Raw genomic sequence first — 41425 nt, 5'->3', positions numbered from 1 at the left:
GGGGGATTGTTCCCTAACTTCGATGGATTGTTCCTTAACTCAGGGGGATTGTTCCCTAACTTCGGTGGAATTCCTTATCGCATGTACGCTGGCTTAACGTAGGAGTTCTGTTCCTGAATGGCGGGGGTCTGTTCCTTAAAGAGTAAAAAACCTCCAGCCAAGATGGCTGGAGGTTTCCTTATAAATATTAAATGAGCGCGTGCAAACGTTCATTTACGGTTGATTTCAGTGATTCAAGTAACTTCTCGCTATCCGCCTTGGATGACGTTTTCACGCCGAAGTAGAACTTGATTTTCGGTTCTGTTCCTGATGGACGCAAGCAGAACCAGCAGTCGTCCTCCAGGATGAATTTCAAGACGTTAGACGTTGGCAGGTCAATTTCTTCTACCGAACCGTCTTCCACATAGTGGCGCTCGGTTGTTGCGTAGTCTTCAACTGCCACAACTTTTTTGCCACCCACTTCTTTAATATCCGCATCACGGAAGTCGTCCATAATTTGTTTAATCTTCTCAGCGCCTGATTTACCGTCAAGCTTCACGGACAGTAAATCTTCCAGGAAATACCCGTGCTTTTGATATAGTTCATCAAGAGCATCAAGCAATGTTTTGCCCTGGTTCTTGTAATACGCTCCGACTTCGGCGATCAGTACGCAAGCCTGGACAGCGTCTTTATCACGCGCAAAGTCTTTGACTAGATAGCCATAGCTTTCTTCATAGCCGAATAAGAATTTGTGATCACCGGTTTGCTCGTATTCACGGATTTTCTCACCAATGAATTTAAAGCCTGTCAGAACATCAAGAGTGCTTACGTTGTGATGGTTTGCAATCACTCGCCCAAATTCAGACGTTACGATCGTTTTGATCAATTGACCGTTGTCTGGAAGGTTTGGTGTGTGCTCCAAAATGTAATCCAGCATTAAAGCACCTGTCTGATTACCAGTAAGCACTTTAAACTCCCCGTTTTCATCAGGTACTGCAACTCCCATACGGTCGGCATCAGGGTCTGTCGCTAATAAAAGGTCAGCTTCAATCGCATTTCCTTGATCGATCGCCATAGCAAATGCCTGATGCTCTTCAGGATTAGGGGATTCGACTGTAGAAAATTCAGGATCTGGCTGGGCTTGCTCTTCTACAATATGAATGGAAGAGAATCCACTCTGCATAAGACCTTTTTCTACAAGGTCGCGTGCCGTACCGTGTAATGGTGTGAAAACTAGTGAGATATCTTTCTGGATATCAGGCTGAACCGTAACGGTTTTCAGTTTTTCTAAATAAGCATTGTCTACTTTTTCATCGATCCAGTTTAGAAGCCCGTTCTCCTCAAGCTCTGCTTGATCCGCAGCTTCAACGTTCAACTCATTTTCTACCTTATTTACAAAATTGATCATTGATTCAGCCTGCTTCGGAGGCAGCTGTCCTCCATCTTCATTATAGGCTTTGAAGCCATTATATTCTGGAGGGTTGTGGCTCGCCGTAATGACGACCCCTGCAGCCGTTTGCAAGTGGCGGACGGCGAAAGATAGTTCTGGTGTTGGCCGTAAAGAGGTGAACACGTAAGAAGGGATGCCGTGGTGACCCAGCACACGAGCCGTTTCGACAGCAAACTCTTTTGACATATAACGGGAGTCGTAAGCGATGGCAACTCCACGGTTGGACAACCCGCGATCGTTGACGTAAGAAGCTAGTCCTTCCGCTGCTCTTCGGATTGTGTAGATGTTCATGCGATTTGTACCCGGACCTAATTTTCCGCGCATGCCGCCTGTACCAAACTCTAGATTTTTATAAAAGGCGTCTTCCAAAGATTGTTCATCAGAATCGATTTCAGCCAGCTGGTTTGATAGTTTTTCATCTAATTGACCAAATTCTTTCCAGCGATTGTATTCATTTTTCCACATGTACACCACTCCTTTTATAATTTACGCCCTGCGTTCTTATTAGAACGAGAGACGATGAACGAAGCATTGCCCTCCATTGTGTACGTCTCTATGGACGCCGGGAGGATAAAGTGATCTCCTTTTTCAAAATCATAGGATCGGTTATTGATGAGAACCTGTCCTTCCCCTTCCAGTACACTAGCCAGTAAATAAGGTTCCGGGGCCATCTCACCGCTTCGGCCTTCAAGTTCCCAGCGATAGACTGAGAAATACTCTTCTTCAATGAGCGTTTCGATTTGCAGATCAGTATCGTAGGACTGTTCGCGATCGATGACAGGATCCTCATGAGGTACTGTCGTTACCTCCAGGGATTTTTCAAGGTGCAGTTCACGCTTGTTCCCGTCCTTACCAACACGATCGTAGTCGTAGACACGGTACGTGATATCGGAGCTCTGCTGAGTTTCGAGGATTTGAATCCCTCCTCCTATGGCATGGATCGTGCCGCTTGGGACATAGAAAAAGTCGCCAGGATGAACAGGAATTCGACGTAAAAGGCCTTCCCATTCTTCATTCTCCACCATACGCTCTAATTCCTGTTTATTTGACGCATGATGACCAAAAATTATTTCGGATCCTTCTTCACAGTCAATCACGTACCAGCATTCGGTCTTCCCGTAATTCTGGTTTTCTAGTTCACGTGCATATGTATCATCTGGATGGACCTGGACAGAAAGATCCTTTTTGGAGTCTAAAATTTTCACTAATAAAGGAAACTCTTCGCCCTCTTCACCAGCAAAAAGTTCACGATGCTCCTGCCACGCATCGGCAAGTGTCTTGCCTTTTAAAGGTCCATTCTTAATAACGTTCGATCCGTTGGCATGACCAGAGATACACCATGCTTCTCCCGTCTGTTCTGAGGGGATGTCGTAGTCGAAAATCTCTTGTAATTTTGTTCCTCCCCAGATTCTCTCCTTAAATTCTGGCTGAAGGAACATTGGTTGGTTGTACATGTTTTGCACCTCATTCCTATTGTTACTCCCCGTTATTGTACCATACCCGATGTCAAATCTTACAAAAACAGACCAGGTCAGATATGGGAATATCTGTATGACCTGGTCCGCCAATAAATGGGATTATTTATTTTCAAGCATTTTGTCGTTGTAGCCGAATACCCACGTCAGTCCGAAGGCGACTCCGATGGCTATAACGTTCGAAATGATATAGTTGGCAAATGGGAACAACCCATCCAAGTACAGCAGCATTCCTGGAATTACTGTGATGGCCATTCCGGTTCCAGCCAGTCCGATAAGAGAAGCATAGAATCCGCCAGCAGCGCCTCCGATAAGTCCCATGACAAATGGTTTCATGTAACGAAGGTTTACACCGAAGATCGCAGGCTCAGTGATTCCAAGGAACGCGGAAAGCGCAGATGGAAGAGCCAAAGCTTTCATTTTCTTCTGTTTTGATTTCAATCCAACAGCTAGTGCCGCTGCACCTTGAGCTGCTATTCCCGCTGAAATAATTGGGTTGAACGGGTTTTCGCCCAAACGCTCAAGCAATTGAATTTCCAGCAAGTTGAAAATGTGGTGCACCCCTGTGATAACGATCACCTGGTGCAGTCCTCCGATGATTAGCCCACTAATTCCAAATGGAAGCTCAAGAATAGCACGTGTCGCTGAGAAGATTCCGTTTTCGACTACGTGGAAAATCGGTCCAATGACAAACAAAGCAAGAGTAATCATGATTAATAGCACAAGAAAAGGTGTCAGAATTAAATCAAGGGCTTCCGGTATTTTCTTCCGTAAGGCTTTTTCAAGCTTCGCCCCTATAATACCCGTAATGAATGCGGGAAGCACAGAAGCCTGATAACCAACGACCGGGATAAATCCAAAGAACATAATCGGCTCGACTTCACCGCCGGCGATATCCCAGGCGTTCGGAAGAGAAGGTGATACGAGCATTAGCCCTATAACAATACCGAGGAGTGGACTGCCTCCAAACACTTTAAAGGTGGACCATGCCACTAATGCCGGCAGGAATATAAATGCGGTATCTGTCAGAATCTGTGTATATAGAATGAAGTTCTCTGAGATGTCCTCAGGTGCTAATCCAAACATTGCAAGAATTTGCGGCTGTGTAACGAGTCCACGAAGACCCATGAACAAACCAGTAGCAACTAACGCCGGAATGATTGGTACGAATACGTCCCCAAATGTACGGATCCAACGTTGGAACATATTGCCCTGTTGTTTTGTTTCCTCTTTCATTTCAGATTTTGTCGTACCTTCAACATTCAGCTTCGTCACTTCTTCGTAGATTCGGTTTACCGTTCCTGTTCCGAAGATGACTTGCAGTTGACCAGAGTTATAGAAGGCACCTTTCACTTTGTCGATGTTTTCGATTGCGGAGATATCTGCCTTTTCTTTGTCGTGAAGCATAATCCGAAGACGTGTGGCACAGTGCGCAACAGAAGCTACATTACCCTCTCCACCTGCGGCCTCAATGACTTGTTTAGCAATTTGTGAATTATCAGCCATTAACCATTCTCCTTTCAAAAGTAGTGTTAACATGTAATCGATTACACATTCTTCAAAAAAATAAAAGCTTAAAATAATGCCTAAAAAGTTCGGTTGAGTTCACTTATAAATTGGAAATCATTCCTTGTGTGAACGATTACATGATTGCGTTTTCATGTAGAACTATACACTATCTCGTAGAATTAGTCTATACGTTAGCTCAAATTTTTCTTCAATTTTTTTATCATTGATTTTATTCAATAACAATTCAGCAGCTTTTTTCCCTGCATCCTTATTAAAGTAGTCGATCGTCGTCAGGGATGGAGTGATGTATTTGGACATACTGGATGCTCCAATTCCTACGACGGCCATATCTTCAGGAATCTTATATCCCTGTTCTTTCAAATATTCCATCGCCCCGATCGCCATTCGATCGGTAACCGCAAATACAGCGGTCGGTTTATCATCTTTACAATCACGAAGTATCGTTTTCATTTGCTCGTAGCCGGAGTCGATCGTGAAATCACCTTGCCCGACCATCGCTTCACTTACAGGCAGACCGTGTTCTTTCATCATATCGCGGTAGGCTTGTTCACGCACTTTTCCTACAGATGGATCTTCAGGACTCACACCAATAAAGGCAATTTTTTCATGTCCCTTGTGAATCAGCATGTTTGTAAGGTCTGCAGAGGCATGATAGTCATCGTAGACGAGAGACGTCACTCCTGGGAGCTCTTGTCCGATCGCTAGAAATGGCACCTGTATCTGCTTGATCGTCTGTATTAAAGCGTCGTTGATGTTCGTAGCAAGCAGAATGATGCCGTCCACATGCCTACTTTTCAAAAGACGAATGTAATCGATCTCTTTATCTTTATCGAGTTCAGTATCTGTCAGAAGGATTTGAAACCCTTCTTTTGCCAGCACTTCATTAATGCCGTTAACGACTCTTGTCGATGTTTCCGTACTCAAACGCGGCAAAATCACCCCAATGACGCCGGAGCGTTTCGTACGTAGTGATTTCGCTGACTGGCTTGGCATATATCCGGTCTCTTCAACGATTTTCATGATGCGTTTACGTACATCCTCGCTTACGTATCCACTATTATTTAAAGCTCTTGAAACTGTCGTGCGGGATACGTTCGCAAGTTTCGCAATATCATTGATTGTCGTCATCTCTTTCATCTCCCATGGAATCCTTTTCATATACCATCCTATTGAAAATGCTTTCAGTTGTCTAGTCTTTCCAATAAAATTCCTTTAAATGGTTACTGCCTTCATGAATAAACCCTGGACAAAATATCCAGGGTTCAGAGACTCTAACTTTATTAATCATTCTGAGGGAGTAAGCTGCGGAAATGTTCTCTGATGCTCCATTCAATGTAGGCGTCGTGTAGTGCACCGGATATTGTTGTGCAGAGATTATCGATCGCTCGGTGGATCGCAATGATGCCTTCACGGCGAAATTCTTCCTTTCTTCCTATTCCCCATTCTGCGATAATCTCATCGATGATTCGTTGATATTTTTTTAGAGGTCCTGTCAATGGACCAACAGGGACATTCATGATCCGCTCCTCCTTCCTTCACTAGGTATATTTATTTATATTTTATTTGTTAAAATAAGTCAAGATAACCATTATTATGTCGAATCATACACTTTTTCATTTTTTCCTTCTCCATTCATTTATCCTTCATTTTCTATCCGCTATAATGAGTGAAAACCGCATTTTTATATAGGAACAGAGGAAAATTTTCAAAAATAGATCTAATTATATTTTTTATTAAAAATCTGTTAATTCAAATAGTTACGAATTCTCCCTTGTACTTCCTATTATTCTTCGTTACAATGTCCTTTATATAAAGAATAATGTATCTATCAAGTGGACAAGGAGTGTGAACGATGAAACAGACCATTACCGTAGGATTATTAGGGTTAGGAACGGTCGGCGGCGGGGTCATTGAGATTCTGCGCGATCATAAAGAACGTATTCAGCATAAAACAGGGTGTGACGTCACGATTAAATCTGTACTTGTGAGTGACTTATCAAAAACCCGTGACCTTCCGACGAGTTCAACAACTCTAACCGATCAATACGAAGACATCACGAGAGACCCTGAAATTGACGTAATCGTAGAGGTGATGGGTGGGATCGATCACACATTAACCATATTATTAGAAGCGATTGAACATGGGAAACACATCGTGACAGCCAATAAGGATTTGATTGCCCAGCATGGTGCTGAATTGTTCGATGCCTGTCAAAAACGAAATTGCGACCTTTATTATGAAGCGAGTGTAGCAGGCGGTATTCCGATTATTCGCTCCATTTTAGATGGATTATCTTCTGATCGCATTCGTAAAATGATGGGAATCGTCAATGGTACGACCAACTATATCATGACAAAAATGTCTCAAGATGGTGCGGACTTTGACAGCATATTAAAGGAAGCGCAGGATCTTGGATTTGCAGAGGCTGATCCAACCGCAGATGTGGATGGGCTGGACGCTGCAAGGAAAATGACGATCCTTTCTATTCTCGGTTTTTCTATGCCTTTCAATTTAGAGGATGTAGAAGTAAAAGGAATTCGTGGACTTTCTCTTTCTGATATTAAGTATGCAGAAGAACTTGGCTATCGAATCAAACTTATCGGAATCGCAGAAAATGATGATTCCGGCGTTTCGGTAAGTGTTGAGCCTGCTTTACTTCCGATTCATCATCCGCTTTCTAACGTCAATGATGAATTTAATGCGGTGTATGTCTATGGAGATGCGGTAGGAGAGACGATGTTCTATGGTCCTGGTGCAGGAAAACTTCCAACGGCTACAGCAGTTGTTTCCGATTTGATTGCTGTCTTAAAAAATATTCGTCTTGGAACGACAGGAACGGCTTATGTACAGCCACAATTCCCTAAACAGGTGAAACCGAAGTCAGAACAGCTCTCTAAAAAATATATTCGACTGCATGTGCTTGATCAGGCTGGTATGCTGAATGAAATCACACAGATTTTTGCGCAGTATGATATTTCCTTTGATCAGATTATCCAGCGTTCTTCTGATAACGAAGACGAACGTGAACTGATGATGGTGACTCATAAAGTAAGTGAAGAGGATTTTGCTAAAGCGAGACAGGAGCTTGAACAGCTTCACTCAATTAGACACATCGACAGCATTTTCCGTGTAGAAGGAGGAGACTGATATGTGGCAAGGACTGCTGCATCATTATCGTGAATTTTTACCTGTTACTGAAAACACACCACGTTTAACATTGCATGAGGGTAATACGCCGCTCCTCCCGATTCCTACCATTTCTGAAGAACTTGGAATCGAAGGTTATGTCAAAATTGAAGGTGCAAACCCGACGGGATCCTTTAAGGATCGCGGCATGGTAATGGCGATGGCTAAAGCGATCGAAGAAGGATCGAAGGCCGTTATTTGTGCTTCAACAGGAAACACTTCCGCTTCCGCAGCTGCCTTTGCTGCTCGTGCAGGACTTCGCTGTATCGTCGTTATTCCTGATGGAAAAATTGCGCAAGGGAAACTGGCGCAGGCAGTTATGTACGGGGCTGAAATTTTCGCTATCAAAGGGAACTTTGATCAGGCGTTGAAGATGGTTCGTGAACTTGCAGAGCGCGAACCGGTAACGCTCGTAAACTCGGTCAATCCTTATCGTGTAGAAGGACAAAAGACAGCTGCCTTTGAAGTGTGTGAAGCACTCGGGGAAGCGCCTGATGTCCTCTCTATCCCTGTAGGAAACGCCGGTAATATTACGGCCTACTGGAAAGGCTTCAAGGAATACCATGAACGCCATGGTACGAAACTTCCCAAAATGATGGGGTTTGAAGCCAGTGGTTCTGCGGCTATCGTACGTAACCGGGTGATTGAAGATCCAGAAACCCTTGCTACTGCCATCCGTATCGGCAACCCTGCGAGCTGGACGAAAGCACTGGATGCTCGTGATCAATCCGGCGGTTTGATCGATGAAGTCACAGATGAAGAAATCGTAGAGGCTTACCAGCTGCTTGCACAAAAGGAAGGAGTTTTTGCCGAACCTGCTTCCTGTGCGTCTATCGCAGGTATGATCAAAAAGGTGAAGAATGGAACGATTCCACAAGGCTCCAAAGTGGTCCACGTATTAACAGGAAACGGCTTGAAAGATCCGGTGACAGCAATGGATACAAGCCCTGTCAAACCGACTGTCATTGAAAATGATATTGAGCACTTTGCAGAAGCTGTGACAGGTGTAAAATCATGAGTTCCTTTCAAATCCGGGTTCCGGCTACGTCGGCAAATTTAGGGCCGGGATTCGACTCGATCGGAATTGCACTATCCAAACATGTCACGATGGATTGTGAGCCTGCTGATGAATGGTTCTTTTCTGTACCTGAAAAAGATAAGCCTTATATCCCGTCAGGTGAAGAAAATCTTGTTCATAAAACAGCCCTTTATACAGCGAACTTGTACCGTTTCGAATCGCTGCCGCCGCACCATGTCGAGATGACGAATGATGTGCCTATCGCACGCGGTCTTGGCAGTTCCTCAACTGCTGTTGTAGGCGGTATTGAACTTGCTAATCATATCTTGGACCTGCAGTTGAGCAAGTACGAAAAGCTGAAGATCGCCTGCGAAATTGAAGGTCATCCTGATAACGTCGCACCAGCTATTTATGGCGGCATCATAGTTGCCAGCTATGATGGCGATAACCTTGATTTTGTTCGTTTTGAAAAAGGACTGGATGAGTTAACGTGGCTCGCTGTCATTCCTGATTTTCATTTGGAAACAGAGAAGGCGCGAGAACTTTTGCCAACCGAAATGAGTTATAAGCATGCGGTTCATGCAAGTGGAACAGCGAACGTTCTAGTTGCTGCTCTTGCTGAACAGAACTGGACCCTCGCAGGAAAAATGATGACGAGAGACCAGTGGCACCAACCGTACCGCAAAAACTTAATCACAGGCTTTGACGAAGTCGAAACAACGGTACTCGGTGGAGGGTCACTCGGTATGTATATCAGCGGTGCAGGCCCGACTATGGTTGCCTTATTCGACCAACTTTCTGCTCAGCAACTGCATCAGCTGACTACGTCTCTGTCTGACTACAAAATTGAAGCACTACATGTTAATATTCAAGGTGCTGAAACCATCTCTTCACACCTTCAAACTAATTAAAACAAACCCCAGCGCGACTCATCCGCTGGGGTTTCTGTTTTTCCATTTGTAAAAAAGCAAAATCCCCAATCCAGCCGTTAATGCACCGCTTCCATCTAAAAGGACATCTCCTGCGTACGGTGTCCGGTTTGGTGTCAGTGACTGATGAAATTCATCAAACGCTGCGTAAGCCATCGTAATAAGAAAAGCGATGCTCAACAGCTTCCATACTCTCTTATGTAACCATTGCAGCAATGCCATAAAAGTGGTCCACATGAGAAGAAGGTAAATAGAAAAATGAGCGCCTTTTCGGATGAAAAATTCAATCATTCCATCTACTCCATGTGTTTCGACACTAACTTTCTCGTTATGGTAGGTAAACTGGATTGGTTCTAAAAATGGTTTTATTGTTTCGATCGGTAAATACTGACTTAACGTTGGCCGTAAATCTTGTTCTTCATAAGGCTGTGAGGAAGATATAAACAAGATCACCATGATTGATAATGGCACGGCCGTATATAGTACTTTTTTTAACATCATTGCCCCCTGTTACTAGACTTACTAAAACTTTATCATTTTATATATTATCAAAATAGTAAAAAAATCATAACTTATACTATTAATCATACATAAACTTGTATACAATATATTTAGATACACGAAAAAGTGGGGGATTTATAAATGGCGAAGAGAAGTAAACAATATGATTACGATCTTAGCGAAGTAAAGCGATTGATTGGAGATACAGATAAAAACTATCGCGAAATCTCCGCTGAGACAGGCTGCCCTTATGCCAGTGTCGTTTATCATGGCCGTAAAATACGCGGTCGAGTGAACCGGACACGCAATGTGGAAGCCCATGAAATCAGTCCGCAATTGATTCAGCCCATTGGTGAGGAAGCGAAGGAAGAGCGCTCCATAATGTCTGGCGGGACAAACTTGAGCATTTCCAGAAACAATGTCCTTATCGAAGATGCTGAAAGAGAAGCTGCACGGATGATTAAAGCAGCTCATGCACTAGGTCTCAACAAGATTAATATTACAATAGAAAAATAAAACGGAAGTCCTGATGTTCTCAAACGTCAGGGCTTTTCTAATCCCTCAAAAGAGAGCTGCTTCAGCTTTTTACGGGCATGTCTTCCCCAGTTTTTCACCGCATCTCTAGTGACTCCTTCAAGCTTGGCGATCTGTTCTACCGACAGGTCATGAATAATGAAGTAGTACACCCATTTCCACTGATTATCAGTTAAAACCTCTTTAATTTTCTTCCATAAGTAATGATCGTTAATTTCGTCTTCTATGATATAGCCTTTTTCATGCAATACTTGGGATTGATAGATATCTTCTATCTCTTTGCTTCTTGAGTCTTTACGGATCTTATCGATTAACGCATTCCGGATCTTCCAGCTAATGTATGTAGAAAAAGAACCTAGACTTTCGTCATACGTTTCATAGGCTTTCCATAACGCAAATAAAGCTTCTGCAAAAAAGTCCTTGTTGCCATCGTTAATATGTAAGCTTCTGATGTGATAATGGATCAATTTCTCGTTTTCTACTACGACCTTCTCAAATTCCTGATCATCCATCATTGAACAACACCTCATCTTTTTAACATTTCTAACCTATAATCGTTTTAAATTTAATTTTTGGTGTCATAAAATGATGAACTTTTTTATTTTGTCTATAAAAGTGGGTAAAAAAACGATTTTTACTATTCCTTTTTATTTTCAAACCATAGATAATAGGGACTATATAAGAAAGGAGTGACCTATGAAAACAATTCAATCGTTTCAAGACCATGCCCTATTAATTTATTCTACGCTTCACAAGTTGAACATCCCCGAGCCGTTCGACGATTATTATCAAGAAGCCTACCTCGTTTACCAAAAAAGTGTCCGAACCTACAACCCCTCTCGCGCTAAATTCACCACGTACTTCGTCTACAAGCTAAACCATCATATACGCGACCTTTTGAAAAAAGAGCAGAGTTACAAGTCAATCGTTTTCTATACTCCTCCCTCACCCAATCCTGATGAAACTCTCCATGAGCAATCTCTTCTTTATGACCTCGAGAACCATTCGAATTTGACACCGCAGGAAAAGTCGGTTTTCTTGCTCACCTATCAGGGCTTTACCATCAAAGAAATAGCCCATAAGATGGAAGTAAGTGAATCAACCATTAAACGGAGACGAAAGAACATCAAGGAAAAGACCCAGGGGCTCTTGTTTATGGTGGAAGATAATAGGGAAAAAGAATCTTTATAACCTAAACGGAGGAGTTATTTTGGAACAATCATCTAGATCTTTGGTCCCCTTAGTAAACATCTGGCTTGATGACACCCCAACTACTTACACTCATGCATTCCTGGAAAAATTAGCATACGAATGGATGGTAGAGATCGTTAATCCCTTCCCCATCCCCCTAATGGAGGATAAAGAATTTGTGATTCAAATTTCTATTGAACAGGATGATGGTGTGTTATATTCTTCCATCGATATCCAATCGTACTATATCGAGCAAGGGAATGAATTTACCATCTACCGTTTTTATATGTACCCTCCTGATTAAAAGGGAACGTCAGGCGCCTGCTTGCCCTGGCGTTTTTTTCTTGCGGAAAATAGATGATATAATGAAAAGCAGGTTAATGAAGAAAGGAAGAGTATCGTGTATTACTTGCTATTTGCCTTATTTTTCGCAGGCTATGTACTCGTGGGGACATTCACTGACCTGGTTGAAATGTCTACTGTTGCTACGGTGTTATCTGTAGCGCTTATTTTTACTAATATTTATATGTATTTTAAATCGAAGAAAGAGGAGAAGGAAAAGAGTCAGAAGAAAGAATAGGCTTTTATCCTATATTTCAATCCTATGAAAAAAGCTTGAGGACGGAAGTAGGTCCTCAAGCTTTTTTGTTAGGTTAAAATATTGAGCGTAATCGGGATAGTGATAATACTCAAGAGCGTTGTGATGAGTGTAATGCTTGATACGAGTTCAGGTTTGGAATCGAACTGGACCGCATACATCGTCGTTGTGGCAGCTGATGGCATCGCTGCAGAAATAATCAGGACATTCACCATCACATCACTCATTGGCAGAACAATCGTAATCAGCCAGGCAAGCATCGGTGATCCGAGCAGCCGAACTGTCGCTGCATAAGAGATTTTATCCCACGAAAGGTTATTCACCGTGATGTTAGCCAGCTGCATACCAAGGATGATCATTACGGTTGGAATTGTGGCATTCCCGACAAGGTCGATACTGGACATCAGGTTTTCTGAGACGGGAATGTTGGCGTATTTCATCACGAGGGCAATCCACACCGCATGCGTCGGCGGCATCTTCAGAACGGTTTTTATCGCCATACTCATGCCTGCTGCCCCCTTCGCAGCATAATAGACACCGAAGAAATTCATGACGATCTGTTGAAGTACCATGAAGGACACTGAATAAACGAAGCCCTCTTCGCCAAAGGCGAACAGAACGATAGGCGCACCGTAATTCCCTGCGTTCATGAACGCAGTTGATAGAATAAGCCCACTTTCCGTTGGAGTATCATAACGAAGCAATTTAGCTGCCAATTTATCGATCAGTAGGATGCCGAATAATAGGAGAGCGGAAAACACAACCATCATTAAGTAATCCCGATCGAAATCTGCTTCATAGAAGGTTTTGAAGACAAGGCAGGGCAGCATAATATAAAGAGCGACCGTTGAGATCGATTTTATTTCTAGCTTTAATATTTTTTGCAGGGCATAGCCTGCGAAAAAGACGAGTACGACAGGTAGTACAACTTGGAAGAATATCGTCAAAGCTCTTCCCTCCTGTTACATAAATTCTTTAGAACTCTACTAGTTTATCAAATAATAAAAAGATTACATAACATACCACCTCACCAAAATTTGTCACCTCAGGTCATCCAGAATCTGGATGACCTGAGGTGACAGGTTTTTACATTTTTATTGGTTTTGCAGGAAATAGATAGGCGAGTAGCGAAGATTACTAGGATCGATTAAAACTAGAAAGGATGATTTTATGGGCAATCCCAGGCGTGTCTGGTTTCCACACGCAAGCTATCATATCACAGCCAGAGGAAACCGAAAAACAGATATCTTTTACGATCACTATGATCGGATCTTCTATTTAAAGCTCCTAGAAGAAGCGAAACACAGCTACCCTTTTTACCTTCATACTTATTGCCTTATGACGAACCACGTCCATCTCCTCATCGAAACGATAGACCATCCCCCGGGTTTATTCATGAAACAAATCCACTCACAGTATGCGATGTACTTCAACCGAAAATACGATTATGTCGGACATCTCTTTCAGGGTCCATATAAAGCAGAACTTCAGGGAGATATTAATGCACTGCTTCAAGTCAGCCGTTATATCCACTTAAATCCTTGCCGCGCCCTGCTGACATCAAAACCTGAAGACTACCCCTGGAGCAGCTATCCTCACTATTTATCGCTTCGTTCTCCTTCCAAACTTGTAACAACTTCAAAGATCCTCTCCCATTTCAGAGATTCTCAACAGTATGAGTTTTTCGTTCAATTAGCAAATCGAACCACCTCAGGTCATCCAAATTCTGGATGACCTGAGGTGGTCTAAAAGTTGGTCTAAAAGGGAGCCTATTTTCATATTTTTATAGATTAGATAAATATGCTGATGATGAGGGATACTCCAAATCCGACAAAGGCGATGATTGTTTCCATGACTGTCCAGGATTTCAGCGTATCTTTCTCGGATAGTCCGAAGAAACGGTTTACCATCCAGAATCCTGAGTCGTTGACGTGAGAGGCGATGGTTGCACCTGATGCAATGGTGATTACGAGCAGGGCAAGCATAGGTCCACCGATACCCAGCGTATCAAGAACAGGTGTAATTAAGCTCGCTGCAGTAACCATAGCTACGGTTGCTGAACCTTGAGCTATTCGTACGGCTGAAGCAACTAAGAACGCAAATACAAGGATCGGCATGTTCAAATCACTCATCGTATTAGCCAGTACATCGCCAATTCCCGTTTCAACCAGTACTTGACCAAACACGCCACCGGCACCGGTGATAAGGATGATGATTCCGGCAGGCTCAAGGGCTTTTGTGGCGATTTCCTGAATATCTTCTTTTGAATAACCGCGGCGTGTACCGAGTAGGTAGAACGTTAGTAGCGCAGTAATTGTCAAGGCAACACCAGGGTTACCGATAAACGTCACAACGGATAGAGCTGTACTTCCTTCTTCCAGCATCACACTGCCAAACGTATTTAATAGGATAAGGAACAATGGAAGCAGTATGAGACCTGCAATCATCCCAAAGCTCGGCAAGTCTTTGTCATATGTCTTCCCTTTTGCTTCTTCTGCCATATTCTGAAGCATAATCTTCGGTACTTTTACATGAATTTTCTTAGAAATGTATGTTCCGAATACAGGTCCTGCAATAATCGCTGCCGGGATACCTGCCATTAGACCAAATAAAATGACCCAGCCGATATTTGCACCTAATAGCGATGCAACAGCAATCGGTCCAGGGGTCGGAGGAACGAAGCTGTGCGTAACTGCTAAACCAGCCAATAGCGGAATTCCGTAATAAAGCAGTGATTTTCCTGTTTTCTGAGCCAAACTATACAAAATAGGAACTAAAATAACAAAAGCAACATCCAAAAATACAGGAATTGAAATGATAAAACCAGTTAATACAAGGGCCCAATTGACACGTTTTTCTCCAAACTTGTCCATTAACGTAAGAGCAAGTCGTTCTGCTCCACCTGAAACCTTGAGAATTTCACCGAACATTGCACCGATACCAATAATGACCGCTATCTCGGCGACTGTTCCTCCCATCCCGTCATTTACGGCTTTAAATACTTCCGATGGGCTCATTCCAGCCAATAATCCGATAATATAACTGACAACAATCAACGCAATGAATGCCTGCAATTTTGTGCGAATAACTAGAAATAGAAGTAAAGCAACACCAAATGCAGCCAGTAAAATCAATCCTACTGTAGACATTTCGTCATCTCCTTTTTTAAAATAGATTCTTTCATATTAATGAGCCAGAAACTTCTTAAAACGCGTCCAAAATCGTTCGTGATTCTAAAGATGTAAAAATCTACTTACCATTCAGCTAAGGTTCCATCTGAATGACGCCAGATTGGATTTTTCCACTGATGCCCCTCTTTGGCTGCTTCTTTGACATACTCTTCATTTATTTCAATACCAAGACCGGCCCCTGTTGGGATCTTAACCGCTCCATTCTCATACTCAAAGATTGTCGGATCAACAAGATAATCTAGCAGGTCACTGCCTTTGTTGTAATGAATTCCAAGACTTTGTTCTTGAATAATACAGTTCGGTGTACAGGCATCTACCTGAAGAGAAGCTGCAAGATTAATAGGTCCAAGCGGCGCATGCGGCGCAACCGCTACATCAAAGGTTTCTGCCATCGCCGCGATTTTTTTCGCTTCCAGGATACCTCCTGTATGTGATAGATCCGGCTGAATAATATCAACGACTCCATCGGTCAACATCTGCTTGAATCCCCAGCGTGTATAATTGCGTTCCCCTGTAGCAATTGGAGTTGTTGTGTGGCTCGCAATCTCTTTGAATGCTTCGAGATTTTCAACAAGCACTGGTTCTTCAATAAACATAGGGCGATACGGCTCCAGTTCTTTCACGAGAATTTTTGCCATCGCTTTATGGACACGCCCATGAAAATCGATGCCTATCCCGAAATCATTGCCTACCGCTTCACGTATAGCGGCTACCCGGTTCACAGCGGCATCCACCTTGGTGTAACTGTCGATATAATTCATTTCTTCCGTTCCATTCATTTTAATCGCTGTAAAACCGGCTTCCGCTTTTTCATTGGCAGCTGAACCAACATCTTGCGGCCGGTCTCCTCCAATCCAGGAGTACACCTGAATACGATCTCGAACAGAACCTCCAAGCATTTCGTAAACGGGCATGTCGTGATACTTGCCTTTAATATCCCAAAGCGCCTGTTCAATCCCTGAAATCGCACTCATTAAAATCGGTCCGCCACGGTAAAAACCACCGCGATAAAGCAGCTGGAAATGATCTTCAATTTTTCTAGGATCCTGGCCAACTAAGTAATCCATCAACTCGGTGACACATGCCGCCACTGTATGGGCTCTTCCCTCAACAACAGGTTCTCCCCAACCGCTGATTCCTTCATCTGTTTCTATTTTTAAAAACAACCAGCGCGGGGGAACTTGATAGAGTTTGAAATCTGTAATTTTCATAGATTACACATCCTTTATAGATTCAACGAATTGTTGGGCTTTCTCCGTTATAGCTTTCAGAGTCTCTTCATTAACGGGCTGCTTCGTATTCACTAGAGCACTGCCAAGCCCAGCGGCAACCGCACCCTTTTCAAAATATTCGCGAACGTTGGATAAATCGACGCCACCTGTAGGCATCAATGGAATGTGCGGCAGAGGACCATGGACATCTTTGATATAACTCGGTCCCACTGTTCCAGCAGGGAAAATCTTGATCATATCAGCTCCGTGTTCATAAGCGGTTAAAATTTCCGTCGGAGTCAATGCGCCAGGAATGCTTACGACACCGTAACGCTTGGTCAGCTGAATCGTTTCAGTGTCAACGGTTGGAGAGAAAATAAAGCTTGCGCCGGCCATAATGGCTGCTCTAGCGGTCTCTGAATCCAACACCGTACCCACACCGACAATTAATTGATCGCCGAACTCTTCATTAATCTTCTGGATCCATTCATTCACTTGAGGTGTATCCGCTGTCACTTCAAGAATATGTACACCACCTTCATGAAGAGCTCTTGCAATCGACAGAATCTCTTCACCTCTTGCCCCGCGAATGACAGCGACAAGCTTATGTTCCATCATTCTTTGTAACGTGTCCGTCATCTTGATTTCCCTCCTTATCGATCCACATCTTCTTTGTCTGTTTGATTTATAAAAGCTATTAACCTTTGTTTATCAGGAAGGCCTTCGACATCTCCTTCCACCATCGTTGCCATGGCTCCGACGGCATTACCTCTCCTGACCGCTTCTTTCCATTCAAGATCATCCACCAATCCTGATAAACAGCCAGCGGCAAAACCATCACCAGCCCCAACTGGATCGACGACCTCATCAACAGGAAATCCTTCAACAAATCCTTTTTCGTCTTCAGAAAGTGCGTAAGCCCCTTTTTTTCCAAGTTTGATCACGACCTTTGAGGCTCCCTGTTCATAAAACGCTTGGGCGAGCGATTCTGGTGTTAACGGACCGAATATAAACTCTGCTTCATCAATGCCCGGCAGCACCACATCAGCTTTTTTCGCCAATTCACGAATCACTTCTTTCGCCCTGTCTTCTTCCCAAAGCTTTCGGCGCAAGTTAGGGTCAAATACTACGGTTACCCCATTCCTTTTGGCATAATCAATAGCTGTTAAAACGGTTTCATAACAATCCTCACTAAGCGCTGGTGTAATCCCCGTTACATGCAAAAACTTCGCTTTTGCTAAATACGCTTCATCCAAATCTGCCGGTGACATTCGACTAGCGGCCGAGTCTTTACGATAATAGTTCACCCTTAGTTCATTAGCGGTTATTTTCTCTTTAAAATAAAGCCCTGTTGAAGCTGATTGGTCAAAATGGACCTGAGTGACATCTACTCCTTCGCCACGTACAAAGGAATGAATTTTTGTACCGAACTCATCTTCCCCGAGCCGGCTGATCCAGCCAGCCTTGTGTCCCAGTCTAGAAAGTCCGATAGCGACGTTTGATTCAGCACCGGCTACTTTGGCTGAAAAATCACTAGCATATCGCATAAGTCCTGAAGATTTAGGAGAAAACAATACCATTGATTCTCCTAATGTAATGACATCCATCCGATTATTCCCCTCCTTTTCTGAACCCTGCCCTTTCAGAGATTGTTTTAGCTGTCTTCAATAACTCCTCAACGATTTCTTCACTGCGCGGGTATACTCTATCTTTCGGTCCAGAAACACTGACTGCTGCCACCATTTCCCCCGAAGCATTGTAGACAGGAGCCGCTAAGCAATAAAGTCCACTCTCATTTTCTCCGTCATCAATGGCATAGCCTTGTTTACGAAATACGGAAAGCTGTTCATTCAATTCATGCTTATTCGTAATGGTGTTTGATGTAATGGCTGGCATCTCCATGTCAGCCACTATATTTTCTTTGACAGGCTCCGGTAAAAAAGCGAGAAAGGCTTTTCCAAGGCCTGTACAATACATCGGCTTCCGCATCCCTATCTGAGCGCTTGTACGCACGGACCTGGGATTGTCTATTTTGGCCACATATACAAGCTCCTGTTCGATCATTACAGCCATAAATACCGTTTCTTCCACCTGTTCCATGAGCTTTCGGAGGTGTGGCTGGGCCTCTGTGTTAATATCAAGCGTTTGCAAAGCCCTTGTACCAATTTGAATCAGCTTCGGTCCAAGCTTGTAGCTCTTTCGCTCGGTAACGAGTAACAATCCTCTTTTTTCTAATGTTTGCAGCAGATGGTACGTACTGCTTTGAGGAAGGCTTAGCTTGTTTGCAATTTCCTTAAGCGTCAGCCCATCCGGAAAATCCTTTAGTAAATCTAATATATCGATTACGCGATCAGCGGATTTCACTGTCATTTCTTAACCTCCCAAAATTCACATATGTGAATTCGTTTCTTGTATGTGAATTTAAATTAAGGTTAGCATAATAAAACGCTTTCATCAATGAAATTTTCTTAATAAATCCTTTTGAAAGAAAAAAATTTCTTCGACGGTTTCTTTTATTTGAAAATTTTTTCGTATACAATAGAATTAAGTTGAAGACCAATTAGGAGGAAATACCATGCTTGAAGCACCAACCAAACACGTCATCAGTCGTATTCGTTCATCTTATAGTCAATTTAGTGAGAAAGAGAAATTGATCGCTGATTATATATTGGAGAACAAAGAACAAATTGTTCACTCTACGATCAACCAAGTCGCTGATGATCTTATGGTCGCTGATGCAACCGTTTTCAGATTCTGCAAGAGGTTAGGTTTTAAAGGTTATCAGGCGATGAAAATCGCACTAGCCTCAGAAATCGTCAATCCGATCAAAGACATTCATGAAACCATCAAAGAAACAGACAGCGATTTAGAAATTACTGAAAAAGTTTTTCAGGCAAATATTAGAGCTCTTGAGTCCTCTAGAGATGTCCAAAATCCTGAAAGCTTGGCAAAAGCTATGGATTTATTAATTGAAGCAAATCGTGTTTACTTCTATGGAAGCGGCGGATCTGGCATCCTCGCTCAAGATGCCCAGCATAAATTTATCCGCACAGGGATGGACACGCATGTCTACACGGATTCCCACCTTCAATTAATGTCGGTTTCCCAATTGAAAGAAGGCGATCTTGCTGTCGTGTTCTCTCACACAGGGTCAAATAAGGACATTCTTGACATCGTGGATATTGCGAAAGACAGAGGCGCAAAAACCATCGCCATTACGAATTTCGCGAAATCTCCATTAACGAAACGTGTCGATTTGAGTTTATATACGGTAGCACAGGAAACAGAATACCGTTCAGAGGCCTTAGCATCTCGAATTGCAAGTTTGTCACTGATCGATTCACTGTTTGTCAACTATAGTGTGAAGATGAAAGAACAGGCACAGGAATCAACCCAGCGCATGAGAGATGCCATTTCAAGAAAAAGAGTTTAGAAAGGACGTCATCAATGAATTCATACGTGATTGGACTGGATATTGGAACAACCAGCGCAAAGTCAGTGATCTTTGATCGTGAAGGTCATGTAAAAGGAGAACATGAAGTCGGCTATCCTCTCTTGCATCCGCAAAACGGGTACGCAGAACAGGATCCGGTTACGATTGAAGAAGCAGCTTTGGAAGCCATTTTTGTGAGTAAGGAAGCAGCAGGGATTGAGGCCAGCGAGATTTCTGGTGTTGGAATTTCTGCTGCGATGCACTCCCTGATCTGTATCGACAGAAGTGGTGAGCCGCTTTCCCCCTCTATCATATGGGCGGATGCCAGAAGTGCGGATCAGGCAGCCGTTTTAAAAGAGCACCATGCACATTTATACATGAATTCAGGGACACCTTTGCATCCAATGTCCCCTTTATCCAAGCTGATTTGGATGAAAGAGCATATGTATGCTCCACACGAAGCGGCTGACTATTTTGTGTCGATTAAAGAATTTCTTTTGTATCGCTGGTTCGGTGAAAAAGTCGTCGATTATTCCATTGCAGCAGCGACTGGAATGTTTAATATCAAAGAACATCACTGGGACGAGGAAGCCTTAAACCTTGCTGGTATCGATACAGGTCAGTTATTTGAGGCCGTATCTCCAACTCATACTCTGAAAGGCATGAAAGCTGAAGCTGCTGGAAAATCGGGTTTGAATGAGGATACTCCTTTTGTAATCGGAGCCAGTGACGGTCCTCTTGCGAATCTGGGTATTGGAGCGATTGAACCGGGAGAAACGGCTATCACGATCGGGACAAGCGGGGCAATCAGACAGTTTGCCACAGAGCCTCTCCTTGATGAAAAACAAGAAATCTTCTCCTACAGCTTTACAGAAGATTTATGGATTACCGGCGGCCCATCCAATAACGGCGGCATTGTCCTCGCTTGGCTGCAAAAGCTTTGGGATGGTGACCAGGATGCTTATAGCGTTGAGCAGTTAAGTGAAATGGCTGAGAGCGTGCCTGTTGGAGCCGACAATTTACTCTTCCTTCCTTACATAAACGGGGAACGTGCCCCGTTCTGGAATGCAGAAGCAAAGGGGTCTTTTATTGGTCTTACGCCTACGCACGATAAGGAACACATGACCCGCGCAGCCATGGAAGGAGTCATATTCTCGATTCTTCATATCGGAAAAGCCCTTGAACGTTTAGGGAATAAACACCAGAAGATATACGCAAGTGGAGGCTTTGCCCGTTCTTCCGTCTGGGTACAGATGCTTGCAGACATGTTTAATACAACCATTTATCTTCCGAAGAGCCACCAAAGCTCCGCATGGGGCGCTGCCTGGCTTGCGCTTTACAGTCTTGGTGAAGTAGAGAAGCTTGCCGATATCAAAAGCTCGATCCCGATGGACAAGGAGTGTAAACCGAATGTGGACAACCATGAAAAATATCAAGAACTGTTCCAGGTTTACGAAGGCTTATCCGCTACCCTTCAACCACACTTCTCTAAGCTCCACCAAATGAACAAATAAAACATGAAAATGGAAATGAAAACCACCTCAGGTCATCCAGAATCTGGATGACCTGAGGTGGTATTTTTTTCCTTATTCTTTTTCTGTAATGTGTTTTAAGTAGTACTCGAACACGAGGTCAGCGAGCATCATAAGAGAAGACCTTGCTGATACGTCGTAGCCTTCGTAGGAGACTTTTTGCACCGGAGCACTAATCGCAAAACGTACATATTCATTCAAGTGGCTGTCAGGGTTATTGGTGACGGCGACGGTCTGGACATTCAAATGATCAAGCTTATCTGCCGCCTTCAGCAAGGTATTTGTCTCACCGCTTGAAGAAATAAAGATGACAAGATCATTTTTGCCAATCCAATTGCTGATTAAATCGACCATATGCGATTCATAAATATACGTTGAAGATCGGTTCATCTGCATAAGACGCTTGCTCAAATATTCTCCGATCATTTTCGTCAACCCGACGGATATAATAACGATCCTTTCCGCCTCCTCAATCGATGAGGCAATCCGCTCCAGATCATCAGGGTTCAAACGTCCAAGACTATCGGTAATATCTTTCTGGTATCGCTCAATCGGATCCATATTTTCAGGCAGCGAAGTCTGTTCCATGCCTTTTAAAAAGTACTTGAATTCCGAAAAGCCTTCAAATCCGAGTTTATGGCAAAGTCGGATGATGGTCGTCGTACTGACACTGTTTTCTTCCGCCATTTTTGTTAACGGCATCGTTTTCGAAGCATCTAAATGATGTTCAATATAATAGAGAACATGTTTTTCCGAATGCGTGAGCTCAGGCAAGGCGTTAGAAAAAGCATCTAGTAGTTTTCCCATAATCGAGGCTCCTTTTTTATCAAACTGTATCGAGTATATCAAGAACATGTACAATTGTACATTTCCTGTATAACCACTTGTCGTCATCCTATGTTACAAATGTATTAGAGACAAATGAAAACACTTTCATATATTAATTTTTGAGAAGAGGGTGAAGGATATGCAACTCGCACAAATGACCGAACAATCTTTAATTCGGTACGATTTGAAAGAGACGAAAAAAGAAAATGTGCTTTGGAAGCTGTCAGAACAACTCTACCAACAAGGCTACGTCACTTCGACTAAAGCCTTTTATGAAACCGTTTTAGAACGGGAGGAAATATCCGCAACAGGAATGGAAGCTGGCCTTGCGATCCCACACGGGAAATCTTCCGCTGTGAAAAAAGCCGGGTTTGCAGTCGCGCGACTGGACAATCCGATTGACGATTGGGAAAGCATTGACCCGAACAACAAGGTTGAGCTTGTGTTCCTATTAGCCATCCCTGATGGAGAAGCTGGATCGACTCACTTGAGCTTGCTTGCTGAATTGAGTACACGCTTGATGGATAAAGATTACTACAACAGCCTGATGAAGGCGAAAAATCCAGAAGAATTCCTTGCTGCTCTTGATCACGATGAAAAACCAGTAAAAGAAGAGCCGCCGCAAGAATACACGAAAACTGTTCTTGTCATTACCGCATGTGCCGCTGGGATCGCTCATACTTATATGGCTGCGGAAGCCTTAGAGCAAGCCGGAAAAAAACTTGGCGTTAAAGTGTACAGTGAAAAACAAGGCGCCAATGGCTTAGAAGATGCCCATTCGCCAGAACGTATCAAAGAAGCTGATGCTATTATTTTCGCAACGGACATTTCTCCAAAAGGGAAAGAGCGCTTCAAAGGGCTTCCTTACGTACAAACACGTGTAGCTGCTCCGTTAGAACGCGGGGAAGAATTAATCCAACAAGTCTTAAACAATCCAGATGGAACGGTGCAATCCAACGGTGAAGAAGAATCCAGTTCCTCCAGTCCTCAGAAAAAGCAAGGCATTCTTGCTGAAATGGCACAAGCGATCATGACCGGGATTTCTTACATGATTCCTGTTATCGTTGCTGCTGGTTTAATGATGGGGATTGCGAAGTTGGGATCGATTCCATTCGGTCTTGTTAACGAAATCAACGATATTAGCTATGCAACAGCTGAAAATGAATTATTTAAGATTTTGCACTACCTCGATAAGTTCGGATTTATGATTTTCCAGTTTATGTACCCGATCTTTGCAGCGTTTACCGCTTACGCTTTAGCTGATCGTGTTGGTATTGTTCCTGGTTTTATCGGCGGATTGTTCGCCGCTGGAATCCATTACCGCTTCTGGGGTATAGAAGAAGGTATTCCATCTGGTTTCTTCGGAGCCTTAATCCTCGGTTTAGCGGCTGGTTATATTGCTAAGATCCTGAATGAAAAAATCAAACTGAACAAAAACTTCCAGGCGATGAAGCCGATGCTGATCATCCCTGCGATTAGTGTCCTATCTGTATTCTTACTGAACTTTTACATTGTCGATCCGGTCTTTGGCGGCTTGAACGAGCTGCTTCGTAACACCATTGAATCTGCACAGGAATCCGGCGAGGTCGTGCTCTCTACGATCATCGCAGCAGCTACGGCCTTTGACTTAGGCGGACCGATCAATAAAGCCGCGGGTGCGATTGCGATTGGCCTTGCAGGTGACCAGATTTTCCCACTGACACCCCGTGTGCTTGCGATCGTTATTCCACCAATCGGACTTGGACTTGCCACTGTCCTTGACCGCTATGTTGTCGGTCGTCGTGTATTTGACGAAAACTTGCGCATCACCGGGAATACGTCGATTTTACTTGGACTGATTGCCATCAGTGAAGGAGCGATTCCATTTATGCTCCGTAATCCGATTATCACGATTCCAATCAACATTATTGGAGCGATTATCGGTTCGGTTACCGCCGTCCTTCTAGGGGCTGTTCAATGGTATCCACTGCCTGCCTTCTGGGGCTGGCCGCTCGTTGACAACCTGTGGGCTTATATTGTCGGACTGTTAGCCGGTACTTTATTCATCGCACTGGCAAACATCTTCGTCCGCTTCACGTTGATCAAACGAGGACGCATTCAAATCTAAATTTTGACCACAGCCAGTCCGGCCGTTAGGGCTGGCTGCATCCTTAAGGAGGACCATGGCTATGTCTAAAAAACGTGTGTATGTCGTTCCCCACTCCCACTGGGATCGGGAATGGTATTTTACTATAGAAGATTCGAATCTACTACTTGCAGAAAATATGGATCACCTGATCGAGTTATTAGAAGAAAATTCAGACTACCACGGGTACGTCTTCGATGCTCAAATCTCTGTCGTCGAAGAATACTTGAAAGTACGTCCGCACAACAGCGACCGACTTCGTTCTCTGGTTGAATCCAAACGAATTTTCGTCGGACCGTGGTACACGCAGGCCGATTCGCTGCTTGTCCACAAAGAGTCCCTCGTCCGCAACCTTTTATACGGAGTGAAAGGCGCAGAAAAAATGGGTCATTCGATGAATATCGGCTACCTTCCGGACATTTTCGGTCAAAACCACTACCTCCCTTCTCTGTTCAAAGGGTTCGGGATCGATTACGCAATCTTGCAGCGTGGCGTTTATACCGATCAGCTGGATGAGAATTTGAACTTCCGCTGGCAATCTCCGGACGGTGAAGAGGTTCAAGCGAACTTGATGAAGCTTGGGTACGGACCAGGGAAATTCCTAAGCGCAGATGAAGATTTCCACAAAGACCGTCTGCAGCCGATGCTGGATACACTTGCAACCCTAAATCGTGATACGAATCGTCTGCTTCTTCCTTCCGGGGGTGATCAGGTGCTTGTTCGTGATCACTTCCCTGAAACGGTCGAGAAATTAAATGCCAATGACGACCGCTATGAATATGTGCTGTCTGATTACGAAACATTCATGGAAGATACATGGCAAGAAACGTCGTTTGATCACGTGATTGAAGGTGAATTGATCGCAACAGAAGGGTCCCGCATCCACAATACAATCAGCTCCCAGCGTTATGACATTAAAAAATGGAATCACATTGTCGAGCACAAGATCATTAATCAACTGGAGCCTCTAGCGACCATCAGACATTCTCTCGGTCTGCGTTACCCACAGGAGTGGCTCGACGACATGTGGAAAAACCTTTTCGATGTTCACGCTCACGACAGTATCGGCGGATGTAATTCCGATGATACCAATGAAGACATTATAAAAAGACTTGTAAAGATCAATCGTCAGGCAGACGGATTGATGAACATGATCAAACGCCAGATTACGAAAGCCGTCAGCGAAGAAACGGGAAGCGAAGACATTTTTGTGGTGTTCAATACGATGCCTAAGTCCCACCAGAAGTCTGTTGAAACCGTCCTATTTACGAAAGATCGAGATTTTGATGTGCATCAACTTGATGGGCAACGGCTTTATTACAGTATTCGTAAACAAGACTATTTAAGCGGCGGGAAGAAAATTGTCGTAACCGCTGAAGGCGATAAGGAAGTTGAAATCCCAGGATACTACCGGACGGAAGTCCATATCGCAGATGTAGAAGTACCTGCTCTCGGCTATACGACCTTGCAGATTGTAGAAGGTGCTGAAGATGCAGACCTTCTGGCTTCATCAGAAGCTGATACAATCGAAAACCACTCGTACGTGGTATCGTTCTCAGACGGGAAAATGAAACTTACAGAAAAGGATTCTGAATTATCAGTTGAAAACTTCATTCAATTTGAAGATACCGCAGATGCTGGTGATTCGTACGATTACTCTCCACTACCAGGAGACGAAGCGATTCTTACAAGGGAAGCAAAATTAATAGGTGTTAGAAAATCTTCTTTTGTTGAAGAAATGACGATCGAACACGAGCTGTTTTTGCCTGTAGACCTAGACAGTCGCAAAGTAGGTGTGAAGGATGCTCCTTTTACAATAAGAACCGTTCTCGAGCTGCGTAAAGAGGAAGATCTCCTCCGCGTTAAGCATGAGATTGATAATAGTGTCCATGACCATCGTGTAAGAGTATTGGTGCAAACACCAGTAGAACAGCCAGCGACTTCTATAGCTGATCAAGGGTATAGTTTAATTGAACGATCTTCCGAAAATCCTCGTATGGACATTTGGAGAGAGCAAGGGTATAAAGAAGCGCCTGTCCCTATTTATACCGTCGAGCAGTTCGCCGGTGTGGAAAGCGACCAGGGTTCCCTTGCTGCTTATACTAAAGGTCTCAAAGAATATGAAGTTCTGAAAGAGAAAGGTCAATTGGCTTTAACCTTATTCCGCAGTGTCGGTCTGCTTGGACGAGACGATTTAGAATGGCGTCCCGGCCGTGCATCCGGCATTAATAATAAAGTAGTCACAACACCTGATGCACAAATGGAAGGTGAAATGTCGTTTGATTATGCGATTCAACTGTCAGGAGATCGCCTTGATGCGACAACTCTTTTCGAAACAGCCGATCATTACAATGAGCGTTATGTCACTTACCAGCATCAGTCCCTGAACACATTTGAAGAAAGGCTGGATCGGTTTGAAATCCCACAGCCAGTGAAACACCTCCCAGGTGACTATTCACTCGTGAAGCTAGACAACGAAAACCTTTTTGTAAGTGCCGTGAAAAAAGCTCATGACGGAAAAGACATTGTCATGCGCGTCTATAACCCTACTCAAGATTCCGTTGAAGTGGATGTGCGTGGAGATCGTATCGGAAGCCTTACTAGTGTCAACCTAGCAGAAGTGACGATAGACGATGCTCCTCACACTGTATCCGCAAAAGGATTCCAAACCATTCAATTTTCTGTGGAAGGAGACCTTTCATTATGAGCCAGGACTTAATGAAGAAAATTAAAAACCACCTAAATGAAATTTACGGAGAGGTTCGTGCCAAAGATCTCCGCCAATTCGAGCAATTGATTGCCCAATGGTCAGAAAAGGAATGGATGACACCAGCAGCACCTGCAGAGAGAAACGTGTATTTGATCACCTATGGTGACAGCATCTATGAAGAGGGCAAGCCGACTTTGCCTGCCCTCCAGCGTTTTTTAAAAGAAGAAGTAGGCGATGCGATTACTGACGTTCACTTGCTCCCTATGTTTCCCTATACCTCAGACGATGGATTTTCGGTAACCGATTACCGAAAAATCCATTCTGACCTTGGGGATTGGGGCGACATTCGCTCCTTTTCTAAGGATTACCGGATGATGTTCGATTTCGTTGCCAACCATATGTCCCAGTCAAGTGAATGGTTCCAGGGCTATCTGAATGAAGATCCAAAGTTTAAAGGTTTTTTCATTCCTAAAGATGATTCATTTGATGCGAGTCAGGTGGTTCGCCCACGCACATCTCCATTGTTCCATGAATATGAAGGCCATGATGGCACAAAAACAGCCTGGACGACGTTCAGTAAGGACCAGGTAGATGTAAACTTTAAGCACTTCCCTGTATTGTTGGAAATGACAGACATTCTTCTTGATTACGCTCACCAGGGAGGTACGAGCATCCGACTTGATGCGATCGGGTTTATATGGAAAGAATCCGGAACAAGCTGTATCCACCTGCCGCAAGCGCACGAAATTATTAAGCTGTGGCATACGGTGATCAATGCGTTTCAACCGAACACCCAAATCATTACCGAAACAAACGTCCCACATAAAGAAAACATCAGCTACTTCGGTGATGGGACAAATGAAGCGAACATGGTCTATCAGTTCACCCTGCCCCCTCTTGTACTTTATAGCTTTATGAAACACAATGCCAAAAAGCTTACGGACTGGGCGAAAACGATTGGTAAAGTGTCAGATGAGGCGACATACTTCAATTTCCTTGCCAGTCATGATGGAATTGGTATGCGCCCGACCGAAGGAATTTTGTCAGAGGGTGAGAAGCAAGAACTCGTTGATCAGGTAAAACGCAACGGTGGAGAAGTTTCCTATAAGAGCAATCCAGACGGAAGCCAATCTGTGTATGAATTGAACATCAATTACTCAGAAGCGCTAAAAAATGAAGGCGAAGATGTAACCGAAAAGGATGAAGTTGAAAAGATGCTTGCCGCTCACTCGATTTTACTATCTGTCATTGGTGTACCTGCCATTTACTATCATTCCTTGCTCGGTTCGAAAAATGACTATGAAGGATTGAATAATTCCGGCATCCCGCGAAGGATTAACCGGGAGAAACTTGAGCTTTCACACATTCGTAAAGAGTTGAATGATGATACTAGAAGAAACGGCATTTTCACAGGGTTGAAGGAAATGATTGGAGTAAGACAAGCAGAGCCTGCCTTTTCTCCTTATGCAGATCAAGAGGTACTCGAGCTCGATGAGAGAGTATTCGCACTTGTACGGTCCAATCAAGAGACAGGTGATCAGGTATTCTTCGCTGTGAACACCTCACGAGAAGAGGTAACGATTTCTTTACCGTTTGAAGGGATTGACCTGGTAAAGAATCGGAATACAAGTGGAACGATTACCCTTCCTCGCTACGGATTCAAATGGATTAAGAAAGGTTAAGGTTGGAGGTTTTTCAAATGAAAATTGTGATCGCTCCAGATTCTTTTAAAGGATCTCTTTCTGCTTTTAGCGTGAGCGAAGCAATGGCGGAAGGTGTTCGAAACGTCGATGCTGAAGCTGATGTAGTCACTGTCCCCATGGCAGACGGAGGAGAAGGATCCATCGAGGCTTTAGAAAAATGGGTATCGAAAGAGATCCCCGTTAAAGTCAAAGGTCCTGCAGGTGATGGCCTTGATACCAGCTTTGTAATCCTTCCCTATAACGGGAATGAAACAGCTTTTATCGAATGCGCTAGAAGTACAGGCATTACTCTCGTTCCTGATGAAAAGCGTAACCCTTTTGCCTTAAACTCCTATGGACTAGGCGAGCAAATTCGTGCAGCCATCGAAAACGGCTGCCGCGACCTCGTCGTATCGCTCGGCGGCAGTGCAACGACTGACGGCGGTACGGGGCTTTTACAAGCACTAGGATATCGCTTTTATGATTCCTCTGGTCAGCTGCTTCCTGATGATCGAAATATCTTAACAGAAATCGATGATATGGATGATAAAGAAGTGATGGAAGAGCTTGCCGAATGTTCCATCACGATCGCTCCAGATGTTACGAATCCTTTTTACGGTAAGAATGGAGCGGCTTATGTTTACGGTCCGCAGAAAGGCGCATCTGAAGAGGACGTCATGCAGCTTGATGCGGGGCTGGAGCGCTTTTCTGGGGTCGTACAAAAGGCCACAGGAAGACACTTGCAAGAAATTCAAGGGGCTGGAGCTGCCGGTGGACTTGGCGGAGCTCTAGCTGGAGTTCTCGGTGCTGAGATGAAATCAGGATTTGATGTTATTGCAGAATTAGTAGGTTTGGAAACCCTATTAGAAGATGCTGATCTCGTGTTGACGGGTGAAGGAAGCTTAGATGCGCAATCCGCCCACGGGAAAGTGCCTGTCTCTGTAGGGAAAATTGCCAGGAACTATGATGTGCCTGCTGTAGCATTGGCAGGAGTTGTCGATGTAGAAGGGTCTTATGAAGAATTGACGGCCGTCTTCTCCATCCAATCCGGCCCATGTTCATTGGCAGAAGCTCTCGATCACAGGACAACATACAAAAATATAAAGCATACAACAAAACAAATCCTAAGCTTATGGACCAAATAATTGATTTCCACCACAAATAACCCCCTCAGGTCATCCAGATTCTGGATGACCTGAGGGGGTGTTTATTTCTATATTCCATCTTTTATTTTGCGTCTTTCACCCATACTTCTCCGTCTTTGTACTCGATTTGTTCTGGGTAACGAAGGTTTGTGACTTCTTCCTGGATCTTCTTAGATGGCGGTGGTGTCAATAAGGAAACCACTACATTCGTGATTAAGGCAGCGGCAGCACCGAAAACACCTGCACCCGTATCGATAATGCCAAGAATCGTGAAGCCCCCATACTTAGCTGCGAAGATATACGTAAGTGTCACGCCTAAACCAACGAGCATTCCGGCAACCACTCCCGGGCCATTTGCCCGCTTCCACCAGACTCCTAGTAAGAGTGCCGGGAAGAAGGTTCCTGAGGCAAGTGCGAATGCCCAGGCAACAATTTGGGTGATTGCTCCTGGAGGATTCAATGCCACCAAACCAGCGATTATTGTGGCAAGTACGATCGTGATTCTTCCTACCGCTAAACGCTTCTGTTCCGTCGCTTTCGGGTTGATAGAGCGGTAGTAAATATCGTGAGAAAGAGCAGCAGAGATGGCGATCATCAATCCTCCTGCTGTTGATAGGGCAGCTGCCATCGCACCTGCAGCCATCAAACCAATGACGAAAATACCTAAATTGGCTATCTCCGGTGTTGCCATAACAACAATATCGTTACTGATGACAAGTTCTGTCCATTGCAGAACCCCGTCACCATTCCCATCAGCTAAAGACAGGCGGCCTGTATCGACCCAGGCTTGAGTCCATGCGGGGAGGTTGTTCAGAGAGGAACCGGCTACTTCGGTCATCAGAATGAAGCGCGAAAAAGCCGCGTAAGCTGGAGCAGACAAATAAAGCAATCCAATGAACAGTAACGCCCACGCCCCACTCCATCGTGCTGCTTTCATCGTCTTTACTGTATAAAAACGAACGATAACGTGAGGTAAGCCTGCCGTTCCTGCCATCAATGTGAACATTAATGCAATAAACTGCCATTTGCTTCCTTCTGTAAATGGCACGACGTATTCTGAGATCCCTAATTCCTGATCGATGACCTTCATCTCTGAAATCACTTCACCATAAGAAAGCCACGGAAGCGGATTTTGAGTGATCTGCATCGACATGAAAATAACCGGAATCAAGTAAGCAATAATAAGAACTAGATACTGGGCTACCTGCGTCCAGGTAATCCCCTTCATCCCACCGAGTGCGGAATAAAAAGCAATCAGCACGACGCCGATTAATGTACCGATCACCGTATTGACCTCAAGCAGTCTCCCAATAACGACACCCGAACCTGACAATTGTCCAATCGAGTATGTAAAGCTGATAATGATGGTCGCTACTGCCGCGATCAGACGAGCAAAATCACTTTTGTAACGATCTCCGATAAATTCTGGTACTGTGTAGCGTCCAGATTTTCTTAGCTGCGGAGCAAGCAGGAAGGTTAATAGTAAATAACCGCCTGTCCATCCCATAATATAGGCCAGTCCATCATATCCAAGGATCATGACGGTACCAGCAAGCCCAATGAATGAAGCTGCACTCATCCAGTCAGCTCCGATGGCCATCCCGTTAAACACGGGCGGGACCCCTCGGCCGGCTACGTAAAAATCAGATGTTGCTTTCGCTTTGTTGTAGATGGCAATCCCTATATACAAAGCGAAAGTGGCAACGATTAAAGTAAGGGAAACAAGAAACTGAGCGTCCATACCTCTCCTCCTATCCTATTGATTCACAACTTTGTCTTTTTGTTCGATTTGTTCTGGAGTAATGCCGAACTTTTTATCTACGACATCATTGACTTTTGCATTCACAAATAAAAGAATAATGAATGTAACGATGGCCCCTTGAGATCCCATGTAATAATGAAACGGGACTCCCATTACACTAAAGGATGAAAGGTCACGAGCAAAAAACACAACACCAAAAGAAACTAGAAAACCAATTAACAAGTAAATGACAATCAACGTAGTCCTGATTCGGAAATATGCATTCGCCGTAGCACGATCAATTTTTCTCAATTTTTCACCCCCTTTCAAAGAAGGAATGATCAACTATCCTCTTAAATCAAAAATAAACTGCACCGTTTCCCAAAACGGCATCGGAACCATAGCAATTTTTACGACAACGATCCCTAAGATGGCTGCGACCGGAAGCGCAAAGAATATAGGTCGTTTTTTCTTTATGGCAAATACGACAGAAAAAATGGTAACGATAGCTAAAATGATTGGTATAAACATAAGTTTCCTCCTCAACTGTGTAAGCGTTAACATTTTCTATTAAAAAAATAATATTTTTGAAAAGTTCGAATTAAACAAATATTCAGTGTTATTATTCTAAAATTGATAATAAATGTCAACCAGTCGAAAAGTCCCACAAAAACGGTTGAAATCGATACCACCTCAGGTCATCTAAACATCAGATGACCTGAGAAAATATAAAAAATTTTATTATGAGAATAAATATCTCCAAGTAATTGGACCAACGACCCCGTCAACTTCGATCCCAGAGTTCATTTGGAAGCTACGAACTGCAGCTTCTGTCTTTTGGCCAAACAGGCCATCTGTCTTAACGCCGATGACTTTCTGTATTCGTTTTACAGCCTCGCCCGTTGCACCTGCTCTTAAGGGCGTCCCTGGATATACGGATTCATCTAGCTTTTTTCTCGTTATCGGTCCGGCAATGCCATCGACTTTTATCCCGGCATTCTTTTGAAAGGCTCGGACAGCTGAATCCGTTATTTTTCCAAAGCTTCCGTCGACTCCATAACCACCTAACGAATATCCCAACTCACTCAACTGCCTCTGCAAATTTTTGACTTCTTCCCCTCTGTCTCCTCTCTTTAATACGGCTGAGGAAGAAGAATCATGAGCTAACTCTAAATGAGGATAATCTTTAAAACTTTTCCAGTCACCGCCCCACGTGAACCCTAATGATTTCCCAATCGCACCAACGCGATGCCAGTTTTTATCCACTTTCCACAAAGCCGTCTGCCCGTCTTTTGTTACAAGAAAGAAGTCAATCGCCCGTCCTTTATTGTGGATACTTTCTCCTGGCTTTGCATAAGTGACTATACTTCCGCTTCGGCCATAGTTTTTCCCATTCCATCTATAAGATGGGCGTCCTTTTCCGTATAACCTCGCCTGTTCTTCTAACGATCTGTAACCTGAAGAAATCTGTACGAAAATCCCTTCCATATAGGCGATCGATATCAATTGAGCTGCTTTTTCAGCGACTCGATCTTCGACGGCTCCCATGTTATTTACGCTTCGTTCAATCAACTCTGCCAATTTTATCATCACAACCCCTCCTCGGTTTTATAATCGAAGGAAGGGGGGTTTGGAGTGTCTTTGTTTTTACTACCTTTGTTAATTTCCGTCATGATCTTGGATTCGATTTCGATATTTGGGGGAGTGTAGGAGCGTTGGGAAAGGGTTCGCTTTCCTGCGGGGAACTGACAAGCCTCCTCTTTCGCTGCGCTCTCTGTGGGTTCTGGCCTAGCTCCTTCTCCCGCAGGAGTCTCACCCTTCCCCAACGCTCCTTGCCTTATGAGGTTCTCGAAATCATGATTAAAAACTGCCTACACATTGCAGTGAAATAAGTAGCAATGCTGAATTCCCACATTACCAGTCCTCACTTGCTTCATTTTAGAAAAGATCGTCTCTAGCCTCTTTATAGCTTATGGTGGATGGATAAACGCCGGGACTCTTTTGAGATGAACGTACTAGATGAGACCCTGGAAGACGAAGCCTGGAGAGGCAGCAATCGCCCACGAAAGCGAGTTCTGTTCCCATCCACCATCACTCCAAAATTATCGAAACTGAGTGTACAGGTAAAGAGGGGTAAGAAGACTGTGGAAATAAGAGAACCACCCTGATGTGGGGTGGTTTAGCTTGGTTTTAAGTTTTTAACAACATGGAACACGAATAATAATATGCCTATGGACGTCAATGACGCTCCCGTAGCAATGATAGGCACGAGACCTTCAGTTTTCAGTGTGATGGTAAAAAACAATCCCATCATCATGATCGGCAAACCAATGTTATGAAACCAAAAATGAAAGGTTGCCAGCTTTGCAGCACCGAGATCCGGAAAAATATGATAGATAATTCCAGCAAGCATGAGTGCTGTCCAGCCTAACAGGTTTATGTGGACATGCACAGGGGTCAGTGCATAATCATGAACGATGGACATATAATAGCCGATTGCCACCCCTATCGCAAAATACACTGATGATATTTTGATCATTATGATTCCCATGTACTCCCCTCCTTTGTACCTACTATACGCAGCGTAAATACAAAACAGAATCATGGATTTCTATAATTGGTTCATTATAAAATGAAGAGGTATCATGAAACGAAGAGGTGAAATGATAATGAAAATAGAAGTATGGTCAGATTTCGTCTGTCCTTTTTGTTATATCGGTAAAAGACGCTTAGAAGAGGCGCTCAGTCAGCTGCCTGAGTCCGCTGAAGTTGAAGTGGAGTATAAAAGCTTTGAGCTCGATCCAGAGGCTAAACATAATACAGGGCAGAACATGCATGAGAAGTTAGCTGCTAAGTACGGAAAGAGCGTGGATGAAGCCAAAGAAATGACTCGCAATATGACCGAACAAGCGAAAATGGTCGGTCTTGATTTCCATTTCGATACGATGATCCCAACGAATACATTTGATGCCCACCGTGTGGCTAAATTTGCAGAAACAAAAGGATTGGGTAAAGAAGTCACAGAACAATTTTTTAAAGGTGTTTTAACAGATTCTAAAGATCTTGGAGATCACAAAACGATTGCCGATCTTGCTCGTGAGGTTGGTTTGGATCGCGGAGAAGTTGACGAGGTTCTCGAAGGCGCAGAATATACGGAAATGGTACGAGCGGAAGAAAATGAGGCTTATCAAATCGGTGTCCAGGGCGTTCCTTTCTTTGTAATTAACCGTAAATACGCGGTATCCGGAGCGCAGCCGACAGAAGTGTTTGTTCAAGGCTTACAAAAAGCGTTGGATGAAGAAAAGAAAACCTCTCCTTTTGAAGATCTGTCTACAGAAACAGATGCTGCATGTACAGAAGATGGATGCGAAGTTCCTCCAAACGATGGGAAATAATAACGATAGCTGCATGTTCCAATTGCGGAACATGCAGCTTTTTTGTGGAGAATAGAATCACCTCAGGTCATCCAAAATCTGGATGACCTGAGGTGACAGATTTTGGTATAGTTCATTATTCCTCCTATCGTGACTTTTTTCACCTTTTCATTCGTCTAACACCCAGAGTGGTCCATGATTCGGGACAAAGATCCTACTTCACGTTCTGTTCATTTGTTCTATTTTTTTGAATATTGATGAAATTTAACTACTTGTATGTTATATTTTGGTAGGAAATTACATAAGGGGGATATTTTATGAATAAGAAAGCTATTCTGACATCAGCTCTTGCTGGTTGTCTCGTATTTTCTACGGTACCGACTACTTTCGCTCACGACATGCTGGACGATTCGCTTGCCGAAAAAGGAGCGAATGAAGGTGACAACTTAAACGCGATCCCAGTCCTTGAAGGAAATAAAAACCTTGGAAATTGGCAAGAGGTCGCTAGTGCTCAGCTGAAAGAATATGACGGTGTTAAAAAAACTACCGCTGACGTTTATGCTCATAAAGGTTACGCCTATTTAGGTACCCACGTAGGTGGAGGCGGAAATGGCGGGGTCAGGGTTTTTGATATGAAGGACCCTTCCGACCCTGTTGAAATTGCCAAGTTTGCTGACGATATCCCAGGAACGTGGCAGGAAAAAGTCATCGTTAAAACTGTTAACACTCCACACTTCAAAGGTGATTTAGCTGTGGTCAGTGTACAGCAACTGGATCGTTCGAATCCGGATTCTCAAGGAGGCTTCCTTCTTTATGATGTTACCAACCCTGAATCACCTGAAAAGCTAGGCTTCTGGGAAGTGGACAAGCGTGTACCAGGTACTCATGAACTGTACCTTACTGTAAAAGAAGGCAAGCCGTTTGTATTGGCTGCCAATCCATATGCTGATTATTATACCCATGGAGAATCGATGGATTTCCAACTTGTAGATGTATCTAATCCTGCAGAACCTGAAACGATCTATGAATTCGATCCTCGTTCTCTTCCTGAAGTATCAGATGATTTTAATGGCTATCATTGGGAATCTCCCGATGGAAAAACACGCCCTGTTTTCAACCATAGTACTATGACTGATAACAATGGAGACACTGCTTTATTATCGTTTTGGGATCTTGGCACCATCATCCTCGATATCTCTGATCCTTACAACGTAAAGGTTGAAGGAAGAACTGAGTATGCCTCGGATGTTCAAGGTTCCGCACACTCCTCTGCTCTTGCTAAAGGCGGAAATGTGTTGATCGAAACAAGGGAAGTTTATGACCCTACCCGAGAAGGCTATGAAGAATCCTATGGATACACAAGGATTTTTGACATTAGTGATAAAAGTAATCCAAAACTGTTGAGCACCTTTAAAACGGATCTCGTCGATAACATTGAAGATGGTATAACTTTTGCTAATACCGTTCACGATCCTAAGGTACACGGTAACACGCTTTATCTCTCTCACTATGCTGGAGGGATTAGAGCCGTCGATATCACTGACCCTAGCAACCCTGTTCAAATAGGGAAATACGTTCCGGAAAATGCTTACTTCTGGGGTGTATTCGTCGATCGGAACTATATTCTCGGCTCCGATATGGGGAACGGATTGAAAGTCTTACAGAAAAATAACAGTGCTCAATAACACAAAAACCTGTCCCATAGGGGACAGGTTTTTCTATCTATTGAGGGTCAGCCTCCATGAGTAAATCTACTAAATGGACGGCTTCTGATCTTCCGGTTAATCCTTCACGCTCGACTCCGAGTTTCATCTGCAGCAGGCAACCCGGATTAGAAGTTACAATCCCCTCAGGGTCTACACCACACACGTCCTCCATCTTCACATCTAAGATTTCCATAGACTCCTCATAATTCACAATGTTATAAATACCTGCAGATCCACAGCAAAAGTCAGGTCGATCCAATTCTTTCAATTCAACCCCCGGGATCTTCTTGATCAGCTCGAGAGGCGCTTCTGTTACGCCCTGCACATTTGTCATGTGACAGGAGGGCTGATAGGTGACCGTTTTGTTTAAAGGTTTTTGAAAGGTAAGATGATCCAAATCTACAAGTACTTCCGAAAAATCTTTTACTTTTTCTACGAATCTTACAGCTCTTTTATGCCACTCTGTTCCTTCTTCAAATAGATGATCATACTCAACGAGTTTAGCCCCACAACCTCCTGCATTGTTAATAATATAGTCGACATTTTCTTTTTCAAAAGCATCGATATTCTGTTTGGCAAGCTCTTTCGCAGATTCCGTTTTTCCCGTGTGAGCATGCAACGCTCCACAACAAGATTGCTCCTCAGGGATAAGCACCTCTGCTCCACTTCTAAGTAATAGTTCGATCGTATTTTCATTCGAGTAGAAAAAGACACTGTCCATAATGCATCCTGTAAAGAAAGCGACTTTTGCCGTTGATGGTCGTTTTCTAATATAGCGTTTTACACGTTCGCGCCTTCTTTTCGGGGAGGGCATCTCCGGAAGAACTTTTTCAAATTCCTCGATGTGAAGGGGGGCCATTTTTGATGCGCCTGTAAGTTTTGCCATCGTTTGCAAACCAGACTTCTGATAAAACCACGTCATATCTCCCAGTGTATCCATCCAGGTTCCAGAAGGAAAAAATTCATCAAATAGGAAACTTTCCGTTTGTTGCCTGAGCTGCGTTTTTTCCTTTTGTTCATCAATGACTTCTTTAGCGCCTTCAAGAATCTCACCATACTGTACATTGGTGGGACAAACTGTAATACACGCCATGCAGCCAAGGCATTTTTCAATAGGATCCTCTAGATCATTCACCGTTGCTTTACCTTCTGCGACCATTTTGACGAGGTTAATTCTACCTCTCGGAGAGTGGGTTTCCCTCTCCATCGTTTCATAGGTTGGGCAGGCTGGTAAGCAATAACCGCATTGGACACAATCAAATGTCTTATCATAATTGAGTTTGTCCTGTAATATTTGGAGGTTACTCATTTCGCAGCACCAACTTCTGCCCTTTTTCCGTGAAAATTTTCCCAGGATTCATTATACCATTTGGGTCCCAGGTTTCCTTGATCCGCTTCATCATGTCGACCCCGACTTCTCCGATCTCAGATTCCAGGAAAGGAGCTTTCATTGTCCCTATTCCATGTTCACCTGACAGTGTACCGCCAAGATCAATCGCAGCCTCAAAAATCTCTTCGACCGCAAGCTCTACCCGTTTCATTTCCTCTTGGTCCCGTTTATCGCACAGCACGTTTGGATGAAGATTCCCATCTCCTGCATGGCCAAAGACAACGATTTCTACCTTATGCTTTTCTTTAATTTCCTGCAGGTGATCAATCAAATCAGGGATTTTGCTCCGGGGAACCGTTGCATCTTCGGATACTTTTGTTGATTTAATTTTCGCAATAGCCGGGGATACTTGCTTCCTTGCATGCCAGATTTTTTCGGCTTCTTCTTCAGATTTAGGTACAACAATATTCGTAGCTCCGACTTTTTCCATAATTTCTTCAACCAGATTTCGTTCGATTTTTAACGTTTCGGGATGGCCATCCAGTTCGATAATTACAATCGCAGCCGCATTCACCGGGAGACCGGCCGGCTTGAAGTTCTCAACAGCTTGAATGCAGGCTTGATCCATAAACTCCATTTTGGAAGGTAATATCCCAGAGGTAAGCGTTTTGGAAATGGCTTCCCCCGCTTTTCTTACCTCACCAAAACTGACCATCAGCGTCTGAAAAGCTCGTGGCTTCGGCATCAGCTTTAAGGTTGCCTCCGTTATCACACCAAGCGTGCCCTCAGAGCCTACAATGAGTTTAGTGAGATCGTAGCCAGTGACGTTTTTAATCGTTTTTCCTCCTGTTCGAACTATCTCCCCTTCAGGTGTCACGACTTCAAGTCCAAGCACATGATCTTTTGTTACGCCATACTTTAAACCGCGTGGTCCGCCAGAGTTTTCCGCTAGATTTCCACCAATCGTCGCCACATGGGCGCTGCTTGGGTCGGGCGCGTACATCAATCCATGTTTTTCAGCTTCTTTATTTATATCCCCCGTCAAAACACTCGGCGCTACCGTTACCGTCAAGTCATCAGAACTCAACTCTATTTTTTCAGGCCACTGAGAGATATCCAGCACAATTCCGCCGAAAACAGGAAGCGGACCGCCACTTAAACAAGTTCCTTGTCCTCTTGGATAAACTGGAATTTGATACTCATTAGCAATCTTAAGGACAGAGACTACTTCTTCCTTATGTTTCACCTGGACAACGGCTTCCGGCAGGTATTCTCCGAAGGAAGCATCAAAGCTATAGCTGTAACGATCGGATAATTCAGTCAGGACACGTGCTTCTGGTATCTTTTCTTTAATCAGATCTAACCATGTGCTCACATCATTCTCCCCTCTCTATGAAACTTCGACTTTTTCAGACTTTTCTTATTACTTAAAAGTATAAGGGATGTTTTACCAAATTTATAGCGAGAGCCTAACTGGGATAGCGTTCCTTTACTAACTGTGGGAAGATGAAATAAAAAATGAGGTGATGGTTATGCCAAGAGTGACAGTCGTAGGAAGTATGAATATGGATTTGGTCGTATCCACAGATGTCATCCCGCAACAAGGGGAAACAGTGTTAGGCAACCATTTTGCGACATATCCAGGAGGAAAAGGAGCCAATCAAGCCGTCGCCGCTGCAAGACTCGGGGCAGATGTCCATATGATTGGAGCCGTCGGCAATGACGCCTTTGGAAAAGAATTAATAGAGGGATTAAAAAAGGAAAATATTAGAACCTCAGGTGTTACAGTATTTTCCAATAAAGCAACAGGTACAGCAACCATTCTTCTTTGCGAGAACGACAACCGGATTATCGTAGCTCCTGGTGCCAATGCTGCCCTTACTACTGCCCATATCAACGAGCAAGCGGAGCAACTGCAGAAGAGTGATATTATTCTCATGCAGCTAGAGATTCCATTGGAAACAGTAAGTTACACTGCGAGTCTTGCGAAAAAGTGGAACATCCCAGTTTTACTTAATCCAGCTCCATTTCAATGGATTCCTGATGAACTTTTACATAACTTGACCTTCATCACTCCGAACGAAAAAGAATGGTCGTCTATGCATACAAAGAGAGACATTGAGGCTTTTAAGAAGAAGTTTATTGTGACGGAAGGTGCAAGAGGCGTCCGTTACTTCCCTAGGGGCAAAGAGATCCATATCCCCGGCTATTCGGTTTCAGTTAAAGATACGACTGGCGCAGGAGATACATTTAACGGTGCTTTAGCTGTAGGAATCGCTTCTGGAAGAACAATCGATGATTCACTTAATATGGCAAATGCAGCTGCTGCCTTATCGGTCACAAAGGAAGGCGCACAGACAGGAATGCCAACGATGGCAGAGTTAAAATCATTTATGGAGAATTAGATAGTAGGTAGATTAACCGATTAACCCCCTCAGGTCATCCAAATTCTGGATGACCTGAGGGGGTATTTTTTGGATACAATAATTCATTCTTATCTCAAAGCTGCACGGCTCTGCCGGTGTTGTTTCCTGGATGGAGCTGTATCAAATAGTCTTTTTTCTTCATCTGTTTGAGGCGTGACAGCTGGCACAACAGTCGGTGATCCTTTTGCATCCACAGCTACCATCGTTAAGAAAGACTCCGTTGTCATCACTGTTTTGCCTTTCAATAGGTCATCGGCATACACCTTTACATACACCTCCATGGACGTACGCCCTGTCCATGTAACACTTGCTTCTAATGTAAGTGCATCCCCTACTTTAGCTGATGATAGAAAATCTACCGAATCTATGGACGCTGTCACCACTACACAATTGGAATGTTTCATGGCTGTCAAAGCAGCGATTTCATCAATATATGCCAGCACTTTCCCACCGAATATTGTATCTAGATGATTGGTATCTGGCGGCAGCACGAGACGTGTTTGTTTCATTTTTGAATAACTTACAGGTAATGGTTCCATTTATTTGTACCTCCATATTTTGTGTAAAAAATAAAACGCACCTTCGGTAAGAAGATGCGT

Annotated in this window: 39 protein-coding genes; 17 read left to right on the top strand and 22 right to left on the bottom strand. The window is 43.7% G+C overall.

Annotated elements, in window-relative coordinates:
• Nucleotides 1–187: 187 nt before the first annotated feature.
• From ACRYKC_RS16635 to ACRYKC_RS16615, 5 genes are all read right to left on the bottom strand, one after another.
• A complete protein-coding gene (locus tag ACRYKC_RS16635; protein WP_433808353.1) occupies nucleotides 188–1894 on the bottom strand; it encodes a phospho-sugar mutase in 1707 nt (568 codons plus the stop codon).
• A 14-nt stretch (nucleotides 1895–1908) separates the two neighbouring features.
• Nucleotides 1909–2883, bottom strand: a complete 975-nt coding sequence (gene manA, locus ACRYKC_RS16630; protein WP_433808351.1) for a mannose-6-phosphate isomerase, class I — start codon at nucleotides 2881–2883, stop codon at nucleotides 1909–1911.
• Between the two features lie 123 nt (nucleotides 2884–3006).
• Complete coding sequence (locus tag ACRYKC_RS16625) at nucleotides 3007–4410, bottom strand: sucrose-specific PTS transporter subunit IIBC (RefSeq protein WP_433808349.1); 1404 nt, start codon at nucleotides 4408–4410, stop codon at nucleotides 3007–3009.
• A gap of 162 nt (nucleotides 4411–4572) precedes the next feature.
• Nucleotides 4573–5562: a LacI family DNA-binding transcriptional regulator gene (locus ACRYKC_RS16620; protein ID WP_433808347.1), complete on the bottom strand. Its 990-nt coding sequence runs from the start codon at nucleotides 5560–5562 to the stop codon at nucleotides 4573–4575.
• Between the two features lie 152 nt (nucleotides 5563–5714).
• Nucleotides 5715–5951, bottom strand: coding sequence for a hypothetical protein (locus ACRYKC_RS16615; RefSeq protein ID WP_433808345.1), 237 nt, complete (start codon nucleotides 5949–5951; stop codon nucleotides 5715–5717).
• A 335-nt stretch (nucleotides 5952–6286) separates the two neighbouring features.
• Here ACRYKC_RS16615 and ACRYKC_RS16610 point away from each other — a divergent pair, with 335 nt between their 5' ends.
• The 3 genes from ACRYKC_RS16610 to thrB are packed head-to-tail and all read left to right on the top strand — an operon-like array spanning nucleotide 6287 to nucleotide 9550.
• Entirely contained in the window at nucleotides 6287–7582 is a 1296-nt protein-coding gene (locus ACRYKC_RS16610) for a homoserine dehydrogenase (RefSeq protein WP_433808343.1), read from the top strand.
• 1 nt (nucleotide 7583) lies between these two features.
• Nucleotides 7584–8639, top strand: a complete 1056-nt coding sequence (gene thrC, locus ACRYKC_RS16605) for a threonine synthase (RefSeq protein WP_433808341.1) — start codon at nucleotides 7584–7586, stop codon at nucleotides 8637–8639.
• Nucleotides 8636–9550 carry a homoserine kinase gene (gene thrB, locus ACRYKC_RS16600; RefSeq protein WP_433808339.1) on the top strand — a complete coding sequence of 305 codons (915 nt, stop codon included), beginning with the start codon at nucleotides 8636–8638 and terminating at the stop codon, nucleotides 9548–9550. The genes thrC and thrB overlap by 4 nt, the downstream gene beginning before the upstream one ends.
• Nucleotides 9551–9568: 18 nt before the next feature.
• On the opposite strand, the gene ACRYKC_RS16595 is transcribed toward thrB, so the two are convergent.
• Complete coding sequence (locus ACRYKC_RS16595; protein WP_433808337.1) at nucleotides 9569–10066, bottom strand: VanZ family protein; 498 nt, start codon at nucleotides 10064–10066, stop codon at nucleotides 9569–9571.
• A 144-nt stretch (nucleotides 10067–10210) separates the two neighbouring features.
• On the opposite strand from ACRYKC_RS16595, the gene ACRYKC_RS16590 reads away from it, so the two are divergent.
• Nucleotides 10211–10585 carry a hypothetical protein gene (locus ACRYKC_RS16590; RefSeq protein WP_433808335.1) on the top strand — a complete coding sequence of 125 codons (375 nt, stop codon included), beginning with the start codon at nucleotides 10211–10213 and terminating at the stop codon, nucleotides 10583–10585.
• Between the two features lie 26 nt (nucleotides 10586–10611).
• Here the strand turns inward: ACRYKC_RS16590 and ACRYKC_RS16585 are convergent, their stop codons facing one another.
• On the bottom strand, nucleotides 10612–11118 hold the full coding sequence (locus ACRYKC_RS16585; protein ID WP_433808333.1) for a sigma-70 family RNA polymerase sigma factor: 507 nt from the start codon (nucleotides 11116–11118) through the stop codon (nucleotides 10612–10614).
• Between the two features lie 181 nt (nucleotides 11119–11299).
• Between ACRYKC_RS16585 and ACRYKC_RS16580 the strand changes: the two genes are divergently transcribed.
• The 3 genes from ACRYKC_RS16580 (at nucleotide 11300) to ACRYKC_RS16570 (ending at nucleotide 12374) form a co-directional block, all read left to right on the top strand.
• Nucleotides 11300–11794 (top strand): sigma-70 family RNA polymerase sigma factor, encoded by a 495-nt coding sequence (locus tag ACRYKC_RS16580; protein WP_433808331.1) that lies wholly within the window; start codon nucleotides 11300–11302, stop codon nucleotides 11792–11794.
• A 19-nt stretch (nucleotides 11795–11813) separates the two neighbouring features.
• Nucleotides 11814–12098 (top strand): hypothetical protein, encoded by a 285-nt coding sequence (locus ACRYKC_RS16575; protein ID WP_433808329.1) that lies wholly within the window; start codon nucleotides 11814–11816, stop codon nucleotides 12096–12098.
• A 96-nt stretch (nucleotides 12099–12194) separates the two neighbouring features.
• The gene (locus ACRYKC_RS16570) at nucleotides 12195–12374 is read left to right on the top strand and encodes a hypothetical protein (protein WP_433808327.1); all 180 of its coding nucleotides are present in this window, start codon (nucleotides 12195–12197) and stop codon (nucleotides 12372–12374) included.
• Between the two features lie 68 nt (nucleotides 12375–12442).
• Here the strand turns inward: ACRYKC_RS16570 and ACRYKC_RS16565 are convergent, their stop codons facing one another.
• On the bottom strand, nucleotides 12443–13339 hold the full coding sequence (locus ACRYKC_RS16565) for an AEC family transporter (RefSeq protein ID WP_433808325.1): 897 nt from the start codon (nucleotides 13337–13339) through the stop codon (nucleotides 12443–12445).
• 223 nt (nucleotides 13340–13562) lie between these two features.
• Here ACRYKC_RS16565 and ACRYKC_RS16560 point away from each other — a divergent pair, with 223 nt between their 5' ends.
• Nucleotides 13563–14126 carry a transposase gene (locus ACRYKC_RS16560; protein WP_433808323.1) on the top strand — a complete coding sequence of 188 codons (564 nt, stop codon included), beginning with the start codon at nucleotides 13563–13565 and terminating at the stop codon, nucleotides 14124–14126.
• A 56-nt stretch (nucleotides 14127–14182) separates the two neighbouring features.
• On the opposite strand, the gene ACRYKC_RS16555 is transcribed toward ACRYKC_RS16560, so the two are convergent.
• From ACRYKC_RS16555 to ACRYKC_RS16535, 5 genes are all read right to left on the bottom strand, one after another.
• Nucleotides 14183–15541: a GntP family permease gene (locus tag ACRYKC_RS16555; RefSeq protein ID WP_433808321.1), complete on the bottom strand. Its 1359-nt coding sequence runs from the start codon at nucleotides 15539–15541 to the stop codon at nucleotides 14183–14185.
• 104 nt (nucleotides 15542–15645) lie between these two features.
• Nucleotides 15646–16794, bottom strand: coding sequence for a galactonate dehydratase (dgoD, locus tag ACRYKC_RS16550; RefSeq protein ID WP_433808319.1), 1149 nt, complete (start codon nucleotides 16792–16794; stop codon nucleotides 15646–15648).
• Nucleotides 16795–16797: 3 nt separating this feature from the next.
• Nucleotides 16798–17433 carry a bifunctional 4-hydroxy-2-oxoglutarate aldolase/2-dehydro-3-deoxy-phosphogluconate aldolase gene (locus ACRYKC_RS16545; RefSeq protein ID WP_433808317.1) on the bottom strand — a complete coding sequence of 212 codons (636 nt, stop codon included), beginning with the start codon at nucleotides 17431–17433 and terminating at the stop codon, nucleotides 16798–16800.
• A 14-nt stretch (nucleotides 17434–17447) separates the two neighbouring features.
• Nucleotides 17448–18401, bottom strand: coding sequence for a sugar kinase (locus tag ACRYKC_RS16540; protein ID WP_433808315.1), 954 nt, complete (start codon nucleotides 18399–18401; stop codon nucleotides 17448–17450).
• 4 nt (nucleotides 18402–18405) lie between these two features.
• Nucleotides 18406–19164, bottom strand: a complete 759-nt coding sequence (locus ACRYKC_RS16535) for an IclR family transcriptional regulator (protein ID WP_433808313.1) — start codon at nucleotides 19162–19164, stop codon at nucleotides 18406–18408.
• Between the two features lie 205 nt (nucleotides 19165–19369).
• Here ACRYKC_RS16535 and ACRYKC_RS16530 point away from each other — a divergent pair, with 205 nt between their 5' ends.
• Nucleotides 19370–20227, top strand: coding sequence for a MurR/RpiR family transcriptional regulator (locus ACRYKC_RS16530; RefSeq protein ID WP_433808311.1), 858 nt, complete (start codon nucleotides 19370–19372; stop codon nucleotides 20225–20227).
• Nucleotides 20228–20241: 14 nt separating this feature from the next.
• Nucleotides 20242–21741 (top strand): gluconokinase, encoded by a 1500-nt coding sequence (locus tag ACRYKC_RS16525; protein WP_433808309.1) that lies wholly within the window; start codon nucleotides 20242–20244, stop codon nucleotides 21739–21741.
• Nucleotides 21742–21813: 72 nt separating this feature from the next.
• On the opposite strand, the gene ACRYKC_RS16520 is transcribed toward ACRYKC_RS16525, so the two are convergent.
• Nucleotides 21814–22566, bottom strand: coding sequence for a MurR/RpiR family transcriptional regulator (locus ACRYKC_RS16520; protein ID WP_433808307.1), 753 nt, complete (start codon nucleotides 22564–22566; stop codon nucleotides 21814–21816).
• Nucleotides 22567–22726: 160 nt separating this feature from the next.
• Here ACRYKC_RS16520 and ACRYKC_RS16515 point away from each other — a divergent pair, with 160 nt between their 5' ends.
• The 4 genes from ACRYKC_RS16515 (at nucleotide 22727) to ACRYKC_RS16500 (ending at nucleotide 30249) form a co-directional block, all read left to right on the top strand.
• Nucleotides 22727–24694, top strand: a complete 1968-nt coding sequence (locus ACRYKC_RS16515; protein WP_433808305.1) for a fructose-specific PTS transporter subunit EIIC — start codon at nucleotides 22727–22729, stop codon at nucleotides 24692–24694.
• A 61-nt stretch (nucleotides 24695–24755) separates the two neighbouring features.
• Nucleotides 24756–27419, top strand: a complete 2664-nt coding sequence (locus ACRYKC_RS16510) for a glycoside hydrolase family 38 N-terminal domain-containing protein (RefSeq protein ID WP_433808303.1) — start codon at nucleotides 24756–24758, stop codon at nucleotides 27417–27419.
• Entirely contained in the window at nucleotides 27416–29104 is a 1689-nt protein-coding gene (locus ACRYKC_RS16505; protein WP_433808301.1) for an alpha-amylase family glycosyl hydrolase, read from the top strand. The genes ACRYKC_RS16510 and ACRYKC_RS16505 overlap by 4 nt, the downstream gene beginning before the upstream one ends.
• Nucleotides 29105–29121: 17 nt before the next feature.
• On the top strand, nucleotides 29122–30249 hold the full coding sequence (locus ACRYKC_RS16500) for a glycerate kinase (protein WP_433808299.1): 1128 nt from the start codon (nucleotides 29122–29124) through the stop codon (nucleotides 30247–30249).
• Nucleotides 30250–30331: 82 nt separating this feature from the next.
• On the opposite strand, the gene ACRYKC_RS16495 is transcribed toward ACRYKC_RS16500, so the two are convergent.
• The 5 genes from ACRYKC_RS16495 to ACRYKC_RS16475 all read right to left on the bottom strand — a co-directional run bounded on the left by ACRYKC_RS16495 (nucleotide 30332) and on the right by ACRYKC_RS16475 (nucleotide 34541).
• On the bottom strand, nucleotides 30332–31990 hold the full coding sequence (locus tag ACRYKC_RS16495; protein ID WP_433808297.1) for a sodium:solute symporter family protein: 1659 nt from the start codon (nucleotides 31988–31990) through the stop codon (nucleotides 30332–30334).
• A 15-nt stretch (nucleotides 31991–32005) separates the two neighbouring features.
• Nucleotides 32006–32302 carry a DUF4212 domain-containing protein gene (locus ACRYKC_RS16490; protein ID WP_433808295.1) on the bottom strand — a complete coding sequence of 99 codons (297 nt, stop codon included), beginning with the start codon at nucleotides 32300–32302 and terminating at the stop codon, nucleotides 32006–32008.
• Between the two features lie 33 nt (nucleotides 32303–32335).
• Nucleotides 32336–32521, bottom strand: a complete 186-nt coding sequence (locus tag ACRYKC_RS16485; protein WP_433808293.1) for a hypothetical protein — start codon at nucleotides 32519–32521, stop codon at nucleotides 32336–32338.
• 210 nt (nucleotides 32522–32731) lie between these two features.
• On the bottom strand, nucleotides 32732–33580 hold the full coding sequence (locus ACRYKC_RS16480; protein ID WP_433808291.1) for a peptidoglycan-binding protein: 849 nt from the start codon (nucleotides 33578–33580) through the stop codon (nucleotides 32732–32734).
• 589 nt (nucleotides 33581–34169) lie between these two features.
• Nucleotides 34170–34541, bottom strand: a complete 372-nt coding sequence (locus tag ACRYKC_RS16475; protein WP_433808289.1) for a cytochrome-c oxidase — start codon at nucleotides 34539–34541, stop codon at nucleotides 34170–34172.
• Between the two features lie 118 nt (nucleotides 34542–34659).
• On the opposite strand from ACRYKC_RS16475, the gene ACRYKC_RS16470 reads away from it, so the two are divergent.
• Together ACRYKC_RS16470 and ACRYKC_RS16465 are read left to right on the top strand one after the other, a co-directional pair.
• Nucleotides 34660–35385, top strand: a complete 726-nt coding sequence (locus tag ACRYKC_RS16470) for a DsbA family oxidoreductase (RefSeq protein ID WP_433808287.1) — start codon at nucleotides 34660–34662, stop codon at nucleotides 35383–35385.
• A 296-nt stretch (nucleotides 35386–35681) separates the two neighbouring features.
• Nucleotides 35682–37049, top strand: coding sequence for an LVIVD repeat-containing protein (locus tag ACRYKC_RS16465; RefSeq protein WP_433808285.1), 1368 nt, complete (start codon nucleotides 35682–35684; stop codon nucleotides 37047–37049).
• 37 nt (nucleotides 37050–37086) lie between these two features.
• Here the strand turns inward: ACRYKC_RS16465 and ACRYKC_RS16460 are convergent, their stop codons facing one another.
• On the bottom strand, nucleotides 37087–38379 hold the full coding sequence (locus ACRYKC_RS16460) for a (Fe-S)-binding protein (protein WP_433808283.1): 1293 nt from the start codon (nucleotides 38377–38379) through the stop codon (nucleotides 37087–37089).
• Nucleotides 38372–39775: an FAD-binding oxidoreductase gene (locus ACRYKC_RS16455; protein WP_433808281.1), complete on the bottom strand. Its 1404-nt coding sequence runs from the start codon at nucleotides 39773–39775 to the stop codon at nucleotides 38372–38374. The genes ACRYKC_RS16460 and ACRYKC_RS16455 overlap by 8 nt, the downstream gene beginning before the upstream one ends.
• A 151-nt stretch (nucleotides 39776–39926) precedes the next feature.
• On the opposite strand from ACRYKC_RS16455, the gene rbsK reads away from it, so the two are divergent.
• On the top strand, nucleotides 39927–40805 hold the full coding sequence (gene rbsK / locus ACRYKC_RS16450) for a ribokinase (protein WP_433808279.1): 879 nt from the start codon (nucleotides 39927–39929) through the stop codon (nucleotides 40803–40805).
• Nucleotides 40806–40894: 89 nt separating this feature from the next.
• Here the strand turns inward: rbsK and ACRYKC_RS16445 are convergent, their stop codons facing one another.
• Complete coding sequence (locus ACRYKC_RS16445) at nucleotides 40895–41365, bottom strand: acyl-CoA thioesterase (RefSeq protein WP_433808277.1); 471 nt, start codon at nucleotides 41363–41365, stop codon at nucleotides 40895–40897.
• Between the last annotated feature and the right edge of the window lie 60 nt (nucleotides 41366–41425).

Origin of the sequence: Halobacillus sp. A1-3, assembly GCF_050971765.1 — a bacterium.
Classification (GTDB): Bacteria; Bacillota; Bacilli; order Bacillales; family Halobacillaceae; genus Halobacillus; species Halobacillus mangrovi_B.
The sequence above is the reverse complement of the archived record's forward strand: the minus strand, read 5'-3'. Positions and strand labels throughout refer to the sequence as shown.

Bases quoted from the DNA above. Each gene is read 5' to 3' on its own strand.
- ACRYKC_RS16635 (WP_433808353.1), bottom strand. From the start codon at position 1,894: ATGTGGAAAAATGAATACAATCGCTGGAAAGAATTTGGTCAATTAGAT.
- manA (WP_433808351.1), bottom strand. From the start codon at position 2,883: ATGTACAACCAACCAATGTTCCTTCAGCCAGAATTTAAGGAGAGAATC.
- ACRYKC_RS16625 (WP_433808349.1), bottom strand. From the start codon at position 4,410: ATGGCTGATAATTCACAAATTGCTAAACAAGTCATTGAGGCCGCAGGT.
- ACRYKC_RS16620 (WP_433808347.1), bottom strand. From the start codon at position 5,562: ATGACGACAATCAATGATATTGCGAAACTTGCGAACGTATCCCGCACG.
- ACRYKC_RS16615 (WP_433808345.1), bottom strand. From the start codon at position 5,951: ATGAATGTCCCTGTTGGTCCATTGACAGGACCTCTAAAAAAATATCAA.
- ACRYKC_RS16610 (WP_433808343.1), top strand. From the start codon at position 6,287: ATGAAACAGACCATTACCGTAGGATTATTAGGGTTAGGAACGGTCGGC.
- thrC (WP_433808341.1), top strand. From the start codon at position 7,584: ATGTGGCAAGGACTGCTGCATCATTATCGTGAATTTTTACCTGTTACT.
- thrB (WP_433808339.1), top strand. From the start codon at position 8,636: ATGAGTTCCTTTCAAATCCGGGTTCCGGCTACGTCGGCAAATTTAGGG.
- ACRYKC_RS16595 (WP_433808337.1), bottom strand. From the start codon at position 10,066: ATGTTAAAAAAAGTACTATATACGGCCGTGCCATTATCAATCATGGTG.
- ACRYKC_RS16590 (WP_433808335.1), top strand. From the start codon at position 10,211: ATGGCGAAGAGAAGTAAACAATATGATTACGATCTTAGCGAAGTAAAG.
- ACRYKC_RS16585 (WP_433808333.1), bottom strand. From the start codon at position 11,118: ATGATGGATGATCAGGAATTTGAGAAGGTCGTAGTAGAAAACGAGAAA.
- ACRYKC_RS16580 (WP_433808331.1), top strand. From the start codon at position 11,300: ATGAAAACAATTCAATCGTTTCAAGACCATGCCCTATTAATTTATTCT.
- ACRYKC_RS16560 (WP_433808323.1), top strand. From the start codon at position 13,563: ATGGGCAATCCCAGGCGTGTCTGGTTTCCACACGCAAGCTATCATATC.
- ACRYKC_RS16555 (WP_433808321.1), bottom strand. From the start codon at position 15,541: ATGTCTACAGTAGGATTGATTTTACTGGCTGCATTTGGTGTTGCTTTA.
- dgoD (WP_433808319.1), bottom strand. From the start codon at position 16,794: ATGAAAATTACAGATTTCAAACTCTATCAAGTTCCCCCGCGCTGGTTG.
- ACRYKC_RS16545 (WP_433808317.1), bottom strand. From the start codon at position 17,433: ATGACGGACACGTTACAAAGAATGATGGAACATAAGCTTGTCGCTGTC.
- ACRYKC_RS16540 (WP_433808315.1), bottom strand. From the start codon at position 18,401: ATGGATGTCATTACATTAGGAGAATCAATGGTATTGTTTTCTCCTAAA.
- ACRYKC_RS16535 (WP_433808313.1), bottom strand. From the start codon at position 19,164: ATGACAGTGAAATCCGCTGATCGCGTAATCGATATATTAGATTTACTA.
- ACRYKC_RS16530 (WP_433808311.1), top strand. From the start codon at position 19,370: ATGCTTGAAGCACCAACCAAACACGTCATCAGTCGTATTCGTTCATCT.
- ACRYKC_RS16525 (WP_433808309.1), top strand. From the start codon at position 20,242: ATGAATTCATACGTGATTGGACTGGATATTGGAACAACCAGCGCAAAG.
- ACRYKC_RS16520 (WP_433808307.1), bottom strand. From the start codon at position 22,566: ATGGGAAAACTACTAGATGCTTTTTCTAACGCCTTGCCTGAGCTCACG.
- ACRYKC_RS16515 (WP_433808305.1), top strand. From the start codon at position 22,727: ATGCAACTCGCACAAATGACCGAACAATCTTTAATTCGGTACGATTTG.
- ACRYKC_RS16510 (WP_433808303.1), top strand. From the start codon at position 24,756: ATGTCTAAAAAACGTGTGTATGTCGTTCCCCACTCCCACTGGGATCGG.
- ACRYKC_RS16505 (WP_433808301.1), top strand. From the start codon at position 27,416: ATGAGCCAGGACTTAATGAAGAAAATTAAAAACCACCTAAATGAAATT.
- ACRYKC_RS16500 (WP_433808299.1), top strand. From the start codon at position 29,122: ATGAAAATTGTGATCGCTCCAGATTCTTTTAAAGGATCTCTTTCTGCT.
- ACRYKC_RS16495 (WP_433808297.1), bottom strand. From the start codon at position 31,990: ATGGACGCTCAGTTTCTTGTTTCCCTTACTTTAATCGTTGCCACTTTC.
- ACRYKC_RS16485 (WP_433808293.1), bottom strand. From the start codon at position 32,521: ATGTTTATACCAATCATTTTAGCTATCGTTACCATTTTTTCTGTCGTA.
- ACRYKC_RS16480 (WP_433808291.1), bottom strand. From the start codon at position 33,580: ATGATAAAATTGGCAGAGTTGATTGAACGAAGCGTAAATAACATGGGA.
- ACRYKC_RS16475 (WP_433808289.1), bottom strand. From the start codon at position 34,541: ATGGGAATCATAATGATCAAAATATCATCAGTGTATTTTGCGATAGGG.
- ACRYKC_RS16470 (WP_433808287.1), top strand. From the start codon at position 34,660: ATGAAAATAGAAGTATGGTCAGATTTCGTCTGTCCTTTTTGTTATATC.
- ACRYKC_RS16465 (WP_433808285.1), top strand. From the start codon at position 35,682: ATGAATAAGAAAGCTATTCTGACATCAGCTCTTGCTGGTTGTCTCGTA.
- ACRYKC_RS16460 (WP_433808283.1), bottom strand. From the start codon at position 38,379: ATGAGTAACCTCCAAATATTACAGGACAAACTCAATTATGATAAGACA.
- rbsK (WP_433808279.1), top strand. From the start codon at position 39,927: ATGGTTATGCCAAGAGTGACAGTCGTAGGAAGTATGAATATGGATTTG.
- ACRYKC_RS16445 (WP_433808277.1), bottom strand. From the start codon at position 41,365: ATGGAACCATTACCTGTAAGTTATTCAAAAATGAAACAAACACGTCTC.